Genomic DNA, 57,671 nt, shown 5'->3' on the forward strand with positions numbered 1-57,671 from the left:
AACCTTTGCAGTGGAATCGTGGCGACCTTTGCTTCGGAATGGGTGGCGTACTTTGTAGCGGAATCGTGGCGACCTTTGCAGCGGAATATCCAGAAGGTTAAGATCAATAAGCGTTAGATCTATATTTATATTTTGTTTTGAATGAAAAAGAATTGCATCATAAGCGCCTTTACAATTGTAACACTTAATAAAATTAGGTTTAAAATCCTGTAATTCAACCTCTAATAATAAATTTATATAACTATCAACTGTCATGGGGTGATCGTCTACAATCAAAATATTAAGAGCTCTTTTCATTTTTTTATTACAAAACTAACTAAATATTACGGTTTTACCGTAAAATACCTGATAAGTAAATATGTCTTTTTGCAGTAATAATATTTAACAAATTTAATTATGAAACGCAAATTATTTATTTTAGGCCTTATTTCTTTTTTAACTTACTCATGTTCAACTGATGAAGGTGAAATCCTACAGGGAGAAAAATCCGTTGCAAAAATTAACAGCCAATATGATGTAAAAAATTTAACAAATGAAATGACAATTGATTCTATTAAAATTTCAAGTTTAGAAGTAGATATTACTGATGGTGAACCTAGTAATCCAATTCCTCCAAGAAATTAAAATCTAAATTGATTAAAGAAGAATATGTAACCGTTCTCCTTTACATATTCTTCTTTTTAAATTGTAGTACCTTTGAAACAATATAATTTAACAATTACATTTTGGGTACTCTAAGCAAAATTACATGTTTTCTGACACTATTTATTATATGTTGCACAAAAAATAAGACTGTATTCCATGAAAAAAAAGATGTTATTTTTTTTGATAAAAATTATAATAATCTAACAAAGTTAAAAAAAGAAAATTATCTAGATTCATTAGGTGACCTTTTGATAAAAACTAGAGAAAATGATACACTTACTAGGAATCTACATTTAGAATTAGCGACCGAATATTATTATATCAATAATATAAATAAATCTTTATCTCATAGCGAAAAAGCATTAAAACTATCAAAGGAGGTTAACGATATTATTAGAGAGCCTAAGGCATTATTTTATATTGGTGATTGTTATCGAAACACCCGAAAAGACAGTGCCTATTTTTATTATTTACATGCTGAAAAATTATATATTAAAATTCAAGATTATGATAATACTGCTCGAATGTTATTTAATAAAGCTCATATTCTATTTTATGATGGAAATTATATCGAATGTGAAGTAGAGATTTCTAATGCAATACGCTATTTAACTAAATCAAAAAATTATCAATTAATATATTCTTGTAATAATTTAATGGGTAATTGTTTAGAGAAATTAGCTAATTATGATGAAGCATTGCGCTATCATAAAATTGCAATGGAATGTTTAGATACGATGAGGATAAATAATATCGATAAAGATGAAATAAATAATTACAACGTAACGTCTATTATTAACATCAGTAATTTATATGATTTAAAAGGAGAATATTCTAAATCTATAACAGCACTTCAAGGTATATTGACTGAAGAATTAAAAAATAGATGGCCCAGATTATATGCCAATGTTCTAAGTAATTTGGCTTATTCTAAGATGAAAAATGGGGATTATAATAACGTTCAATCCATGTTTTTTGAGGCATTAAATATTGTTGAGAGTTCGGGAATTGAGTCTGATGTTTTGTATAAAAAAATATATTTAGGTGAGTTTTTCTTAACTCAAAAAGATACAATAAAATCAATTGAAATTTTAAAGGAGGCAAATGAATTAGCGGTAAAGATTAAAAGTAGTAATGAAGTTTTGACTTCTTTAAAATTACTTTCCACTGTAGATATAAAAAACAGCTTATTTTATGCTAATACATATATTAATGTAAGCGATAGCATAAACTTAGTTCAAAAAAATGCACATCATAAATATGCTAGAATTGAATATGAAACATCATTAGTAACGGATGAAAATAAAGTTTTGAGTAAGAATAATTTATATCTTTTGACTATTTGTGTAGGACTACTATTTTTATTTATAATAATTTCGCTATTTAGGCATATAAAATATAAAAATAAAGAACTAATTTTTTTAAAAAGGCAGCATTTAGCAAATGAGGAAATATACCAGCTATTATCACAAGAGCATGAAAAAATGAATATTGTCAAGGAGAATGAAAAAGCCAAAATAGCAAAAGAATTACACGATGGCATTATGAATAAAATATACGGTGTTCGAATGAATTTAGGTTTCATGAATACCAAAATTGATGATAAAATAATAAAAAAAAGGAGAGAATATATCGATGAACTACAAAATATTGAAAACGAAATAAGAACAATTTCACACGATTTAAGTTACACTACTTTTTTTGACGGAAATGACTTTAATTATCTGTTACGGAGTTTAATTGAAAATCACCAAAACATTATAGAAACTCACTTTAAGCTCGAAAGTGATCCACAGATTGAATGGTTATCAATACCCAATATTTACAAGATAAATATGTATAGAATAATCCAAGAGGCTATTTTAAATGTTAGTAAATATGCAAATGCCAAAAACTGTACTATTAAAATTATACTCCATAATTTTTTAGAATTAAATATTATAGATGACGGTGACGGTTTCGATGTGAATCATAAAAAAAATGGAATTGGTTTAATTAATTTGAATGAAAGGGTAAAATCCCTCAAGGGCCATTTTAAAATTGAATCAGTTAAAGGAAAGGGAACAAAAATTAACGTAATGTTTAGTCTTCATATTTTAATGATGGACCAAAAGTATTCATAAAATAAAATTGAACATCCCCGTCCAAAATCTGAAAACGTCGCAAAAAAGCATAATCTAAACTCCAATCATTGTTAACAACCAAATGCTCCCTTATATCTTCGAATGAATTAGGAAATCTGCAATCTGATGAAAGCATTGTTTGTAAGGAACATATCTTATTAAGGAAAGTAATGACACCATCAAAATCATTATAATAAAAGAGGCTAAACGTTATTTATCTAGTTTATCTAAGAACATCAATATAGGAATTAAGTATTCGATTGTGATCCCGGCAACTCAACATTCTAAGCAAAATCATCTAAATTAAGAGTAGTTTACGGAATATTATTTGATTGAAAGCGTAAATAATAAGTTAGTTCAAATTCCACCGCGATCCTGTTTTGGGACAACACCTGAGAAATTTCTTTAGTTGTTCTTCAACTTGAGGGAAAAACAGCTACATAAATATTTGGTACTCCGGACGATTTAAAATTACGCTCTTGCATGATAGTATTTGCCACGGTAGAAAATGCCCATCCCGTATTTAGTAAGGTATTGGAAAAATATTTTAAAAGCATACCGGATCAACATACACTACAATTGCTAAACAAGATCAAGTTATAATCCAAAACTAGTTGACCATCTGCTTTATCCTCTGAAAAAAACATTCTTCAAAGAAAATAACTAGTAGTCCAGTAAATACCATTGGTACGGATCGTAATATTCCTCAATCAATTGCCTAATCTGAAATTTTTAATATCGGTTTTTTTTTGTGTGAAAATTGAAATGATTTTAAATCCAGTTTTCATTCCAAACGGACTAAAAAGCAGCTAAGATAGTGTCTAATGGATGCTGCAAGCGCATAATGGCTGAGTTACACTAGCCACCCTTCGGGACTTATAGCTCTCCACATCCATAAGCCCCTTATGACGGGTACAGAGGAAGGAATTGAAAAATTAATAGTAATAATCTAAATCGAAACATCATGGCACACAATCTCAATTACAACACTCAGACAGCAAAACACAGCTTTTTCAGCGTGAAAGAAAAAGCATGGCACAATTTAGGGCAGGTTATACAGGAATATCCCACAAGTACAGAAGCAATACTCCATGCAGGATTAGACTACGAAGTCGAAAAAAGAAAACTTTTCACTCCCAGTCTACAGGACAGCAACATCGAAGTACCAAATTATTTCAGTACTGTACGCACCGATAATGATGCCGTTTTAGGCGTAGTGGGTAAAGATTATCAAATTGTACAAAACAAAGATGCCTTTTCATTTTTTGATGCTATTGTAGGCGGTGATGGTATCTTATACGAGACGGCAGGAGCTTTGGGCAAAGGGGAACGCATTTTTATTACCGCTAAACTTCCCAACTATATCCGCGTGGGCAAAGATGACCTTATCGAAAAATACCTTTTCCTAACGACTTCCCACGACGGAAGCGGAAGCATAACAGCAGCCTTTACTCCTATTCGTATTGTATGCGCCAATACCCTCAATGCCGCACTGCGTAACCAAAGCAATACGGTACGCATTCGCCATACCTCCAACGCCAAACAACGTTTGGAACAGGCACACAAGGTCATGGGTATTTCCGATGTTCTATCGGTACAAATGGAAGCGATTTTCAATTACTGGACAAAAATTCGTATCTCCGATAATGAAGTAAAAAAACTCATTCAGTCTGCCCTTGCACCTAGCAAAGAGGTGCTCAAAAACCTCCAAGGGGGCAATGAGGACGAACTATCTTCTTGCTTTACCAATATGGTGGATAGTGCTTTTTCATATGCCATGTCCGACCCTACCCAACTAATGGACACTACCAAAGGCACCGTTTTTGGAGCATACAATGCCATAACGGGCTACTTTCAAAATGTACGCACGTACAAGGATGATGAAGCCAAAGTGTCTTCGCTTTTAATGGGTGGTACTGCACAATTACGAGCACAGTCGGCTTTTAACCTGTGTACTGATTTTGCAGCTGTAGGAGTGGATGCGCTACTCCTGAATTAATTCATGAGGACAGTTAGGTTGTACTAGCTGTCCTTTTTAAAATCGACTATCCTTCTACTTTTAAAATAGTAACGAGAACAAATAAATTATAGACACTTTCAAATGCCATACACCATAGACTAATTTTTCGCGTTGTTTGATATGCAAAAATAAAGTAAAACGTAAACCAAAAGGTGTGAATATGTGCGCCGCCCCGCCATTATTATTCCTTTCGTAATAATAATGGCGGGGCGTTCAGAACCGAATGATTCCTTATACTTGTAACTTTGTACATTAACATCTTACAATTCAGATCTTATTGACTGAATCATATTTTTTTTAGAAAACTGTTTGTAACCTATTAATCGACGTACTAAAGTAGAAAGAACAACCAAAATTCGAATACAGTGATAACGACTTAAAAAAATATAGTTTTACCCCGAATTTATTTACTGTATTTGATATCCAAAGTACACGAATGACTTAAAAGAGCTCCCGTTTTAGTATCACTAAAAATCAGGTGGTCAATTTTACCGTTTTTTACAAAGACTACTTAATTTGTTAATAGACCATAGTCATTATCATTTTTACTAGATACAGCGCTGGACACTTAATTTGTCATCTTAATTGACACTAATATTGCTAACCACGGAAAGTCGAGTCTTCTCCACTCAAAAAACGCATCAAGACCCTGTCAAAAGAATGATATCCTTTATTGCGTTCCTATCGATTTGACATAATTTACAGTATAGTAAAATGGAAAGTTTTTTTAGCGGATATTTAGCATTCTAGTTTCATTAGTCAATAAAGTTTCAATAAAATGGTTATGAAAAATACTTTCACTCTCTATTTAAAAAAAGTACTAAGCCTCCAAGGGTTCAATAAACTCAATCATATTGAGTTTTATAAATTCCCAATGTCTTCCCCTTAGACACAAGGGTTCAAAATCATCATCGGCCTGGGTGAAGTCAGTGAATTTTTCTCTCAACAAATCTCTATCATGGGTATAGGGATACCTTTTTTTGTGTAAGGCAAACATCTCGCTAATGGTAAAATCATCTTTTAGCCTATCGATATCCCAAAAGTCTTTTTTTCTTCCTGTCCTTTGCACCACATCGAGTTTCATCGCTGTGATCTCTGCTCTACTCGCTAGTCTGAGCATATCAAATACTTGTACTTCGTCTATAAAATCATCCGTGTAATAAAGATCCAATTTCACACTTTCATCACTGCTACTTCCTACATAATACGACTTGCCCATACCTATTGGGGCAATATCCATGCTATCAACATAAAAGTAGTGAGCCCTTAGATAAGCATCGATGGCATTGAAATCCAAGCTTCCGTAGTCAGCATCACTAAAAAGATCAATATCCACAGACATTCTGTGCCCGTAATATAGGCTTAATGCTGTACCTCCTACAAGTCGAAAAGATTCGAATTCTTTGGCCTGCATCAAATCCTCTAAAATAGTTTTAAGAAGCGGAGTAACTGTATTGAAATGTAGTGCCATAACTTGATTTATAGGTTTAGGATTGAATTAACGGTATCAAAACCATAAAAACGGCTAATCTCCTTTTTTTCTTCTTCATTGCCACGCTCAAAAATTCTTTTGATTACCGCTTTCTTTTGTCTCTGCCAGTCTATTTTTTTGATGTCCGTATCCCAAAACAAGACTTTTCTGAGTTGACTTAAATTAGGCTTCTGGGCGTTTAGCTGCTTGTTTTCTTTCTTCTTCTCCTGCTCAATATCATAATACACCTGCAATACCATCAAATAACCTTCTTCAATAGCCAATAATTTTTCAATCTTAAGTGCCAGCGGTGTATTCATCCTGCGTTTGCCCTTAGTAATAGCCGTCAATGTTTGTGGAAATTCACCAATTGAAAGCGCAAACTGTCCCTTGCGCAGATGGCGTTTTTCCAATTCGCGTTCCAAAACATAGCCGGGATGAATCCCCTTAATGATATCAAGTATATTTTTCATAACACAAAAGTAAACAATTTTGTTTACACAACATTGATAATTATTTACAAACATGAAAAGTAACGTTGGGCTAACCTTAAAGTGGAAAAACCGGTCAAATTGAGCACCCAATTTATTACAATTTTTTTCTGATTTGTGTTTGTTGCCTATTGCAACGGCTACGAAGTCAGGAGACTTCGCAGAGCAATCCCTACTTTTAATTTTATTCTCGGGTTTTACGGAACACTTCGTGCAGCGGGCAAATCAGCGCCATGAGGAAAAGCTTATAATTGGTTCGTAAACCGCGGTACAAACGTTACGTTTTGCAAATATAATTTAAAGTAGGTACTCGTTGAAAACGAGCACCAGAGATAGTGGACAAACGAGCGCCAGTGGAGGTATGTTGTCTTAGTTTTTAATTACTTTTTTAGTCGAATGTCCTGTATTGGTTTCGATAATCAATAAATATTCTCCCTTTGCTAAATGTTTCAATGAAATTTGAGATTGTGTTGTCGTTTCCACTTTTTGTCCCGTTAGCGAGAACACTTCCACTTTTTTCAATTCTATATCTGCTGGAACTACAATGTTTAATATATCATTAGTAGGATTTGGATAAATTAATACTAAATTGTTGTTTTTCTCAAAAGTATTATTAGACAATGTACAAGAAGTAATGCTATAATTTGCGGTAGCATCTTTTTTCCATCCAGTATTTGGGGGCGTGGCACTATCTGCTTCAATACATTTAAGATTAGGGTTCCCCGTGGCATCAAAACCGGTTATTTTGCTATTAAACCCGTTTTTAACATTTAATGTTGTCAATTGATTTGAAGAACATTTCAAATATGTCAAAGATGCATTTTTTGAAACATCTAAATTTTTTAATTGATTTGAGCCACAACTTAATTCTTTTAATACAACGTTTTTAATGACATCCAAGTTGGCAATAAGGTTAGTGGTGCAATATAATCCAGTCAATGCACTATTTTTAGATACCTCCAAACTAGGTAAAAAATTAGAAGTACAATCCAAAGTAGTCAACACTGTATTATTTGAAACATCTAAATTAGGTAACAAATTGGTAGTGCAATTCAAATTTTTCAAAGCAAGATTTTTGGAAACATCAAGTGAGGCTAGACTATTTGAACTGCAATCTAAAGTAGTCAAAGCAATGTTTTTTGAAACATCTAATTTCATTAATCCCTTATTGTAATTGTTGGAATCGCCATTGTTGCTACAATTTAAATCAGTCAAAGCAATATTTTTGGAAATGTCAAGGCTCATCAAATAATTTGAATTGCATTGCAGTCTAGTCAAAGCAATATTTTTGGAAAGATCTAAAGTTGTCAAAGCATTTGAGCTGCATTCTAAAACTTTAAGTCCTGTGAAATCCTGAATTCCAGTTAAATCGTTTATTCTAGTGAAATGACCATTTGCATAGCAATTAATAGACAAGATCGAAACATCTTTAATATTATTTGTAACAACTTTTCCGTCTTGTTTATCATCAAGGTTTAAAGAGAGTAACGCTTGTTCAAATTGGAAATCCGGAATAAGTGTGTAAATCGTGCAATAACTTTCGTTGTATCCTGCCAGAGAATCTTTTTGGTCAAACCAATTGCTGTTAGAGTAAGTAGCGTTGTCTACCTTAATGCAAGTAAGGTATGGGTTTGCTCTAAAATCGACCATGCTTAACAAGATATTTTTTCCATTTTTTATATCAACATTGGCTAAATTGTTATTGTTCCCACGAAACGTTTTCAGATTGGTGTTTTTGGAAAGATCCAAACTAGTTAATCTGTTTTGGCTACAATTTAAATCAGTCAAAGCAATATTTTTAGAAAGCTCAAGAGTGGTCAAATTATTTACAGAACAATCTAAAGTAATCAAATTAAAATTACTAGAAACATCCAGTTTTGTTAACTGATTCGATCCACAAAATAAACTCACTAAAGCAGTATTTTGGTCTAGATCCAGGTTTATTAGCGGATTTTGATAACAGTTCAGCCACTTCAAAGAACTATTTTGAAAAACATTCAAACTTTTTAATTGATTATTTTGACAGTTTAGTATTTCTAAAGAGGAGAAGTTCTCAATACCAGTCAAATCGTTAATGGAACCAGACGAAACATCCAGGGAAATTATTCCCTCAATACTAGCAGTCAATACTTTTCCATTTTTTCCATCAGTATCTATTCCCAATGCAATCAGTTTGTTCTCAAAATTGGTGTCAGGAATTAATGTATAAGGAAATAAACAGTCTTTGTCATTATATTCTGCCTGAGGATCTTTGTTATTGGTCCAGTTAGCTTTTGAGTATAGTGCATTATCTACCAGAATACAAGTTAAATCAGGATTTAAATTAAAGTTGGGATTGATAAATAAAGTGTTTTTTCCGTTCTTTAAATTCAAATTTGATAGTTTGTTATCAGTACAACTAAATGCAGACAAATGAATGTTTTCAGAAAGATTAAGGTCTGATATTAGATTTGAACTGCAATTCAGACCTGTCAATAATACATTTTGTGAAACATCCAAAGTTGTCAATTTGTTTGACTTGCAATTCAGTTTTGTCAATTCCAATCTTTCAGAAATATCAAGGTTTGTTAATTGATTTAAACTGCAATCTAAACTGGTTAAAGCGGTATTTTTGGAAATATCCAAACCGGTTAACTGATTTGTGTGGCAAATCAACTCCTTTAAAGCGACAAAATCCTGTATTCCTGTCAAATTTGTAATAGAACTGGAAGATACATTTAGCGATGTTACCTTTGAAATATTTGTCGTTAATACTTTTCCATCAATAGTACCTGAGTCCAGGTCAAGACTAATTAATTTATTTTCAAAATTCACATCAGGAATACTGGTGTAAAGTGTACAGGAAGTATCGACATAAGTTGCTGTAGCATCTTTATCGCTATTCCATCTGCTTGTGGCATCAACGGCATTATCTACCAGTATACAAGTCAGATTAGGGTTATAGGAGCAACCAAAATAAGCAGTCATAAAATTGTTTCTTCCATTTTTTAAATTCAAATTCAAGAGTTTGTTATTTCCACAATAAAAAACCTTCAAATTTCCATGCTTAGAAAGATCCAGACTGGTCAATTGATTTCCACTGCAATCAAAATAGCTTATCTTTAAATTGTTTGAAATATGCAGGTTTGTTAGCTGATTTTTCTCACAAAGCAACCAAGCTAAGTAGGGGTTTTTAGAAACATCTAAAGATGTTAATTTATTTGACCCACAATATAAAGAAGCTAAAACTGGATTTTTAGAAAGATCTAGGCTTGTGAGTTGGTTTGAAGAACAATGGAAATCATACAAAAAAGCATTGTTAGTTACATTCAAACTTTTTAATAAATTAGACTCACATCTCAAAAAGGATAAAATTACATTTTGGGAAACATCCAGTGTGGGTAATTTATTTGTGCCACATTGTAAATAAGTCAAAGCAAAATTTTGCTTTAAATTCAAACTGGATAAATCATTTGATATACATGATAAGCTTTTTAATAACAAATTTTTGCTGAAGTCCAGGTTTTTTATCAAATTGAAATTACAATTCAAACTAATCAAAGCAATATTTTTAGAAACGTCCAAGCTTCCTAACGAATTTGAAGAAACATTAAGATCAATTAAAGCTATATTATTTGATAGATCCAAATTTGTCAATCTATTAGAATCACACTGTAAATTTTTTAAGGCCACAAAATCCTTTATCCCTGTCAAATTTGAAATCGAAGAGGAAGAAACATCCAAAGATGTTAAAGACGAAATTCTGGATGTCAATATTTTTCCGTTTTTTCCATCTGTATCATATCCTAAAGCAATTAGCTTGTTCTCGAAATAGACGTCTGGAATTAATGTGTATGCAGCAACGGCAACACAAGCAGTATCATTATAACTAGTTGTATTGTCTTTCGCAGATGCCCAATTAGCATTGGAATAAGCCGCATTGTCAACCAAAACACACAATAAATTTGGATTTGTTTTTAAGTTGAGATTAGTCAGTATTGTGTTATTTCCATTTTTAAGATTTAAACTATGAAGATTGTTTTTTTCACAACGAATACTGTTCAAATTAATGTTTTTAGAAAAATCCAGCGCATACAATTGATTTATGGAGCAATTTATTGAGACTAAAGAGAGATTGCTGGACAAGTCCAATCCTTTGAGGGCATTTCCTGAAGAATTAAGATTGGTCAGCGCTGCAAAATCTTTAATTCCCGTCAAATTGAGAATATTGCTATAGGACACATCTAAAGAAGTTAAAGAAGAAATATTTGTAGTAATTACTTTTCCATTTTCACCATCTTTATCAATGCCTAATGCGATAAGCTTTTTTTCAAAATTAGCGTCAGGAATTAATGTGTAGGTATAACAGGCTACCTCATTATATTTTGCTGAAAATTCCAGTTTGTCAATCCAATTCGACTCTGAATAGGCTACGCTATTAACCAAGATACAAGTCAAATTGTAGCTATAAGTGCAGTCTATTCTAAAAGTAGAAATGTTCTTTCCGGTTTTTAAGTTTATAGTTGTTAACAATGAGTTTGTGTCACATACCAAATCTGATAAAACTTCATTTTTGGATAAATCTAAAGTTACAAATCTGTTGTTTGAACAACCTAAGCTTTTTAATGCAATGTTTTTAGATAAATTAAGGCTGGTAATTTGATTGTTGCTCAAATTCAAATTAACCAAAGCTAAATTTGTGGATAGATTTACATCGGTCAATCTATTAGATTCACAGCGTAATATCTTCAAGGCTATGTTTTTAGAAACATCAAGAGTTGAAAGTTGATCTAAACCACAATTTAAATCTGTTAATGACAAATTCTTAGAAACATCTAAGGCTATCAATGGATTAGAATTAGAGTTAAGAGCTTCTAAAGCTATATTTTGACTTAAATCCAGAACAGTTAGTGAATTCGTAGAACAGTTCAGAGTAGTCAAAGCTAAATTTTGTGTTAAATTTAAAGTTTTTAATGAATTGGAGGAACAGTTCAATGTTTTCAAAGAGGTAAAACCCTCTATTCCTGTTAAATTTGAGATAAATTTAGCGGAAACATTCAAACTAGTTATGTTCGCAATATTAGCAGTTAGTACCTGCCCGTCTATGGTGCCTGAGTCGTAACCCAAATTAATCAGGGCTTGCTCAAAGTTAGGATTAGGTATAGCTGTGAATCCTGCATTTGTTTTGTGTAAAGATTTTGTAGCTTGAGCTATTGTAGTTATACTAAAAAATAAGGTTGTAAATAGTATTACGAAGAGTTTGTTTTTTTTCATATCTAAAAGTTATACTTAAGAAAATTTTTACAAAAATAACTTATTAGTCGCATCTTTTTAAAAAAAACATTAAAAATCTGATTAATACTATATTGATGAGCAAGTGTATAAGGATAAAGTGTGCTCAATAATATAATGCAAGAGCGCTTTCTTTATAAAGGAGCGTTTTTTTTATGCCTGTTTATGTACTAAAAAGACCTGCTGTCCGCTGTATCTCTTCGCTACGCTACGAGGTAATTGTTAAATAATTCGACCATCAGGGCTAGGAATAACGAACTATTTTCATAATACCGTTTCCTATAGAAACCACACGATAGGATTGCCTTTATCGAATTTCATTTCGTGCGGTAGCGTGGGAATTATCTATACTGTTCTCCTATGAAACCACTTTTTATAACTAACATATTAAATGTTGCACCAAATGATGGTTTTCCTTCGCTTTTACTATAAACTTCCTTATTCATAATACGCACAAAAATTTCATACGAAACATCTTCATAATAATATCCTTTTCCAGTTTTTTTAAATTCGACATACAATTTTTGTCCGTCGTGTGCAATTCTTTCAATATTATCTGAGTCAAACCCAATTTCTTGCCATTTTAAATCCATAATAATCTAATTTTTTTATTTTTTCATCCAACGTATTATAGTGTCTCCATAATTTAAACTATTTTAAATGAACCAAAAAGCAAATTATTGAAATTGAAAGTCTTATATTTACTTCATTACATTCTTAATTAACCACTTTTCAATCCTACAATTCCAACTAATAAAATTGGAAATGAGCTCGAATATTTCAGTATATAGAATATGTGGATTTTGTGGTTTTGAGTTCCTTGCAAAGAAAACCACAGCAAAATATTGCTCATTAAAATGTGCAAGTAAAGAGTATAAGCGAAGGTTGAAAAATCAGAAAATTGAAAGCTCAAACCTTCAAACAATCAAAATAAAAAATCAGCCGCTTATTGATCTTAAAGACAAAGAATTTTTAAATGTAAGACAACTGCATTGCTTCTAGGTTTTTCAGTTAAAACTATCTATCGTTTGATCAATACTAAAAAAATAAACGCCTATAACTTTTCAGAAAGAAAAACCTTAATTAGACGGTGCGATATTAATGCTTTATTTGAAAAGCCACAAATTGGATTTGAAGTAGTATTACGACCAATAGAACAAAGAAAACAGGCTGAAATTAAAGACTGTTATACTATCACTGAAATACAAAAGAAATTTAGTCTTTCCAATGGAGCCTTATACAATCTTATAAAACGTAACAACATAAGTAAATTTTCAAAGGGAAAGTTTACTTATGTTGCTAAAAAGGACATTGAAGCTTTTATAAAGTAATATCATAATTCATCTAAAGCAAAGTTCAGCTATAGGTTTGGCAAGAAAATTTAAGGCAGTAAAAAAATCTGTTAAAAATTACTGTAAACCTTGTTTATATTGTCAATACCAATTGACATATATTGAAATTGAAATATTTTAAAGCTATCAGGCAGATGTAGATATAACCATTCTATTGCTACAATACAGTAATAACAGTTCAATTAGCGCTTAAGCTAGGCAGTACAAGCTAACCAGGTGGCAGAGATCAATCAAATGTTAGACTTTTTAAATTCAAAATAATATAGGATTTATAGAATATGCTAGTTTTTTTCATTCCTCATAACTTTTTCCTGAGCATTATATGTACATAACCCTGAAAATACTATCAAAAAATAGAAAAATACTGTCCAAATTACTGAAAATAATATATTCAGTACCAAGCTAAAAGTTAGTAAATAAGTTTTAATACATATATATTATTGAAAATTCATACATCATTGAGTTTGAGTATTCATGATAATGTACTGTCGTAGAAAAAATAAACTGTCTATCTTTGTTTAAATGCACAAGAATTTTGCAAGGAAAACGGATAATCTCTTCGACTTTTCATCGAATCCCGCTTACAACTCGCATACTATACAAATCATATGCAAATGAAACATGAATCAAAAGGAGACGCAGGCGAAGAATATGTAAATGAACTTGCATACCAATCTTATCTTAAATATTGGTGCTATCCCAATCCTAAAGACATTGCCGATGACAATAAGGAAATCTGCGACCTGTTAATTTCCTTTCGCGACATACTCATCATAATTTCAGTCAAAAATCACAGCTTTGACGGGAACTATGAGCGGTATAAAAAACGTGTTATCGAAAAGTCAACAAGCCAACTAAACGGCGCTGAGCGTAAGCTTTTCAAATCCCAACGCGAGGTGTATATCAAACATCCTGACCGCGAGCCTGAACTTTTTGAACCGGGTCGGTACACAAAAAATTATAAGCTGACGATCAATGTAGGTGAACAATTTGAGTATTACGAATTTAGTGATCAGGAAGCCAACAAAGGATTCATCACCATCCTGAATAAGGAAACGTTTGAAGCTATTATTGAAGAACTGGATACCATAAAGGATTTTGTTGAGTACCTTGATGAGCGGGAACGCTTATTGAGTTCTGGAAAAAAAATTACGGTCAATTGTACTGAGAAAGACTTGCTTGCCGAATTCCTGATGAACAAACGTGAATTCAATGTGGACTACAAATCAGAACACATTAAGGAGACTGCGCTTAACCTTTCGGGGTCCTGGAATAATTATGAGAAAAGTTCCCAATTGGGACGGAAGAAGGAAGCCAATAAGATAAGCTATTTTATTGACCACATCGTCAAGACCGATGTTTTATCGTTGCCCGACGGCGAGACGTTGGCAAGGGAGCTTATGAATTCAGGGCGGACCGAAAGACGGCTTTTAGCGAAAACACTTATCGACCTTGTCAAAAAATATGAAAATGATCCAGATACCTTAGCAAGACGGTACACTGCCTACAATGGCATCGGGCATTTGTTGATTTATTATCCGCCAAATGTGCCAGAAAAAGAAGTCGACAGCATGATACAGCTTGCCATGGTGCTTTATGCTTACAAGACTGGTTATAAGGAAAAGGAAATCGTATGTATTGCCGCGACGAATGGCCTGAAACAGTACAAATTTGGGATGTTCCAAGCCTTTCCGCCGATTCCGGATGCTACGGCAAAAATCTATGACCGAATCATTTTGGATATTGGGTGGTTCAGGTCTATGGAGCCATTGTATTATATGGAAAAAGAATACCCGGATGCTGAGGACTAATTAGCAAGAAAATCACAATACTTAAATATTTTGACATGCCAGAACAAATTTTTTCAAAAGAAAGCCTCGGCCAACACTACAGTACTTTTCAAAGCCAGTATTTTCCGCAACTGAATGAAAAACGCGAGATTATATCTGAATGGATTGCTGAACTTCGTTCAGGGAAACTCAACAGCCTTAAGGAAGAAGAAGTAAAATCGAGATTTGTGACGGCCATTTTTGGCGAGGTGCTTGAGTTTAACTGCGGAAACTCGAGAAGTTGGTCCCTGAGGGAAGAAATGAAAACCAGGGTTGACTTGACAAAGCCAGATGCCGCATTAGGATACTTTTCAAAGGATAAACGACTTGATGATGTAAGGGCGATCATCGAAATAAAGGATGCCAATACGGAACTGGAAGATAAGCAGAAAAGGCCTGGTGGAAAAACGACAATAGACCAAGCTTTCGAGTATGCGTCTAAAATGGGCGGTAAATGCAAATGGGTCATTGTCTCTAATTTCAAGGAAATCAGGATTTATCCGTCGTTGGACCGATCAAGGTACCAACAATATAAGTTAGAGGATCTGGAAGACTTTGATACACTACGTGAATTCCTATTTTTCTTTCAACATAGCCGATTCATCGCATCAGGCCGAAAGTCAAAAACCGATAGGTATTACGAGTTTGTAACCGAAAAAATACCGAGCAGCTTGGAACAAGAACACATAGTCGATGCCGTTTACCATTCCTTAAAACGATTCGATGGTTTCGGTTTTGTGGACCCAAACTACTTGGCATCATTGTATCCGTTTAATATTTTGGACGAATATGTCTGGCATTATGATCACGGTACTTTATTTACAATTAATCCTGACCTATTCTATATGATGGCTGGAATAGACATCGTGGACGGTGAGGTAATTGTTAAAGCAGCATATTCTAAACTATTGGAATCTTCGGTAGACAACTATCAGGACAAAATTACCTGGATTTTTAAGTTCTTAAATAATTCCAATATTTCTCAAATCGATGCCATCAAGGATTATCAGGCTGTAAAGAAGGCACGGTCGTCAACCATCGGATTCAGCTTCACCCATTCTTTTTACTTTGAAGAGAACGAGGAAGGGATTTCTAAAAGCATTGCACTCAAGACTCCTGATTCGTGCGACTGCATCAGCTGCAATTTCAGGAACTTTAATTTCAGAAGGGCTTTTGAAAAACTCAAAACCGCCAGAGGAGATCAGTATTCTTATGACAATGAAATCGCCTACGGCAATTATTTGGCAGCCAATTATAAAGAGGCTTTCAACGTATATAAGTATCTCGACCGCTATAAATATAAAGAAGACAAAGGGATAGCCTATTTCCTGACCAAACTCAATTTAAAGTCACTGCACAACCTCATCAGAAATCATTACCATCTTAGCGACAGAGATACCGTTATAAAAGCAATAAAATCGATTGATATTGATGCTATTATACATGACGAGCTTGATTTCGAAATTGACAATGATGTGCGCCAGTACCTGATCCAGGTCAAGGAAGACCGACTGATTGGCCGGATCAAGAACAAAATCAAAACCTCTAACAAATCAATCGAAAAACTGAGACGACTGTATGATAACCATGGGCAGCAAACAGGGGGATTAAACCTTGCCCAGGAAATCGCCGAGCATTATTTTGAACTATATCTTCACGATAACCGAAATTTCATCATTCATGACGTCTTTTCTGACTACCAGGAAATGGTTAAGGAAGTGTTTGAGGGGCTGGTTAATAATTTCCGGACGGCCAAAGTAGGATTGCCGTCATTTAATGCCTTTTTTATCAAGGAAGCTATAATCCATATACCTTCAGAAGATTTGAAACTTGTATTGGGTGATAGCAGAACATTAAAAATAGACGAAAAAGGGCTTTCCGAGCTGATACTCGGGCTTGAGACCTATCTTAAATCGTTCTATACGCAGGGCGCCATGGCTTTTGACCCGCATCCGTGTGACCTCATGACTGAGTTCCTGCTGAATGATAACCTGAAACAAAAGCTTCGGCGCATATTTACCAATTTTTTCGTAATTTTAAACGGGTCAGAATTGCCGGACGACATTTTATCTTCAGTTGAAAAGCCGCTATTAAATTTCATCCGAACGGAAAATTTTCTGTATTGGTTTAATATAGAGGCCCTGGCCAATTTCATTAAAAAGAAAGGAAACCTCTTTTCGTCCAAAATCCTGCAGGAAGTATTAGAAGTTGTAATCGCGCGGGACAAACCTAATAATAATAAGTATGAGAGACTCGTAGAAAGTTTATGCCGTGCCTTACACCAATTTTATCCAGAACTGAAAATCGATAATTTGGGACTGGTTTCTAAATCCATTGCCAATTGCCATTCGATGTCTAATGGGTTCATAAATTTCAAATATTATATCTTTCTTCTCAATGTACTCGACGAACCAGGCAGGCAACAACTAATAAGAGCTATTGACCAATCTTTGGAAAAAGAGCTCAATATTGTAGTTTATGAAGACCTGCTCCGGCACAGAATATACGAATACCGATATAAGGACTATTTCAACCATTATACAACATCAATTTCAAAATATTCGGGCGGTGGTGTCACTTTTTTAAATGATGAGGTGGAATATTCCAATGTCACATTATTGAATGCTGCGTTAATGTGCCACAATCTTGACATTACACTTACCAGTGAACAGAAGGAGTTGTTTACCGGACTCACTGAATTTGATATATGGTTACTGGAGCCTGCAGTTTTTAACTATGACGCTTTTGAACCGGTGTGGGTAAAGGCTGTGATGCACCATACCAACTTCATGAAAAAACTGGCTTTCATTGAGCCTATAAGGCTTGCTTTAGAGCATAAATTAAGGGAAGATTTTGTTCAAGAATATTCTGATGCCTATACTAAGTATTTTGTTGGACATAAAACTGTATCGGAGGAATCACCCATCACCAATAAATAAAAATACTCACTTCTTGAATCAGTTTTTATAACCACCAGAACGACATTTCAACAACGCCGTAAATACTTATTAGTCAGGTAAAAACAATTAGATACTTAAAAAACTGCTATAATGGCAGATCAACTAGGCAATATTTTACTGGAACGATTTTAGCATAATTTTAAGAAAAACAACCATGACAACCAAACCAATTCTAGTAAAATTAGAAACTTTTCCGGCGTTTACTTCATTAAAAAAAGCATGTGTAGTACAGGCTACAATCGGCAGTAAGACAGAATTTAATCCTACGCTACATAGCAGCCTGAGGACTTATTTGAAATGGCCTTTTTCACTTGGGTCCATTGATATTGGGCAATTGGATTATACCGATCCTTTCCTACAAAAACTGATTGGCGAGCAGATGGAACTTATTGGGCTTATTGCTTCCGATACTCTGTTACCCGGGTATTACCTCTTCAAAAAAGGAACGCTTGCGGCGTATCATCCCGGGACTTTTGATGTGTCCAGGCTGGACGCTGACATGGTGAGCACAACAATGAAAATAGCTGCCGGCGTGAGCGTTCTTACGGCATTATTACTAAAAAATGTCTCGTCAGGAATTCAAATGTTTCTCGGACTTAGCGAAGTGCCTACTGGAATGAACATTTTCAAGTTTTTCAAGGAGGTGCTTGAAGCGAAAAGCGATGTGGATGTCATAAAAAAACAACAATCTATTTTCAAAAGCGAGATTGATAACGCGTATGCGTTATTAGGAATTTCAAGATTTGCCACTGATAATGAAGTCAAGGCGGCCTATAAGAAAAAATTAAAGGAATGTCATCCTGACTTAAATCCGGAAAAAAAGGAAACCAGCACAAAACTGACGGTTAAAGTAGTTGAGGCTTATGAATTGATTAAGGCGGACCTAAAAGCTGCTGAAGTTGAAGTTTAGTTTTTTAAATGGAGCATATGAAACGATACAACTTCGATAATACAAATCTCCCGAAGGTAAATCCTAACGAAGACCTTGAAACTATTTCTAATAATTTTTTCAGACCCCTGTTCGCAATTGAAAAATTTGAAATACGGTCGGAAACTGCAAGGGACAAAGGAATTGATTTTCATATTGAACTTAAAAAAGAACAACCTGATGGTGCTGCGGTATATACCAATTTCAGGTTCGCAGTTCAGTTAAAAGCAACTGAATCAATTGAAGCGAATACTAACGGAAGCTTCAGCATACAAATCTATTCGTCAAATATCAATTATCTGCTTAATAATGGCATGCCCGCCTTTTATGTCTTTTATCATGCTCCGACCAAGTCGTTTTATTACGAGAATGTCAACAGCTTTTTCGCAGAATTGCAGAAGAAGGATGTTGAATGGAACAAACAGGAAAAGCACTCACTAAGATTCAGCAAGTTGCTTGACGCTGCCGCAATAGCAGCCATTTACAATGAAACATTTGATAACGGGATTTTATTGCGGCAACTTAACCAGTTCCTGAAATTTCCTGTCGCCGAAGATAAAGCCGACGGTGTAATTATTGATTCCAATAATGAGGTTTACAGCGTTGCCGAGAACATTGCCTACATTGATCAATTCGGACCTGACCTCATCAACGGGCACCATTTTAATTTTATCATTGAAATTGAACAGCGGTCGCATCCGAGGGCCGAAGTACCGCCGCGATTTAACCTTATCTGCGGGATTGCATATTTCCAAAGAGGAAATCTGTATAAGGCAATGGAACTGTTGAAACTAGCGCAGCAAAAGCTAGAAAGTTTCGAGCCCGAGATCCAAGCGATGCTGAACTACACATTGCTTAACGCCAAGTTCCTATTAGGAATTATAAATAAACAAGACTTCGACGACGAAATATCAAGAATTAACGAGAACCAAAACTCGGGATCGTTCTTTGCCATTGAAAGAGCCTATAAAGATCTTTCAAGCAACAGGGTCAAACCGGAAATTGGCATCAAAAATTTCTACAAAGCAATACGCAGCATTGTTAAAAAGGACGGGCAAAATGCACATATGCGAATTACCGCTTACGCTAAAATATTGGATGCCGAAGTGCCTTTACTTTTTCATGACCTTGAACTGAACTTCACTTATATTATTAGATATACTAAACAGCCACAGGAAAGTAAGGCATACCGTGAATTCCTGGATATAGAAAAAGCCTACTTGAAGCGAATGGATTTGCTTACTGATTTTGCCCTGAAAAACAAATATTTTCTAGGAGTGAGCAACCTGGCATCAGCCAAAATTGAATGGAACTACAAAAAGATTTTCCATAAGCACCTTCTTAGCCATTGGAACGATAGATCTTTTGATCTTAGTACTCCGCTGTATAAAGAAGATTTGGACAGCCTTACGGAAGGCTGCGAAAAACTGGATAAAATTCTTTATACTTATGAAATGCTCGAACACCATGAGAATATGGTTTCTTGTCTTAATACCAAATATGAAATCCAGCATTTTATAGGGAAAAATGATGAAGCGATACTTGTCAGGAACAAAATTGCCAATATAATAGAATCGAACGACTTTGTCGGGCTGAAGACGCGTCAAAACGAATTAATAAATGGACGTACTGCACATGAAAGGTTCATTGAAGCTTACACCTTAAAAATAAACGAAATTCAGGATCTCATAGCAAAAATTGGTATTGAAGTTCCCAAAGATATTCCAGACGACATTTATGAAAGAGAGGAAAGAAATCCTGACTGGACCATTACCACTTTTTTTGAGTTTAATTTCCCCGACTACAGTTTAATTAATTCCAAAACCTAAAAAAAAATATATGAACATTGAAAGAAGATTTGCAATAGTTATTGGCATCAACGACTACGACGAAAAGCCTTTAGATTGTTGCGTGAATGACGCTAAAGCCATTGCAGGTATCTTAGAGAGCAGATGCAAATTTAAGAGTAACGACATTCATTTAATTACTAGTGAAACTTCTAAACCTATAAAAGACATTACTGGGCATTTTGATCAGGCAATTAAAGCTATCCAAAGTGAAATTACTTTACAAACCGATTCGATATTTTTCTTTTTCGCAGGACACGGTAAATACCAATTTGATAATTCAGGCTTGAAGTTTCAGGATAGTTATATGCAAATCGCTGATATTTTTAAGACCATTAATGAAATGCAACCAAAATACCAGTGCTACGTTATAGATGCTTGCGAATCCGGAGGAAAGGTGCTTACAAGAGGTGAAGAAAGTGAAAATGATTTTGTTAAAAAATTTATAGCCCAAAGCACGGGAACTTTATTTATGTATGCCGCTTCCGAAAATGAAACGGCTAAAGAATACTCTGCTTTAGGTCATGGACTGTTTACTAATTATTTTTTGGAAGCTATCAATAATGATAGATTGTATGACGAGGGTATTTTGACACCAAACCGCATTCAGGATCATATTGCCAAGAGAACTTTGAAAGAAAGTAATTTTAGGCAAACCCCGGTTATTGAAAACAGGACCATTGGTTATTATCCATTTGCTTTCAACAGTGATTACTCTGAAGCGTCAACTTTAGTTCCTGATGCTGTCACACCAAATACCAGTGAATCTAGAAATTCAGAACCTAAAAAGGATGATACTATTACAAAACAATATTTTCCAGAAGTCCCTCGGGAAATTAGAGTAAAAATGTTTGATTCAATAAAACCAAGATTTGAAGATGCAATATTACAATGGCTTTCGTCTTTCAATTCTGAAGGTTATGAAATAACTGAATCGGATGATTTTGGGATTTTTCCGTCAGAAGCCGAAGATAAATTAAAAGATAGCATAGTAAACAAAAGTGTAAGCGAAAAAGTAGTTTCGATAGAAGGCATTTTTTCTTCCGAGCGTGAAATAGTAAAGCCCGATCCGATATTGGCTCTCGGTAGTATTGTAGAGGCAATGTTAAGAAAAAATGAACCGGAATATCGTTATTTTAATTACATTAACTGGAGTTCAAATAGTCTCTTATGCAAATCAGTTTTCTTTCGATCTGATGACATCAGAAAGGTATCGTTTGGATTCAGTTTTATGGTGTATCAGGCCGTTTATGGAATTGGACTTGCAGAGCTATCCTTTTATCTTGATTATAATGGATTCATCAATGATAAGCTGAAAGGGCCATTTACTTCAATTAAACCCTACAAGGTCAATGCACATACTGTAGATAATATTGGGGAAAGAATTTTACAGGGGCTGAAATTTCTTGAGGGGCAATCGATTGACTGGAACAAGAAAAGAGTCAAATCGATTGAAGATTTTGATGCAAAATCTAAGTAATGTCTTCTTAAGATAGTTTATACACTCTAATTCTGTTTAATAATTTTGAATATAGCTATTTAAACAAGCATTTTTAAAATTATGGAAATCTTTTATCTTTTCCAGAAGTACAGAATGTTTTTGTAATTCAATTTCAGCGTAGTCCCACGCCTGATTTTCTCTTTCAATTTTTTGTTCTCTTGTAAATGTTGGAACGGTAGATTTACCTGATAAATGATGACCGAATTCATTTAGTATCGTCCAAATTATATCTAATGGATTTTTGTATTACTTTTGCAAGGAAATCCTAATCCGGCATCCATCTTTTTCGAAAATATGTTGCGATGAATGTTCATCAGTTCCGGCAGAAATAATACAACCAGCCACTTCAATTTCATTGAAAATAATTTCTAACTCATTTCTATATAGCTCAAGATTTTCCTCAATGCAAAATTCTCGTAGCTTTTGTTCTTTTTTACTTAGAATCATTTTTAGGATTATTTTCCACCGTTAGTAATTTGCGCAGTGAAGACTTTGGCATCTTGACATTGTTTTTTTTGAAATAAGCTACAATTTCGTTGTCATTCAGCTGATGGACTCTGTCAAGACCATTACTTATTAATTGTAAGTACCGGCCCATAGGATTATTTGGAGGTAAATTTTCCTTATTTGTAAATGTCAATACAGGATAACCCTTATAATTATCTTCCAATTGAATTATTCGGTTATAAAAGTTATAATCGAAATCCTGAAATTTAAAATTATTAATAACTTCAAAATCTATATTGGTTGTTTTCCGGCCATTTTCAGACGCAAATAAATGCCTAAATTGTATTTCGCTTATGAGGTACAACCTTGCATAAGTCAAACTCCTCCCGTCTTTCTTTGTTGATATGAATCCAACACCGTGATTATTCCATGTAGTTGACTCTTTTGCAAAATAGAGCTTTCGATGGATTATGTAAGGCTCTGTTTCCCTGGGCCCTTCAAAATCATTATCGCAACGGCGATAGGGTTTTATTACGCCATTAACCTCCAATTCTCCACCTTGAAGATATATTAGAAATCGCTGTAAATCCATATTCGAGCCATAGCAAGCATACCAAATCATATTATTTCATATTTAAATTTCATTTTGCAATTGTTATACAGAATAACTACTCGAACATCCCAAAAACGTTAAGAGAAGATTATTTTTTCTTGTTTCTTCCTACTATTGATTTAATAAATTCATCTTTAGTTCTTGGCGGAATATACTCATCTAAATACTGGTTAATTTCAACTACTAAATCTTTGTATTCTAAAACCAAGTCCTTAGCATTTTTCTTCTTGATTTCGCCTCTTGAATTCATTATATATCCAATTGACTCGTTACACTTTCTAAAAGCCACACGAGGTTCCCGTTGTTGTTTTTCACATTTACCTTTGCAGATTTTGTCAACGGCAAATGGGCAAATGCATTCCGTGTATTCACTAAGGTTTGGATTTTACTAATAAACTTGTTATCGAAAGTGTCAATATTTCGGAGGATTTTCATTTTAGCACCAGTGCTCACAATAGATGAATTAAGAACAATAGTCCTAAATTCCAACTCCTTTTCGGGTGCGAAATACCTTGTAATAATTGTATTAATTTTTTCTTCGATTTCGTTAAGCTCGTAGATTATCCATCCCCGAATTTCTTCAATATTATATTCTAAAATATCCGTTTTGTCGGTGCTTTTGATGTCTGTATCCTGTGGGCCAATAGTAACGCCCTTTTTAATCATATTGAATTTTAGTTATCTTAAACCTTATGTACTTTTTATTTGCCACTTATAACAGCGGTTAGAAATTAGCAGTATCTGGGAATAAACCTTTGAAACGCCAATTTATCTGAAGTCAACTTAAATGTAGGTCTCTTTTATTTTTCTGTACTTGTCAAAATACTAGTCGATTTTGAACCCACATATTACTTGAATTCTAATGTTGCGATAACATCAAAAGGGATTTGATGAGATGTGAAATATTCTAACGTCCCATTTTCATTGTTTCTAATATCTGTAAATAGGCAAACTTTACAATCATCAGCCTTTAGATGGCCAGCCTTTAACTCTATAAATTCCACAGCCTTTAAAAGATCAGTTGTGTAGAGTTGATTGATAGCGTTCCAGAATTTCATTAACGCTGTATGCAATTCATCTAAAATTGGAAATATTGAGATTTTTGATTTTTCTATTAAGTCTTTTTTTACAGGCCCCCATTCTTTATATTCAGATAATAATTTTTGACAATCAAATTCAATTTTACCTTTGCCAATGAAGGTTTCGTCTGCCTGTTTTGTTGCTGAAATTTCAATTTCATCAATTGGCAATCCACAATGCTGCGAATAATTTCTTAGCTTGCATAAAAAACGGTATGAGAAAAACTCATCAAATAAACCGTTCGTTATTTTTTTAAACATGTCAGCCTGATCAGATGTTTTTCCAAATTTTCGTTTTATTGTTGTTTCACTATGATCGATGAAAGTTCTAAATGAGCTTAAATAGTTTAAAAATAGCCTATTGAAATTTAAATGCTGTTTATAGTACTCCTCTTTGTCTCCCGTCATTGATAAGGAATTATTTAGCATGTACTTAATTGCAATCGTAACAGTTTCTGTAAATTCATTACTATTGTAAATAACAATTTCAAATAACCTTTTTCTATTCTCGAAATGATTGACTTCCCAAATAGAGGAAAGAAGCATTTCGTAATTACTTTCGGAAACGTTGTCCATTAATTTGGTAAAATATCCTTTATCAGACTGTGATATAATTCCTAATCTTATTTCTGTAGGATTTGATTGATCTAGCATAGAGCGTTAAGAATTCAAATGATTAATCATATAATTTAAACGAAACAAATACTTAAACTTACGTGTTTAGTATTCTTTTAAGTTCGTGAATTAAAGAGTTCATATCTGTTGAACTTATATTTTTGCCAATATCAAAAGTATTTTTACTATTGTCACAGAAAATTTGCAGACTTTTGGAAATCAGTTCAAGTTTATTTACTATTTCATCCTTATTGATTATCGCAGAATTTTTCGTCCAATAAGATATAGCATCATTCGAGAGCCCATAAAGCGGTTCAGATTGCGATACATCATAATTGTTAATAATAGATAGGATTTTGCGTTCAAATAAAATCCTCTTAGCGAATCGTTTGCGTGTATTTTCAATTTTCATAAATTATTTTTTTAACTGCTGCCAGTTGTTCCAATGCCCAAGTTTCCGCCTCTTTAAATAATAGATTAAATGTCTCAATATTTAGATCTGGTTTTACGGTGGCCCTAGTGCTAGTATATCTTGCGTGAAGCAAAAGGTCATAATTTTTAGCACTCATTAATAAATTCAATTTATAAGGAACATGAGTTTCAAATAAGTATTGATTGCAGATTACAGGCAATGCTGATATGGCAATATTTCGTATGCACACGTATAGTAATCCAGCTTCGTAAATTAAGTTTCTAGGACATGCATTTACGGATTTTTGAATTGGCTTGAGTATCTCCAATAAAGAACTAATATCTTGCTCCGCAAATTTATAGTCCATTGGTTTACCTAACTGTTCTATAAAATCGTTTTGTGAGGTAGGTACAGACTCCTTATATAAATGCCAAGCAAATAGGTGACCCATTTCAAACAGTGTTTTTATTCTGCTTTCACTATACCAAGAAATTGAAATTTCGTTTTCAAATAGTATTTTTATTTCTCTCTCCAGTTCTGATGTAATGATCTGGCTTTTCTTTAAAACTACAAGTACATCATAATCACTGTAAGAAGTATTATCACCTCTTGCATTAGAACCAAAAACTCTAATTGAATTTACATTTTCAATATTGTGTTTTATCTCCATGAATATTTATTAAACATTATTCGGATGTACAATCCTAATGACAGATATCTTGCTAATATTATTATCGCAATTGAGATATTATCCGAGATTATGTGTTGTGGTATTGCTAAAAAAACTTTTGCAGCTGCTTTATAATTCTTATAAATACTACTCAAAAAAGTAATGAAACTGCTATTTGTTGAAAAACTGAGTAAAAATGAAATAATCAAAAGCAGAAGAAAAAGATTTACAACAATTTTCCAAGGGGTTTCCCCATGTCCCCAAATCAATTCATCAAGAATTAATTTGTAGTAATTAAACCTGCTCCTAAACCAATTTTCAAATCCGGCATATTTGTTTGAATAGTACGTTTCCTTCTTCGCTATGGCTCGCCTCCAATGTTCTTTATTTGCATCAATTTCTTCGAGTAAAAATCTTTTCGAGGCTTTTACATCACCTAATGAATTTGCATTTACTTTGTGATTTTGCAAAAGTAGAACCTTGGCGTTTGGCCATTCAGGAAGATTTTTTAAGACCTCTTTTAAGTTCACAATCGTGTACTTAAATAAGCTATAATGAAATTTACAATTCTCAAACTCAGCTTCTCTTAAATTGCTATCAAAAAACTTAGCACCAGTAAAATTACAATTTATAAATTTTACGTTTTTAAAATACACACGTTGAAAAACACAGTAGGAGAAGTCACAATTAGTTAAAGTTTTACCATTAGAGCTAAAGTCAATAAATTGCTGATGTTGAAAATTTGCAGTTGTGATATTATCAGTAAAAGCTGCATTTTTATTTTCTATAACTTTATATTGTGCAATCATGCGAAAAAGATTAGGCACCTAATATATAATAATAGTTTTTGAAATCTTACTTTTTGGCTCTAAATAATTCAAGTTTAGTTAAATCTAACTAACGTAGTTTCTTCTTTGAAACGAAAATCTGCATTGAATAGTTATTGAATTAAATACATATTCCTTACCTTTGTATAGTTAAAAAAAAGACTTTGAAAGTCTAGTGACCCTATTGGTGACCCTGTTTTTAAAAAATGTATTGAAAGCCCAGCATTTAGTGGGACTATTATAAAGCTTTTGGAGCCTCTTTCTCTGTTCCATAAAAAGCTTCATTTGTAATCGCGCATTTGAGGATCAAAGGGCATCTTACTATCAATATTATAATTGAGCAAATTAAAAATTACTATAATAAATTTTTATAACTTTGCTTCAACCACTGGATTAATGTGTTCTTACAAAAATTACTACAAATTGACAAAATACGGTAATTCAATTGAAAAATAGGTAAAAGTTTATTTGTTGTTATTTCGTGATATTTTGTTCAGATTTGTACCGTATTTGTACCTCGAGATCTGTAAACCCCAGTAAAACCAGGGCTGCTAATTTCTGCATCGGAAAATAAAATATCTTAATTTTCAAAAACCTGCATCTCCCTTAACTGACAAAAGCATACATAAACTCAAATCTATATTATATCCTAAAGCATATAATTTACACTCTTTTTATATTCACAAATAAATAGAGCTTTGAACAGCCTAGTCATATTATAGTTTTACTAAACTACTTAAACATGGCTAGCCTACTTTCCAATAAATTCAAATACTTTACTTTCATTTCCGTTGACAGAAAAGAGATTTCAATTAGTTCTTTCCATTTTGGAAATACTTGTTGCATTTTTTCTAAGATTACCGACACTGTTTTATCATTGAGTTGTAATCTTTCCTTAGCATAATAGTCAATAAAATCAGCGGCGCTTAAATTGCTTTTTTTTCCTTTTAATGTCAGTGCTATTTCTTCTTCAGCATTTTTAATTGCTATAGTAGAATTTAAGAAATCATAAACAGGAGTGAGCGTTGTTTTACCATTTTTAGTAATTAAAGAAAAGTTTTTCAAATGCATATCCTCATTACCGGTAAAATAACAAAAAAGAATTCTTTTGAAAAAATCAGCTTTTTCAATAGCAGGAAACGAACAGTACTCGTCAAGTACAGGAATCAATTTTTCCATCGTAAAACGATATTTTGTGTCTCTTGCATTCCCTGTTAATTGAGCAAAATCTTCTGTTGCGAACTTACTTCCTTTACCGTAACGGTCAAAACGTTTAATGAAATAAGACAAACTACCATCTTTACCATATAGCATCCCGTGAAATGGTACTTCTAAACCAAATACTTTAGCCATTCGCATAGTTACATCTTCATTTTCTGGTAATTGTGGAAATAAATCGTTTTGTGGCTTTATGATGTAGGTTCCAAATTGGTCTACAATTTTAAATTCTTGATCCACTATTGAAATAGCAGCGCTAAGCTTTGGTTGCACACCCTGAATGGATAGCTTTTTAGCTCTATTTGCGGCTTCCTGACGAAGTTCAACAGCTGTATAGGGTAAATCATTTAAATAAGTCAGCTTAGGAGCTATCATTCGAAGTCCTTTTTCACTGTACTTATCCATACCACACAATTCATACGTAATAGGACATCTATTCATCTTCCATCAATTTAACCGTTACTGCTCCTACTAAATCATTTCCCGTTGCTATCAGTTGAGAGAAATAATCTTTTTTGTCAATTTTAACAATACGTAGTAATCCCTCTAACATTACACCTTCAGGCAATAGCCCTTCAAAAAACGGTGGAAAGAATGTATAGCTATATTTTTTCTGAGTTGTAGGCATAGTCAATGAAACCGCTTCGCCGTTATAATTTTCATCATACTCAAAATAATAGTCATTTGCAGCAATTTCCGTTAAAATTCCAGCTCTTTTTCCGTGTGCAAATACAATTGCTCTTCTCATAATTATTTATTTAAAGGACTTTTGAATTCCACTTTAATATTTAGCACTCGGAGTACTGCAAAAAGATTGTTCAAACGAACTGTTTTTTTTTTTTTTTCAATATCAAAAACAGTGGTCTTGCCTACTCCTGCCAAGTCCGCTAGTTCAAGTTGTGTAAGTCCTGCTTTTTTTCGATGGTCTTTAATTAAAGCACCTAAATCAAAATCATCCATTATATACTGTTTTAGCGGTAAAAATATACAATTTAACAACACGAACGGCTTAAATTATTGAAAACTTTACTTTTTTACTGTTATAACAGTAAAATAATTAATAGAATGTAACATAGCATATGTTAAAAGTGATAAAAGGACTGTTTACTGTTAAGGCGGTAAAATTAATTAAAATATAAATGATAAATTTGTATCTGTGCTAGACTTCAATGAAAAGCAAATTATCTTTGTATATAACAAAATTGAAGAAAAGTTGTCAAAAGCTAAGCGACTCATTCCAATATTTTTTCAATCATATAAAGAACGCTTTTTATCATAAAAATAACGTTTAGGACGCAACAGTTTTTAAATGAATTAAAAATATAAATAGTTTTAACGAACACTAAAGATAGTTACTTAATCAAAATTCGTACTTCTTTTGTACACCTCTACCCTTCTAAACCCTAATAAATAAAGAGAAATTAGATATTGCATCGGCAAATAAACATACAAATTCCAACAAATAACTGCAAACTAAAACACAACAAAACCCTTGTAAATCAAGGGCTTTGTCTTTTTAATATGTTTATTTTTTGCACAAACTTTTTAATTTTTTTGTGTTTTTTGTACCGGAAAATAATCACTTTCCGATTGGAGCTTGCAATTCATTTAAATTCCTCATGTAAAATTGCCTATAAAATATAAACCCGAAACTAGCTTCCTTTGGTTGCTGTTCCGGGATTTCTATTATAGGTCGCTCCTTTGCTTTTGTGGTGGTTAAATTTATAAATACTTATTAATTTTTATCTAGTGGCAGAGTAACTATAAATGTACTTCCTACTCCTTCTTGACTAATCACGCTGGTTTTACCGTTATGTTTATCAAGATATTCTTTAACCAGTAGCAATCCCAAACCGGAACTTTCTTCATTATCCGTTCCTTTTCTATTTATCTTCTCTGACAGTGAGAACAAGTTTTGTATTATTTTTTCACTCATTCCGATACCATTGTCTTTTATGGAAATCTCGATGTTGTTTTCTGTCCCAACTCGCGATAAAATTTCAATACTTCCGCCAAAGGGAGTAAATTTAAATGCATTAGAAATCAAATTTCGGAAAACAGCATTAAGCATATGTTTATCACCTGAGATTGTGGTTTCAAACAAAATATTTTTGCTAACCTTAATTGCCTTTCCTTTGAATGATTCTTCCATTGTATTTAGAATAAACGAAATTTCATCATTAAGATTAATAGCTGCTGGATTGAATTTTATTAAGCCGTTTTGCATTTGAGACCATTCCAACAAGTTCTCCAATAATGAAAAGAGCGAATAGGCCGATTTATTCATTTTAGAGGCAAAAATTTCTATTTCTTCAGATTTCATGGATGACAAATCGTTCATTAACAAATCAGTCAATCCAAGAAAACCAATAAAGGGAGTGCGTAAATCATGCGATATAATGGAAAAGAACTTATCTTTTTCGGCATTGATTAATTTCAGGTTTTTTTCACTTTCTTTTAATGCCTGTTGTGCAGCGATAACATCAGTGATATCTCTGGTGTAACTCAAAACAGAAATAACATTTCCTTCCTTGTCAAATTCAGGAATCAAACTCCAATCCGTATGTGTTTCACCATCATTAATTGTAACTACTTCTTTTTGTTGTTTTCCGGTAATATAAACTTCTTCAATCTTTGCATCCCAATAGTTATAATCTGCTTCAGGAAATCCAAGTTCCTCGTGAGTTTTGCCAATAAAAACTTCTGGTTGCATTCCAAAGTAAAGCATTGTTGCCGGATTAGCATACAAATGCCTATATTCCCTATCAAAGCGCATGATAAGATCATTAGAACTTTCGGTCAATATGTGCGGTATTTATTTTCGCTTTCTAAAAGCGCTTTTTCAGCTTCAACTCGTTTAGATATGTTATTTATGATTACACTTCGCGCTTTTTTTCCTTCATAAATTAAAGATTTTGCTGATAACTCCGCAAAAATAATCTCTCCACTTTTTGTAATATGTCTCCAAAGTTCATGGTCAGCATTATACTCCGAAATGGCTTTTATTGCACTACTCATCAATGCAGGCATATCTTCCTCAGGAGTAATATCTTTCAATGTCAGCGAAAGAAACTCTTCCTTAGTATATCCATATTGATCAATTGTTGTTTGATTTACTTCAAGAAAGGCAAGGGTTTCCAAATCAAAAATCCACATAGGATTTGGGTTAGAATAAAATATTTCTTTATAAATTTCTTTACCTGAAAGCAATTCTGTTTCTAATTGCTTTTCGATTGTTACATCCCTTGAAACAGCATATATTCTATTGTTTTTTTCGCTTACTTTACCTTTCCACTCTAACCATTTATAGCTACCATCACTGGCACGATACCGACGAATGAAATTAATCACTTCCTGACCTTTGACCATATTGACAAATTCAAGAGACGTTTTCTCAATATCATCAGGATGTAGAAATTTCTCAAAAGGTTTTCCGACTAAATCTTCTTTAGAATAACCCAAAGTCGATTTCCAGGCAGCATTTACTTCGATAAAAAAACCATCATTTGATATAATAGAAAAAAGATCTGCACTAGTATTAAAAAAAATACTGTGCATAACATCATCATCCTGCGGTGCTAAATTATTATTTTTATTTTCGTTAGACATTTGTGGAAGAGTCTCCATAGAGACTAAATTATTAATATTGAGCTATAAATTAAGTGCAAAAATAATTAAATTAATTAAAAAAATAAAATCTGTTTACCATAATCATTTTAAAAACTTCTCGTCTAAACTGAGTCACTTGAGTACGAAAAAAATCCATTATAATTCTATTTAAATGAATTTATTATTGGTGTGCAAGATTTTTATAACCAACAGATTTCTTTAGTTTCTTAAATACTGAATAAAGAAAAAGCGGTATCTTTATTATATGAAAAAGCATTTCAATATTATTATTGCAGGAGCCGGAGGAATTGCCGAAGCCGTAGGTTTGATATTGATGGAATGGAGCGAAGTCACCCCTTCGCTTTTTATTGGTGACAGGACCCATTCGAAAGCTAAAAAAGTAGCTAATTGGATTCAAGAAGGAACAACTAAACCTTGTTTCATTAAGGATTTTCACCTTGATGAAACAGGCCTTACGGATGAAATGACAGCAATTTTTCGCCAAGGAGATATCATTCTGGACTGTCTACCGGGAAGCCAAGCACCAAGAATTGCTCAATTTGCCAAAGATTTTAATCTGCATTACGCTAACCTTACCGAATATGTTTCCGAAACAGAAGAAATAGTAGCTTTGGCAAAAAATACCAAAACCGGTTTTTTACTTCAGACAGGTCTAGCTCCTGGCTACATAGACTTATTGGCAAACGGGCTTTTTCAACAGTTTTGTTCTGATTTTAAAGTAGCCAAAGCGGATAAACTTGAGTTTAAAGTTGGCGCGCTTACCAAACATGCTGTTGCTCCGCATTATTATGGATTTACCTGGAGTCCAGTGGGTGTTGCTACCGAATATCTCGAAGATACCATTGTGCTAAGAAACTTTATAAAAACTACCCTGCCATCCTTATCAGAAAGAAAAACGATTATTATTGACGGCATAACTTACGAAGAAGACCTTACTTCAGGTGGCGCAGCAGATTTGGCTGATGCATTATCCGGAAAGGTATGCTCGCTCGATTATAAAACCCTCCGCCATCCTGGGCATTACGATTGGGTACAGCAGCAACTTTTAAATTTGGTAAATTTAGATAATTCCATTATCGATTTACAGCAAAAAATGGAAGCAATAATACCTCATATCGAAGACGACCAAATTATTTTATATGCCGCGGTAGAAGGAAAAGATGCGGATGGAATTTTACGCCGGCGAGAAATCTCCCAATGCATACTTCCTCAAAAAGTAGGAAAGCACCAATTAAGAGCCATACAAACCACCACGGCTGCTCCTTTAGCGCAAGCTGCTCAGCTATTGCTCGAAAATCCTCATAGTGGTGCTATTCTGCAAAGCCACATTGACCCAATAGCATTTTTAAACGGAAATTACATTGCCAGGGTCTACGGGAAAATGAAAACTTCATAAACTACTAATGAGTAAATCGAAATAAATATTCAAATAAAAACTTTTAAAGAAAAAAGCGATTTGTTTTGTACTTTTGAATATTTAAAGCAGTAAATCTACAAATACATAAGTGTCAGTAAATGAATACCTACTACATACATAACGGAAATGAAAGTACAGGTCCATTTGGGCTAGACGAACTAAGAAGTAAAAAAATTACTAAAACTACTCCTGTCTGGTGCCAAGGAATGGAAGACTGGAAATACGCAGAAGAGGTGATGGAATTGAAAACTATTTTAATGATAGTTCCTCCGCCTTTAAAACCTATCACTACGCCTACCCAAACGACAAAAGCTATAGACAAAGAACTTAATCCCAAAATTTTAGGAATTAAGAAAGATGTCTTTTTTCCGGTTTTAATTGTTTTAGTTTTAATAATTGGAACAGTAAGTTTTAATCTTTTTGAAGAAAATAGAAAAAATGTATTAGAGCAAAAAAATACGGTTACGGAAAGAAACAATCAACAATTTCTGATACAACAAAGAGAAATAGAGGAACAAAAAATTCGTATCGCAGAACAAGAACGCAAAGAATTAGAAAGGCTTACAACCGAAAGAAAGCAACAAATAAGTAGTCGGCTTTTAGATATTCAAAAACAGCTACTTGATGATATTAGAAATCTGGAAGAGGCAAAAAATAAGTTAGTTGAAGCAAACGATTTTGAATTTTTGAGAACAACCGACGAAAAAAGTGAAGAAATAAGCTTAATCCAAAGAGATATTGAACATTGGATAACTGAAATTGATAAACTTAGAAAAGAAAAAGATCAAATATATTTAGAACTGGAAAAAATACAGCCAAAAGTTAGTGGAGTTACCGACGTAAATTAGTTGGTGATTTTAATTAATTAGTGTTTTCTTAATATTAGAGAGCAATAAAAGTAGTATTCGTAAGCAATAAAGAAATCAATCACACTTCAACCACCCTGTGATACTCATTCGGGTATTTTGGGTTACCAAAACCTCATGCACCAATTCGTCACTCTTGAAAAAAACGGTTTTACCTTGAGTAGGTGAAATTTTTTGATTATTATTTATTTGATGAATTAACAACTCTCCGCCATCACTTTCCTGCCAATCACTATTCAAATAACTAATCATGGAGTACTTTCGACTTGGGTTGTTTTTGAACTGATCCAAATGCTTTAGATAAAAATCGCCTTTTTCATACAAGGAATAATGAAACTCATATCCGGTAATACCAGTATAACAACTTAAATTTAAATAGGTTATAAAAGCTTCGATTTGAGTAAAAAATTCGTTTTCGAAGGCATTATTATGCTTTTTATCCAACCAATAAATAGAATCACTTCGCACCGCACTATCGTAAGAAATAGATTCTGAGTTACCTGTTCCTGCTTCTATCAACAAACTCTGTTGGTTTAAGGCAAGTAAATTTTGCTTTAAGCTATTCGCCAAAGCGTCACTTAAAAAATGTTCGGATATACCCACACTATTTTCAATATAAGAGGCTATTAAATCCTCAAAGCTGTTTTCCATGTCTTTTTTGTTAACTGCAAATACAGCCAACGGGACAAGGTAGACTAAATAAAATCGTTACTGGCTCATTATGAAATAAATAAAAATTTAAAGTGCAAAATCGTTCATATAAAGTAAAACACAATGACAATTATAAACATATTAGTCATTTAAGAAACTACTAAATTATAATTCCTTAAATGACTTACATGGTTTAAACCTTTTAGGTATTTACAACTTACTGATATAACTTCCGTAGATATCTTTAAATTGATAACCATCAGCAAAGCGATCTTTACTAAGTTTTTTATATTCTACCAATCCCCAAAGTATGAATTCTTTCATGAAAAACTTATCTTCTTTTTCTAATTCCGGTTGGTATTTCTTGATTAAAATTTCTAAGGGAACAATACTTCCTAAAATTCTTTGATACTCTTCATCTGAACAATCATCCAATAATTCAAAACCGCTTTCTGCAAAAAACCATTCGATGATATCCGTATAAGGTGTTTTCTCGTCTTGTTTTTCCAGTTTTTCAATTTTTGGAAAATAGGCAGGAAAAAAAGTATGAATGGCATCACCCAATAAATGTTGAGCCACTAAGGCTGCACCCTCCTGCTCTCCTTCATAAACTAATTCTACTTTACCTGTAATTGCTGGAATAATTCCCATAAAATCAGATAATCGTAAAGTCGTTTTATCCTCTCCTGATTTCAACGCTCTTCTTTCTGCAGTGCTTAATAAATTTTCTAGAGCAGTGATACTCAATCTTGCACTCACACCGCTTTTATTATCAATGTACTCGCTTTCTCTGGCTTCAAAACTAATTTGTTCCAATAAATCTCTCGCTAATGAAGGAACATAAACCATATCACTTTGGCTAACATCCAGTTTAGCTTCCTGCTCTGTAATTGTTCTGGCAATTTTTATAGTATCAGGGTAATGCGTTAAGATTTGAGAGCCAATTCTGTCTTTCAATGGTGTAACAATACTTCCACGATTAGTATAGTCCTCCGGATTTGCAGTAAAAACAAACTGCATATCTAGTGGCATTCTTAATTTGAAACCTCGAATCTGGATATCACCTTCTTGCAATATATTGAACAATGCTACTTGAATTCGAGCCTGTAAATCTGGTAATTCATTGATTACAAAAATACAACGATTAGCACGCGGAATCATTCCAAAATGTATTACACGATCATCAGCATAAGAAAGCTTTAAATTCGCTGCTTTTATTGGATCTACATCACCTATTAAATCTGCAACTGTAACATCTGGCGTGGCTAATTTTTCGAAAAAACGATCGTTTCGGTGCAACCAAGAAATTGGAGTTTCATCTCCCTTGATTTCAATTATATCTTTGGCAAAACGTGAAATGGGTTGCAAAGGATCATCATTAATTTCCGAACCAGTCACAAAAGGAATGTATTCATCTAATAATTCAATCATTTTGCGTGCCAGTCTCGTTTTGGCTTGACCACGAAGACCTAATAAATTAATATTGTGACGCGATAAGATTGCACGTTCTAATTCGGGAATTACGGTATTCTCAAAACCGTGTACTCCTTCAAAAGTGGGTTTTCCTAATTTAATTTTTTCTCTAAGGTTGGTACGCAGCTCATCCTTGATACTTTTGCCTTTATAACCTGATTCTTTTAATTCTCCTAGTGTTTTTATATTTTCTATTTTCATGTGATTGTCTTTCGTCTTGTTTCTTTTCTTTAATCCTTTATTTTATTCTTTTTTTACGATTTGTTTCATAATCTTCAAAAATCATTTCTCCTAAACCTTTCAACCCGGTATAGAATGCTTTTCCTTGGTTAGCTTCCGTAAATCGATTGACAAACTGTTGTAAATACGGATCATTAGCAATCATGAAAGTGGTGATGGGAATGTGCAATTTTCGGGCCTGCTGCGCCTGACTGTAGCATTTATCCACAATATATTCGTCAAGTCCATTGCTGTTCATATAATACGAACCGTCTTTTTCACGAACACAACTTGGTTTACCATCTGTAATCATGAAAATTTGCTTGTTGGTATTTCGTTTCCTGCGGAGAATATCCATGGCCAGTTGTAAACCCGCAACCGTATTGGTGTGAAAAGGTCCTACTTTCAAATAGGGCAAGTCTTTGATTGCAATCGTCCAAGCATCATTTCCAAAAACCAGAATATCTAAAGTGTCTTTTGGATAACGCGTCGTAATCAATTCAGCCAGAGCCATTGCCACTTTTTTAGCAGGTGTGATTCGGTCTTCACCGTATAAAATCATACTGTGACTGATGTCAATCATCAAAACGGTACTCATTTGGGATTTGAATTGGGTTTCTTCGACGACCAAATCGTTTTCAGTGAGCATAAAACTTTCTACTCCATTATTGATTTGGGCATTGCGTAAACTTTCGGTTAACGAAATCCTTTCTAGTCCATCACCAAAATGAAACTCTCGAAATTCCCCCGTATGTTCATCTCCATTTCCAGAATGTTTTGTTTTGTGATTGCCACTTCCAGATCGCTTTAAGTTCCCAAAAATGTTATCTAAAGCTTGTTGCCGAATGGCCCGTTCGGTTTTTGAAGTGATTATAATTCCTGAAGTACCATCTTCTTTGAGTTCATCACGGATGTACCCTTTTTTCTTTAAATCTTCGATGAAATCATCAATGGTATAATGTTCATCAGTCAGTTTATACTCCTTGTCTAATTCTCGCAACCAATCAATCGCTTCATCAAAATCTCCTGAAGTATGTGTGATTAATTCTTTGAAAATACCAAAGAGCTTATCAAAGGGAGACTGAAATGGGGCTTCGTATTGCTTGAAATAAAAACCTTTTTTATTATCATTTTTCATAGACAATAAAATTACATTAATAAAAAATGTACTCTGTACAAACGTTTATTAATTTTTAGTTAAAAACAGTAAGCCAATATTAAGCCGGTTTTTATAAAATAAAAATTAATTAAAAAATTTCCCATCGACATAAAACCAACTACCGTTTTCGAATATGAAAGCAGAAAATTCGTGATGGATTTGTTTTTGAAGGTTTGTATCCAAAAAATAGGCTTTGAATTCAACCGTTTTCGCTGTAGCGTTGATAATTTCTAATTTAAGCCATTGATTACTGCTAGCCCAATTTAGAATTTCGGATTTAGAGTGGTATTTCCTTTTAGAAAAATGAGTTGTAGCCACTAAATATTCAGCGTGAAGTGTGGCATAAGCGGAATAACGAGATTGCATTAAGGATAAAGCCGTTGGGGCTTTTTGATCTCCTAATATAAAAAGTTCACAACATTCCTCAAAAGTTTTTGAGGAACCGCAATAGCATTTTTTTTCAATCATTTTTCAATGAAAATTTTTAATTTGAACCTGTAACTTGTCCGTCAAGCCCAACAATTTTTTGATGCAATTGATTTAATAATACTTGATAGCGACTTATTTCCATTAGGTCTTCATCGTCTTCAGAAAAATCAAGCAATTCGTCCAGTTCCTCACTCACTTCAACTAATTTATTGCTGGCTTCTCGCGCATTCTTTTCGGCGATAAAATCAATTATTTCCTGCACATTACTTTTTATTGCGTCAAATTTATCTTTTTGCATACTAGTATTTATTGATTACTCTCGGAAGAATTAGTTTCGTTAAACTTCTTTACAATTTGCTTTAATTTTTCTTTACGATCTCGCTCAGCTTGCTTTGCTTTGTCCTGCGCTTTATGCAGTTTATCGTTGTGTTTCTTGATATTCCCTTCATTATTTCTACTCATTTCCTTTACTCTTAATTATCACAAATCAATTATTTGATTCAAAACTTGTGCAAAGTTCGGGTTATTTATTCAAATTTAGATTGTTTTTGTCTTGATTATCGATTGGATTCAAGATTCACTCAGACTAATTAGCAACTTTCTAAACGCAAAAAAATAATAAAAATAAGATATTACTTATAGAAAAATCAAACTTTATTGCGAAAATTAAATCCGAAATTTAAATAGCGTTGATAAACTATTATGTATTAATACAGTATGGACTACTCCAGTAGTGTCAGAAAATTTCTTTGCAATCAATTAGCGACTTGTGCTAATTAATTATTTTTTTTTTATATTTAGCCATTAGTAAAAAAAAAGTCTCAAAGCCGATCAAATTATCCTATGATATTAGAAAAAAAATGGACAAAGTTTATTTCGTGGTTTTTAAATAAACCAAAAACTACAGGTCTGCTTGTGTTCCTTTTTTTAAGCCTAGTTGTTGGCTATATTGTTTATCAACAATATCGAATAGTTAAAGAAGATGAGCACACGGAAATGAATAACACGCTACAAAGCGTTCATCAAAATATAGAACAATCCCTAAGAAACTGCTATACTACTACATTAACTTTAGCATTAACTATAAATGACAAAGGTGATCCAGAAAATTTTGATGCTATTGGAAAAAAACTATTAGAATCCAATCATAGTATTTCTGCCGTTCAACTAGTGCCAAAAGGAGTGATCAAATATGTTTATCCAATGAAAGGGAATGAGGCTGCGATGAACTTAAATATTTTAGCTCCTCCTTATCTTAAGGAAGCACTAAAATCGATTGCAACTCAAAAAATGTATTTTGCTGGTCCTTTACAATTAAAACAGGGAGGTGTTGGAATTGTTGGACGTTTCCCTGTTTTTCATAATAACGTTTTTTGGGGATTTTCTGCTGTAGTCATTAAATTGAATCATTTATTAGAATATTCAGGCATTAATAATGTTGATGGATCAAAATATTATTTTCAGATATCCAAAAAAAATCCAGTTACCCTACAAGAAGTTTTTTATTTACGCAATACAAGTAATTTTTCTAAAAAATATCACATTTCTGCATCTATTCCTGATGGAGAATGGAAATTATACCTAATTTCTAAACATCAGAATTACCTATACTACCAAATTTTAATTCCAGGAATTTTAGGTCTTATTTTTGCAGCAGCTTTTGGTTTCACTATAACTTCTCTTTTAAGAATGCCTAAAGAATTACAGCTTTTAGTTCATAACCAGGCAACGAAACTTTTGAATAGTGAAATAAAATACAAGTCGATTTTTGATCAGGCCGCAGTAGGAATTGCTTATGTCGATTCATACACCGGTAATTTTCTCGAAGTCAACAAGCAAAATTGTATCCTACTTGGGTACTCTGAACAGGAAATGAAAGAGCGAAATTTTCAATCCGTAACGCATCCTGATGATCTAGAAGAGGATTTGATGAATATGGAAAAACTAAAAGAAGGGAAAATCCGAAAATATGCAATGGAAAAGCGATACATCACGAAAAAAAATGATGTTATCTGGGCAAAACTAACTGTTTCACCACTTTGGGATATTGGTGAGAAACCCACAACCCACATTGCAATTATCGAAGACATTTCATTAAAAAAAGAAGCAGAGGAATTAATTGAAAAAAGTGAGATCCGATTCAAGAGCTTATTTGATGATTCACCCTTACCATTGCGAGAAGAAGATTTTTCGGAAGTAAAAATATATCTGGAAGAATTAAATTTGCTGGGAAAGAAAGAAGATGAAATCACACATTTTTTATCTAACAATCCCGCTGTATTAAACAAATTGAATTCACTTATTAAAATTATAGATGTGAATCATGCCTGTTTAAAACTTTTCAACGTTAAAAGTAAAGCAGAATTGATTGAAAATAGCAGTGTATTATTTGAGTTTAATTGCAAATATGAATTCATAAAGCAATTAGTTGCAATCAGTCAAGGTGAAAAACAATTTATTAACGATACCAAAATTAAAAATATAAATGGTGAGTTTCGTGATATAAATTTAAGGTGGAATATAATACGAGGCTATCGAAAAACACTTGCGAGAATTATTGTTTCTACTGAAGACATTACAGAGCGAAAAGCAAGTGAGAAACTTATTTCGGATACCCAAATTCGAACTGAATCTTTAATCAATACAATAGACGGAATTGTTTGGGAATGTAAAATTAAAGACCTTGCCTTCTCTTTTATTAGTCAAAAAGTCGAAAAAATATTAGGTTATACTCCCGAAGAATGGTTGGCAAGTGATACGTTTTGGCTAGATCATATTTATGAAGAAGACAAGCAATGGACAGTAGATTTTTGTGCTTCTAAGACCATGCAAAATTTACATCACGATTTTGAGTACCGAATGGTTGCTAAAAACGGCTCGATCGTTTGGCTGAGAGATATAGTAAATATTGTTTTCGAAAATGGAGAAGCAGTAAGTTTACGAGGTATTATGATTGACATTACAAAAACTAAAACAGCCGAAAAAGAATTAAATGATTCTTTCAATTTAGTTACTGAGCAAAATAAAAGACTTCTTAATTTCTCTTATATCGTTTCTCATAATTTAAGATCACATACGAGCAATATTTCTTCAATTATGGATATAATTGAAATCTCGGAATCAGAAGAAGAAAGGAATGAAATGATCCAGTTATTGAAATCTATTTCTAATTCCTTGAATGAAACCATGCTTCACTTAAACGAGGTCATCAATATTAGAACTAATATAGGTTTAGTATCAGAATCCTTAAATCTAAAACAATATATAGATACGGCGCAAAGGGTCCTAACCGAGCAAATAACACTAAATGATGTTGCAATTACCTCTGTGATACCGCACGACGTCATGGTAAATTATAATCCGGCGTATCTGGAAAGTATACTTTATAATGTTATCTCTAATTCAATTAGATACAGGCATCCGGAACGAAAACCAGCAATTTCAATAAAATGGTTTTTAGAAAAGGAGTTAAATGTATTACAAATTTCAGATAATGGAGTTGGAATAGATCTTGTTAAAAATGCGGATAAAATTTTTGGAATGTACAAAACATTCAGTAATAATGCTGATTCAAAAGGAATTGGACTATTTATTACAAAAAATCAAATTGATGCCATGGGAGGCAATATAACTGTAGAAAGCGAACCTAATATTGGGACTACATTTAAAATTTATATTCAATGAGAAAAAAAACAATATGGGTAATAGACGACGATACTATATATCAAATTATAGTCAATAAAATTATTCAAAAATCTGAAATGTTCTCTACCGCAACTTCTTTTAAAAACGGTAAAGAAGCGATAGATGCTTTAACTCATTTAGCAAAGCAGGATGAATTGCTACCAGATATAATATTATTGGATATTAATATGCCCATAATGGATGGATGGGAATTTATGGAAGAAATGACAATTTTGAAGCCTTCAATGACCAAAAAAATGATTGTTTATGTCGTAAGTTCTTCCATTGCTATAGAAGACAAAAACAAATCGAAAATGTATCCAGATATATTAGGATATTTATCTAAACCTGTAAACATAAACGATTTAACTTTAATTGCCTCAAACGATTAAAGTACCTTAATAAATTTTGGGAATTGTTGATTTTAATCCTTAATGACATAAATCTGTCATTAAGGATTAAAAGCTAAACGATTTCTCTTTTTATCTCTTCCAAAGTTTTACGGGTAAATATTAATTCGTCGATAATTTTTTTTCGCAAAATGTTCAAATCATCATATTCAAAATACTTTGCCCATGATGTCAACGCAAAGAGATTCCTAATTTGTTTGATTCTTTTTGTGGTTTCAAAACTTGTGCGAAGAATGGCTTTATTATCATAATTCGGATTGTTTTTATGCTGATAATTGACAGTCTGTTTCAAATAATTTGCTTCTAAATAATACAACTCATCCACTGGATTATCATGATAAAAATTCTCCCAAGGAGCAAAACCTAATTTAATTTTAGATTCTGATTCTGGCTCCAGTGGCTCCAATCGCCATTTGCTATTAGCTAACCGGCCCCAATGATTTGACAACCGATACATTCCTGATTTAGAATAATAATAACTGCTCCCTGCTTTACTTTGGTACTGAACTACCAATCCTTTGAGGCTACTCAATGACACTTCCTGAAACACACAAAAGGTATTTTTGAATGAATTGGGATTTGGACGAAATATTTTTTCCATAAAACAAAGGTAATCAGAAAGTCTAAAATAGAGCAAGACAAATAATATTTGATTAACTTTGCAAACTAGAATTTCAATAAATAAAATAGATCATGACCAAAGCTGCAGACGAAAAGATGTTACAAAAAGGTGTATATACCGGAATAATTGAAAAAGATGAAAACAACAATTTTTTTTGTGGTGTATATCTTTTAGATTACAAAATGGTTCAGGCTAAACATACTGTTGGAGATTGGATTACAATAAAATCCATAATCGAAAATCCAAGTGATATTAGTTATAATAAATATCAGAAAAAGTCAAAAAACTTTGACAAAGCAAATAATAAGCCACAGCAATAAAAATCGTTGAACCTTATTTTCAAATAAAATACCTAAATATTGGTCACTTTTTTTTGAAAATTTTTTAGTCATAAACTAAAAAGTTAAAAAAAAGTGTACCTTTGCAAAAAATTTGTCGATTTTGAAATCAAATTATATTGATTTTATATTAAAAGACAAGTAGTTACCATATTTATGAAAAAAATAGTTGAATACCGCAAACTACTAAATGTAGACAAAACCGCTGAGCTTAAAGATTTGAAAACGATTTATCGTAATGCTATGAAAGAAGCACATCCTGACAAATTTTCAGGAGATGAAGCTGGATTAAAAGTTGCTGAAGAAAATAGTAAAAAAATTATTGAAGCTTATCATTTCTTAGTAAGTATCAATCCGGAAACTCTTAAACAAAACTTACCAGAATATACTGAAACTATTGCTACTGCAACAATTTCAGATTATAAGTTTGTTGAAGGTCGATTGATCATCAATTTTTCAAATGGTAGCGTTTACGAGTATATTAGTGTACCAAAAGCAACTTATGTGAAAATGGTCAATGCAGATTCTCCTGGAAGATTTGCAAAAAGACATATTCTTAATTCTTTTACTTGGAGAAAAACGATAAACCAAGATTAATTTTTTAAGATAAAATATCCAAAGCACCCTATAAACGGGTGCTTTTTTATTTTAATACAGTTTTATTTTTTGTTTTCAAAAAATCTTTCAAAAAACAAGCTTGTGTAATAAACTTATATTTAATAATTTAGCAACTCCAAGTAAATATAAACCTACAAAATAAAATAATGAAAGATCCTTGCGAAATATTTAAGTCCCAACGCAAAAAAGCACAAGAAACGTTGGACATATTGCAGCTACAAAAATCTCAAATAGAATTAGATCTTGAATTGAATCCTATATCTGCTGATCTAAACAAAAAATTAAGACAAATCAATTTAGACATTAAGATTACCGTTAATGAATTAGAACATGCCGACAATAGCAATGCTACATGTGAAATTAATCATCCTACTCCAATAAGGAACAACTAATTATACTTCTAAATTACATCCAGTCTGTAACCTTTTCCATTACTCGAAGGTATGATTATGTTGTTACTACTAATTATTTTAATTGAAATTAAGTAAAACCACTACTAATCAAATAGTTACAGTATCGCGTTTTTTTAAAAATAGAAATCAAAAAAATTTACAAATTTGATTTAGTATAATAACTCCAATTATTTCGCTTTTAGCAACCCGAAAAGCTTATTAAGAATAAAAAACTATAACAAAAATTTAAGTGCTAAAGTTATAGATAATTTATTTTTTTAAATACTTTTGCTGACTTAACTTAATTAACTAAATAAATAATGAAAAAAATAATTTTATTACTTTCTGCTGTTGTGATCTTGACTTCTTGTACTAAAGATAAATATACCATCTCAGGTACTGCAACAGGATTTGAAAATGGAAAAACAGTGATCATGGAAACCCAAAATGAAAATGGTATGGGAATGATTGCTATTGATACTGTAAAAATTGAAAATGGTAAATTTGAAATTAAAGGAAAAGCTTTAGAGCCTTCTTTTCATACATTACAAATTGAAGGAACACAAGAAAAAATTCCTTTCATTTTAGAAAATGGAGATATTACAATTGTAGTAAATAAAGATACTCTTCAAAAATCAAAAGTTTCGGGTACATACAACAATGATGAATATGTAACTTTCAACAAGGAAATCACCCAAGTTCAAAAGAAGTTAATGGATTTCCAAACGAAAAACATGCAAGCAATGAATGCTGCACAGCAAGCTAAAGATACTGTTGTAATCAATGGTTTGATGAAAGATTTTGCTAAAATCCAGCAAGAAGTTGGTGAAGCTTCAAAAGCTAAATATGTTGCTTATGCTGAAACTCACCCAAAATCATTTATTTCTGTTTTAATTATTCAAGGAATGTTGAATGATCCAAGCGCTGATTCTAAAAAATCTGAAAAAATGTACAATGGCTTAGAGGAGTCTCTAAAAAACACGAAGCCAGGTAAAGCAGTAAAAGCAAAACTTGCTGAAATGAAATCACCTTCTGTTGGAACTACTCCTCCAGCGCCGGCTCCAGCTCCAGCAGCTGAAGCTAAATGAAGAGCAGATTTTTCTGGTCCTAATCCTGAAGGGAAAATAATTTCTCTGAAAGAATGTTTAGGAAAAGTTACAATCGTTGATTTTTGGGCTTCTTGGTGTGGACCATGTAGAGCAGAAAATCCAAATGTTGTAGAAATTTATAAAGACCTGCATTCAAAAGGTCTTAATATGGTTGGAGTGTCTTTAGATAAAGATGCTAAAGCTTGGAAAGAAGCAATCGTAAAAGATAAATTGACTTGGAACCATGTTTCAAATTTAAAATTTTGGGACGAGCCTATTGCCAAACAATATAAAGTAGAATCTATTCCAGCCACTTTTATTCTTGATGCTTCAGGAAATGTAGTTGCAAAAGATCTAAGAGGTGAAGAATTAAGAGCGAAAATTATAGAGCTTTTAGCTAAATAAGCTCAATTATTAGAATAAACTAAAAAATCTCCCTAGTGGAGATTTTTTTATTTTATTCAATACCAATGCTTTAAAAATAATACTAAAATTAAGTGTAAATATAGTTTGGAAACTTCAAAACAGTTTCTATATTTGCACCCGGTTAGCACAATAAGCAATGCTTGTTGAGTCTTGGGGAGATACTCAAGCGGCCAACGAGGGCAGACTGTAAATCTGCTGTGTAAACTTCGCAGGTTCGAATCCTGCTCTCCCCACTAAAACGTTTCAAGCAATTGAAACGTTTTTTTATATAAAAATTTGTGGGCTCTCCAACCCCCAAGTAAAGGGATATTGGAATGCTATCTCCACTAAAATGTTTAATGTTTTATTTCGTGAAAATAAATTCAAAAAAATCCCATCTCCTTTTTCAAAGAGATGGGATTTATATATTTCTAAATGCCTTTTATTACTCCAAAATGAAACTTACACTGACATTAGCAGTAATATTGATTTCTCCTACTGCCAGCGTTTCTCTTGGAGCTTTAGTATCGCTCATTTCCATTGATTTCATGGCCATATACACCGGTTGTGGATAATAAGTCTGTGAATTGTCAGATATCGTCATAGCGCGCCCTACTTTTTGTCCCAGAACAGAAACATAATCCTCCGCTTTCAATTTTGCCTCTTTCATCGCTAATTTTCTAGCTTCAGACTGGTATTGGGCCAGCTTTGATGATTGAAAGGTTACATTATCAATTCTATTAATTCCCTGGTCAACTAAACCATCCATTAATTCATCATATTTTGATAAATCTTTTAGCAAAATCTCCACAGTTTGAGTTGCATTATAGCTATGTTTCTTTTTTTCATAATCGTATTGCGGATTCAAAGAAACACGTTGGGTCTTGTAATCTGCAGGATCCAAATTCATTTTTTTAATAAATCTTAAAACGGCTTCCATTTTTTGATCATTGTCTTTTTTAACGTCTTTAGCGTTATTCCCTTTGGTTTCAATAGTTGCAAGTATAGTCGCCTGATCTGGAACAACCTTTACTTTACCTTCCCCATTTACATTTATTTGCGGAATTTGTTTAATTTCTTGACCATAGGATACAGTCAGAAATAGAATCGATAGAATTAGTAACGCTTTTTTCATCTTAATGTAGTTTAATTATTTGTTGTAATATTCTTTCAAAAGTTGTGCCATTCCTTATAGTTTACCCATTTTTTCCATAACGAAAAGAATAACGATAGGAATAGCTAATAAAACCACCATTAAGGTATGATCTACGAACAATTGAGGGTCTTTTATTAAAGTAATCACATAACCTCCAATAGCACCTCCAAAATGAGCTGTGTGACCAATATTATCATTTTTAGCTTTCATCCCATAAATGGAATACATTAAATAAAGAATTCCAAAAAGATACGCCGGGATAGGAATAACGAAAAATATACCCAACATCATATCTGGCTGCAAAAGTATAGCCGAATATAAAACACCGGTAACAGCACCTGATGCCCCTACGGCTCTATAACTGTAATCGTTTTTATGCAACAGCATCGTCAATAAGCTTCCAAAAATCAAACTCCCGATATAAATCAAAGCAAAAGAGAAATCTCCCAAATACTCAATAACAACAGGCGCAAAAAAATATAGCGTTAACATATTAAAAATCAAATGTGGAAAATCAGCATGAAGAAATCCAGACGAAAACATTCGGATTTGTTCTCCGGCTCGGATACTGCCTACATGAAACTCATATTTTCTAAAAAAAGAAAGGTCATTAAACCCTTTGTAACTCATCAATACATTAGCAACTATTATTCCTATTAAAATGGCATTCATAAAGTATATTTATTTTGAGTTGTAAATGTAGTGATTCTCCTAGATCTCACTAGTAAGTGTTCAAAACTTATATCGATATTCCTTTTTGCCGTATATTTGCATAAAAAATTACTGAATGCAATTTCTTATATTTATAATAGCTTATCCATTTCTATGGATGATTTCTATTCTTCCTTTTCGCATTTTTTATTGGTTATCTGACTTCGTCTATTTTATAGTCTATTACATCATTGGTTACCGAAAGAAAACCGTTAGAGCAAACTTAGCCTTGGCATTACCTCATCTTAATGATGAAGAACGTCTTGTCATCGAGAAAAAATCCTATAAGCATTTATGCGATATGTTCATGGAAATGATAAAAACCATGACCATTTCGTCTGAAGAAATGAACAAAAGATTCGTAATAACAAATTTGGAGGTCATTAAGGACTATGAGAAAAAAGGAAAAAGCATCATGCTAATAGCCTCTCATTATGCAAGTTGGGAATGGCTGATTACACTGAACCAAAAATTATCGTTTCAAGGTGTAGGTGTATATAAACAATTAGCCAATAAATATTTTGATAAACTCGTGAGAGACATTCGATCAAAATACAACACGGAATTAGTTCCAACCTATAAAACAATTCCATTTATTTCTAATAATCAAAAAAATGGCATTCATTGTGTATATGGATTAGCCAGTGATCAATCTCCGAAAGCAGACCGGATATTTCATTGGGATAGTTTTATGGGTGTCGAAGTGCCTGTTCATACCGGTCCTGAAATGTTATCCAAAAAATATGATATGACCGTTGTTTTTGCCAAAGTAAAAAAGGTAAAAAGAGGGTATTACGAACTTACCATAATTCCTATTAGTGACAATCCAAATTCAGTTCCCGACTTTGGGATTACTCATATCTTTATAAAAGAAGTAGAAAAACAAATATACGAAGCTCCTGAATATTATTTTTGGACGCATAAAAGATGGAAACACAGAAGGTAGTAGTCAGTTTATAGTATTCAGTTACAGTTTTCAGTCGCAGTTTCCAGTTAAAAAAAAATCACATATTATAAGCAATAGCGTTTATGATATGTGATATTTTTAGTTCTATTAAAACCTCAACTTTTTACAATGAAAACCAGCTTTTCACCAATTGATCTTCTAAAGGTTTTGCGTCTTTATTTATAAATTCATTTGAGACAGCATTGTAATCATAGTCCAAAGCCCAAATTTTGTGGTTTTCAGCCAATGCTTTTATCCCGTTGCAGACGAATTCTATTTCAGCATTTGTAGTGGTGGGATGAATCGACATTCTGATCCAACCCGGCTTTCTGATTAAATCACCTAAAGTAATTTCGTCAATTAATTTATGGGAGGTTTCTTGGTCTACATGCAATAAAAAATGGCCATAAGTTCCGGCACAACTGCAACCGCCACGAGTTTGAATTCCGAATTTATCATTCAGCAATTTCACTCCTAAATTGAAATGTAAATCCTCAATAAAAAAAGAAATCACCCCTAATCTATCCTGATGTTGACCGGCAAGAATTTTAATGTTTGGTACATTCCCTAATGATTCGAAAACATAATCCACGATTTCGTGCTCGCGTTTTAGAATATTATCAATTCCCATTTTCTCTTTCAACTGAACTGCCAATGCCGTTTTTATGACTTGAAGAAAACCAGGTGTTCCACCGTCTTCCCTATCTTCAATATTATCAATATACTTGTGTTCTCCCCAAGGATTTGTCCAACTTACAGTTCCGCCTCCAGGACAATCAGGTACCAAATTCTGATACAATTTTTTATTGAATACCAAAACGCCACAAGTCCCGGGTCCGCCAAGGAATTTATGCGGGGAAAAGAAAATAGCATCCAAATAACTTTCCGGATCTACAGGATGCATATCTATTTTTACATAAGGCCCAGAACATGCAAAATCTACGAAACACAATCCATTATGCTGATGCATCAATTTTGCTGCTTCATGATATGGGGTTTTAATTCCTGTAACATTGGAACAAGAAGTGATTGAAGCAATTTTGAAACTTCTATCTTTATATTTTTCAAGCAGTATTTCTAAATTTTCAATACTGAACAAACCATCTTCAGTGGACGGGATTACTTCAACATCAGCAATAGTTTCTAACCAAGAGGTTTGATTGGAATGATGTTCCATGTGAGAAATAAAAACAACTGGCTTTTTTTCGGCTGGAATAGTGATGAAATCTTTTAGGTTTTCTGGTACTTTTAATCCCAAAATACGTTGAAATTTATTGACAACACCTGTCATTCCTGTTCCATCGGTTATTAAAACATCATCTGTATTTGCATTAACATGATGTTTTATAATATGACGCGCCTGATGATATGCTTTAGTCATTGCTGTACCAGAAACTGTAGTCTCTGTATGGGTATTGGCCACAAAAGGACCAAATTCATTCATCAATTTTTCTTCGATAGGGCGATATAAACGACCACTGGCTGTCCAATCCGTATAAATAATTTGTTGCTGCCCGTAGGGAGTTTCAAATTTTTGATTGATTCCAATAATGTTATCGCGAAACTGTTGGAAGTATTGTTCTAATTGAGTTGGCATTTCTGTGGTGGTCATTGTTACTTAATTTGAGTTCAAAGATATAGATTTTTACTAAATAGTCTTTTTCAAATATCGTTAATCCATGAATAAACTAAATTAAAAAAATTGGCTAAATGTAAACTAGCTGACAAAGAATAAACCTGATTACTTTTAAATTTGATTACTTGATTAAGTATGAATTAAAATCCATTTTGATTATGAAAAAAATTGCATTTTTATTACCCCTCTTCTTTACCTTACTTTCCTGTGAGATTGAAGGTGAATTGACCAGGAAACCAGAGCAAGCTGCTGCAATTCCTGAAAATACACTTCCTGCATTTACAGGTGATTTTATGCCAACTTCAGGCATAAATGTTAATGGTTCAGCTAAAATTTATTTAAATGCAAATCAGAATGAAGTGCGATTAGAAAATTTTAGTATTTCTAATGGTCCAGATTTAAAGGTATATCTTTCTAAAACAGATAAGCCAACCGACTTTGTTACTTTAGGAAATTTAACTTCGGCAACCATTTACAAAATTCCGTCGCAAGTAGATGTTTCCGTCTATAAATATGTACTAATTCATTGCCAGCAATACAATCATCTTTTTGCAATAGCACAATTATCCAAAAATTAAAAACAACTCATGAAAAAAATAATATTAATTTTCGCTATAGGATTCCTTTCAAATTCCTTTGCACAAGGATGCAGCGACGCGGGAATTTGTTCAATTGCCAACAGTTTTCATACTTCAGATAGAGAATATAAGAACGGAATAGAAATAGGAAGTATTTTTGGCGCTGGTGAAGCCGATGTTTCTTATTTTTCACCTTATGTTACCTATACAAGAACTGTGAATGAACGCTTGTCGTTAAGTTCAAAAATAACGTATTCGGTCGCTAGTGGAAGTTTTGGAAAAAGAGGAGGTTTGGGTGACGGGTATTTAATAGGGAATTACAATTGGAAAATAAAAACTAAAACCCAATGGAGCGCTCTACTAGGTTTTAAAATACCTTTTACCAGTTCGAATCAAAAAATTAATGGATTTTCACTTCCACTAGACTATCAGTCGAGCTTAGGAACTTTTGACTTGATTGTGGGATTGAATTTAAATTATAACAAATGGGACTTTAATACCGGTATTCAAATTCCTGCATTCAATAACAATAAAAATTCTTATTTTAAGGAGTTTTCTAACTCGGATGATTTTCCTTCTACCAATTTATTCGAAAGAAAATCTGACGCTCTTTTTAGAACAACCTATACCATTCAAACTGCAAATAATAAATTCACTTTTAAGCCCAATATTTTATTTATCTATCATTTAGGTGAAGATACCTATGAAAATGCTTTTGGAATAAGAGAAAACATTAAAAACTCTGATGGATTGACCATTAATGGGAATTTAATTGCTTCTTATGCAGTTAATTCTAAAAATTCTATAGAGCTATCAGCTGCCACTCCATTTGTAGTGAGAGAAATTAGACCAGATGGCTTAACGCGGAAATTTACTGCAGGGCTCATTTATAAATACTTTTTTTAGACCTCCAGCAAAGAAATAGAAATACAAACAAAAAAATGTCCAAGAATTCTTGGACATTTCTAATGTATACTTGGTAGGTTTTATAAATCAAACCCTACTGAAAATTGCCAAACTCTGTTATGTGCCTGACCACTATCATACAAATCTCCTAAGCCCAAATGGTAACGAACACCTAAACTTATACCGGAATCAGTTTTAAAACCACCTCCAAAGTTCAATCCCCAATCAAAATTGTTTGGATCGTATTCTTGTGAACTACTAATGAAACCATTGTACTCTTCTTTATGAGAAATAGCCAATCCTATTTGTGGGCCTGCTTCCAAAAAGAAATTTTTAGAAGGATACGCTTTAAGCATTACCGGTAAATTGATATAATTTAATTTTTGTGTAAATGTCCCATTACTGTCTTTGATCTCGTATCCTTGTTGAGAATACATTAATTCCGGTTGAATTGAAAAATTTGGGCTAATAAATTCCTCGCCGTAAACACCAACATGAAATCCATGACGTTGTCCCGTTTCTCCTTGACCATCATAATTTACTGCGGCTAAATTATACCCGCCTTTTATACCTGCGTTTGATTTGTGATACGTTTTATTTTGGGCACTGATCGAAGCTACCATCCCAAAAAATAAGGCAATTATTAAATTCTGCTTTTTCATAAAATTTCTGTTTTTGAATTATTATATATCTACTATTTTATTTTCCTCCATTGGCACGCAGATCTGCAATACATTGTGCGTCTAACTGCGGTGCTGATCCGCCTGAAACCATATTTCCAATACCATTTCCTGTTTCTGAAGACCAAAACATTAAGCAACTATTTACATTACAATGCTTAGCATGTGCCGTATCTTCATGATTACTTTGCAAAGCTGTACCAAGGTTTGTCAGTCCAAGAATATGTCCAAACTCGTGTGTAATTACCGTCGTTTCAAGCAAAGTCCTGTTTGGCTCAAATGGACTGTCGCTTAAACCTTGAACGGTTTTTTCATAAATAACAAATGAAGTATTTCTATACGCGGTTCCTAAAATAACACTTGTACTAGTATCACTAGTTGATTGTCCATCGGCAAAGAATGCCCATATCGCTACTTGATTTGCCGTATTGTATTTTGTTCTGTTAGCATCCTCAATTGCTGCGATTTCTTCATTTGTATAAGGAGCATTCCCAGGTGAGACAATTGCTCTTTTAATTACAGTTATTCCCCCAGGTTTATAGGTTCTTGCTTCTAGAAAAGCTACGAAGTTGTTTATTGCGGTAGTTGTGGGTTCAAATCCTACGACATAAACCAATTCAACAACTGTACTTTTAAACGTATTGTCAGATAATAAATCATTTGCCGAACTACCGGTAGGCTTTTTATTGTTAGCAATGGAACTTACTGTTCCGGAACTGTTACTTAAATCATCCTCTTTTGAACAGGATAGCAATAAGCCAAAACATATCGTTAGTACTGCAATTCTTTTTTTCATTATTATCTTTTTAAGTTATTAGTTAATTTATAAATAACAGCTACAGTATTTACCGCAACTGTTATTTATTATATAGCATTCAAATTAAACCCTGCTTTATATTTGTTTCAAAATTACTGTTACTGCTGCGTTAGTAGTACTTTGTAATGAAATTGATGTAGCAGTAAAACTAGTTACTTTCCAATTATTGTTTAACAAATTGAATGTCGCATTACCAGAAAAATTCAATTTAAGAAAAACTTCTAATTGTGAACTTACAGCATAGGTTCCATTTACAGTTGAGCTTAAAGTACTAACAGCGGTTACAGACAAATTATTTGCAAAATCAACCGTGTAGTCTTTATAGTTAGTTGCAGTATTGACTCCTGAAGTTAAAAATGATTCCACTTTAAACTTTCCATTTACCAAAATTGTCTCTAGTTTTTTTGAATTTTCAACTGCCGTTGCCATTGTTGCTTCTGTTTTAAGAGATGCATTAATAGTCGATTGAAATTCAGCGTCACTTGAAATTGTTGTTTTTGTACCATCAATAAGCGTAACTGTCATTGGGTATTTTACTGAAAATAATTCCGTGCTGCTTACATTAGACATATACGTATATAATTGTTGCTCGGATGTGATGACAACACTTCCTGTTTGTACTAAACTAACATTATACGTTAAAATTGTAATTGGGAAGTTAATATTTACCGAAGAAATGGCATCTTGTCCTGAAGCCTCCGCTGATGTACAAGCATTAAGAATAGCATTATACTCTGTTTGATTAGTAACAGTAGCCTCTGTATAGTTACTTAATTTAACTTTTAAAGGGAATTGCAAAACAACAGTGTCTTGATCGTTGTTGAACTGACCCAAAATAGAAATTACCTGTTGGTAATCCAGTTGACTTAAAATTGAAACCTGAACACCATTAACTTTTGCAATAGCTGGTAATACAATTGAAGAGCAAGAAGCTCCATCAATAAAATCATCAAATGAGCCATCGTACATAGATGTACGTTTTAAATTGTTTGCAGTCGTAGAATTGGCAGAATTTGTATTTGGATTTTGTCCTTGAACATCGTTTACTTCACTTTGACAAGAAGTAAAACCTAAAATAGCCATTAGTGCAATCCCTGTAATCGTTTTTAATTTTTTCATAATTTTCAAATTTAATGTTTTTTTATATTTACAAGCGGTCTTTTTTACGCCTTTCTGTTAGTAAGACAACTCTCTTAGCTTTTACCCTACCCTAAATTCTAAAAAAAATAAAAAAATTAACCAAATAAAATATAACACATTAACTTACAATATTTTAAATATTTAAATTATATTAAAAATATAGGCAAGCAATAATTTACAGTATTAATTTTGAAAAAATAATTTACTTTTACCTCCTACCAAAATGAAATAGTATTATATGAGCGACGATAACACTAAACTTTGCGAAGAAAATCATTTTAGAGACTTTTACTTAAAACATGTGCAATCGGCAAATAATTTTGCTTATTATAAATGTGGAGATAGCGAAGCTGCATTAGACTTGGTACAGGATGCATTTACTAAAATTTGGGAGAATTGTTCCAAAATTGATTTTAGTAAAGTAAAAACCTATTTGTTTACCAGCATCAATAATTTATTTCTAAACAACATCAAGCATCAAAAAGTCGTACTGGCTTATGCTAAAGAATCTCCAAATTTAGATACCAATAATCAAAGTCCTGAATATTTATTCGAAGAAGAAGAATTTAAACAAAAACTTGCCAGTGCAATCGCATCATTGAGCGAACTGCAAAGGGAAGTATTTTTACTGAATCGTATAGATGGAAAAAAGTACAGAGAAATAGCGGAGTTACTCGATATCTCTCAAAAAACCGTAGAGAAAAGAATGTCTGGAGCATTACAAATATTAAAATCCCAAATAGAAAATATATAATTAGTCATTTAGCTATAGGGTAAATACAAAGTTAGTTGTCTTATAAACATAGAGATATAAAATGAAAAACGAAAAAGAGATATTAAAATGGTTGAATGATGAGCTTTCAAGCAAAGAAATTGAGGATTTAAAACAATCTGAAGGTTTTGAAACGCTGGAAAAAATTGCTCATTACACAGCACAATTGCAAACTCCAAAAGTGGATGCAGCTGCTGCGTTTGAGGCTTTTAAGCTCAGAAACAAAACTAAAAAAGAAATAAAAGTTAGAACACTAAACTTTAAGACATTCTATAAAGTTGCAGCTGTTTTGGCTATTTTATTAACTTCATCGTATTTCTTCTTCTTTACTAATACTACCTCATTTGAAACTCAAATAGCACAAACCAAAACCTTCAATCTTCCCGATAATTCAGAAGTAACATTAAATGCCGCTTCAAAAATAACATTCAATGAAAAAAAATGGAAAGAAAAAAGAAATTTATCACTGCAAGGCGAAGCTTATTTTAAGGTGCAAAAGGGACAAACTTTTAGTGTTAATACTTCCGATGGAGTCGTTCAAGTCTTGGGCACGCATTTTAATGTAAAACAACGGGACAACTATTTTGAGGTTCACTGTTATGAAGGATTAGTCAGTGTAACGTATAAAAATGAAACCGTAAAATTACCCCATGGTAAAACATTTCGTGTAATCAATAATCAAATTCAAAACGTTGAAGATTACGAGGCAACAAACCCGTCTTGGATACAAAAAGAATCAACCTTTAGCGGAATTCCGTTAGATCAGGTTATTGCCGAACTAGAGCGTCAATATGATATCAAAATTAAAGTAAAAGGAGTCGACACCTCAAAATTATTCACGGGAAGTTTCACCCACACGAATAAAGATATAGCGCTTCAAGCTGTAACGATACCGCTTCAATTAAGTTATAAAACGGAAGGCAAAACCATTACTTTTTACAACTATGAAGCTAAATAAATGGTTAGTTTACATCCTGTTTTGTATTGGAAGTATCACTTACGGACAAAATACAACTAAAAAGATCCCTTTAACAGATCTTATTGTTTCAATCGAAAAACAATTTAATATTAAGTTTTCTTATGCCGTAGAAGATGTAGCCGCAATTAAAATTGTCAAACCGAATACTGCCTTTACATTACAAGAAACTATTGATTATCTAAACTCGAAAACACTTTTAAATTTTAAAGCACTAGACAGTCGATATGTTACTGTTTCAGTGCTAAACAAAACAATATCCATTTGTGGAGTTGTTTTCGACGAAAAAAAATCTCTTTTAGTTGGCGCTTCAATCCTTGTAAAGGATATTGGAAGAAGTACCATAACAGATGAAACTGGAAAATTTAAATTACAGAACATTCCGATCAATGCAATACTAACCATTTCCTATTTGGGTTTTGAATCCAAACAATTTGAAGCAAACGAATTGTTTTCTGCACAAAACAATTGCAAAGAAATTCTTCTTCCTGCAAAAAATGAGGAACTGAATCAGGTTTTGATAAATGTCTTTTTAACCCCGGGATTACAAAAATATTTAGATGGAAGCACTGTTTTAAATACTAAAAAATTTGGTATTCTTCCCGGATTAATAGAACCTGACATTTTGCAATCTATACAAGCGCTTCCCGGTGTTGAAAGCTCCAATGAAAGCATTGCTAATATCAACGTTCGTGGCGGTACAAATGATCAAAATTTAATCCTGTGGGATAATATCAAAATGTACCATTCCGGTCATTTTTTCGGTTTAATTTCTGCTTACAATCCCAACCTTACTGAAAAAGTAGTGGTGAGCAAAAACGGAACAAGTGCGGAATATAGCGATGGCGTTTCGAGTACGATAAACATGTACACTAAGGATGTTATATCCAATAAGTTTTCAGGAGGCGGAGGAATAAATCTAATCAGTGCCGATGCGTTTTTAGAAATCCCTATTGCCAGAAACCTGGCACTACATATATCCGGACGACGTTCTATTACCGAATTATTTAAATCCCCTACCTATACCAGCTATTTTGAACGCAGTTTTCAAGACAGTGAAATCAATGCTGACAGTGATAAAAATGATACTTCATCTGACTTTTACTTCTATGATTATACTGCTAAATTACTTTTTGATTTAAATGAAAAACATCAATTCAGAGCCAACATTATTGGGATTAATAATGCCTTAGATTATTCAGAACGTTTAACAGCAAACTCAAATACATCCCAATCTAAAACTAGTAATTTATCTCAGAAAAATATTGGTTACGGAGGAAATTGGAAAGCACAATGGAATCCAAAATTAAGCTCACACTTCATCACTTACTTTTCCAGATACAATATTGACGCAATTGATTACAGAATTGAAACGGATCAGCGCTTGACTGAAGCCAATGAAGTGCTTGAAACTGGAGTAAAATTGAATACTTATTACAAAACTAATGAGAACTTAAATTTCTTAGTTGGTTACCAATTTAATGAAACGGGTATGCTCAATCAAACCGTTGTTAGTAATCCTTCGTACTCAAGCACCATAAAAGAGGTATTGCGAAATCATGCAGTATTTTCTGAAGCCGAATTCAACAAAAAAAACACCTATTTGAGAGTTGGGGTACGCTTGAATTATTTT

The 57,671-nt window shown here is 33.0% G+C and carries 55 protein-coding genes, 1 tRNA gene and 2 pseudogenes (1 of these 58 running past the window's edge); 26 read left to right on the forward strand and 32 right to left on the reverse strand.

The features are described 5' to 3' along the window. Window positions 1-297, reverse strand: a pseudogene (locus BUC23_RS12105) (hypothetical protein); the annotation flags it as partial. A 99-nt stretch (window positions 298-396) separates the two neighbouring features. Between BUC23_RS12105 and BUC23_RS12110 the strand changes: the two are divergent. Both BUC23_RS12110 and BUC23_RS12115 read left to right on the forward strand, forming a co-directional pair. After that, window positions 397-624, forward strand: a complete 228-nt coding sequence (locus BUC23_RS12110; RefSeq protein ID WP_073209796.1) for a hypothetical protein — start codon at window positions 397-399, stop codon at window positions 622-624. Window positions 625-725: 101 nt separating this feature from the next. Continuing rightward, window positions 726-2,768, forward strand: coding sequence for a tetratricopeptide repeat-containing sensor histidine kinase (locus BUC23_RS12115; RefSeq protein ID WP_073209798.1), 2,043 nt, complete (start codon window positions 726-728; stop codon window positions 2,766-2,768). On the opposite strand, the gene BUC23_RS17845 is transcribed toward BUC23_RS12115, so the two are convergent. Then, window positions 2,728-2,982, reverse strand: a complete 255-nt coding sequence (locus BUC23_RS17845; RefSeq protein ID WP_407918680.1) for an AbiJ-related protein — start codon at window positions 2,980-2,982, stop codon at window positions 2,728-2,730. The genes BUC23_RS12115 and BUC23_RS17845 overlap by 41 nt on opposite strands. 230 nt (window positions 2,983-3,212) lie before the next feature. Between BUC23_RS17845 and BUC23_RS17850 the strand changes: the two genes are divergently transcribed. Both BUC23_RS17850 and BUC23_RS12125 read left to right on the forward strand, forming a co-directional pair. Then, window positions 3,213-3,371, forward strand: coding sequence for a DUF1810 family protein (locus BUC23_RS17850; RefSeq protein ID WP_407918681.1), 159 nt, complete (start codon window positions 3,213-3,215; stop codon window positions 3,369-3,371). 361 nt (window positions 3,372-3,732) lie between these two features. After that, the gene (locus BUC23_RS12125) at window positions 3,733-4,767 is read left to right on the forward strand and encodes a DUF932 domain-containing protein (RefSeq protein ID WP_073209800.1); all 1,035 of its coding nucleotides are present in this window, start codon (window positions 3,733-3,735) and stop codon (window positions 4,765-4,767) included. Between the two features lie 841 nt (window positions 4,768-5,608). Here the strand turns inward: BUC23_RS12125 and BUC23_RS12130 are convergent. From BUC23_RS12130 to BUC23_RS12145, 4 genes are all read right to left on the reverse strand, one after another. Continuing rightward, window positions 5,609-6,259: a nucleotidyl transferase AbiEii/AbiGii toxin family protein gene (locus tag BUC23_RS12130; RefSeq protein ID WP_073209803.1), complete on the reverse strand. Its 651-nt coding sequence runs from the start codon at window positions 6,257-6,259 to the stop codon at window positions 5,609-5,611. 8 nt (window positions 6,260-6,267) lie between these two features. Next, window positions 6,268-6,732: a helix-turn-helix transcriptional regulator gene (locus BUC23_RS12135; protein ID WP_073209805.1), complete on the reverse strand. Its 465-nt coding sequence runs from the start codon at window positions 6,730-6,732 to the stop codon at window positions 6,268-6,270. A 387-nt stretch (window positions 6,733-7,119) separates the two neighbouring features. Beyond that, window positions 7,120-12,003 (reverse strand): T9SS type A sorting domain-containing protein, encoded by a 4,884-nt coding sequence (locus BUC23_RS12140; protein ID WP_073209807.1) that lies wholly within the window; start codon window positions 12,001-12,003, stop codon window positions 7,120-7,122. 359 nt (window positions 12,004-12,362) lie between these two features. Further along, complete coding sequence (locus BUC23_RS12145) at window positions 12,363-12,614, reverse strand: hypothetical protein (protein ID WP_073209809.1); 252 nt, start codon at window positions 12,612-12,614, stop codon at window positions 12,363-12,365. A 399-nt stretch (window positions 12,615-13,013) separates the two neighbouring features. Between BUC23_RS12145 and BUC23_RS17220 the strand changes: the two genes are divergently transcribed. From BUC23_RS17220 to BUC23_RS12175, 6 genes are all read left to right on the forward strand, one after another. Continuing rightward, a complete protein-coding gene (locus tag BUC23_RS17220; protein ID WP_139259861.1) occupies window positions 13,014-13,352 on the forward strand; it encodes a helix-turn-helix domain-containing protein in 339 nt (112 codons plus the stop codon). A 635-nt stretch (window positions 13,353-13,987) separates the two neighbouring features. Beyond that, on the forward strand, window positions 13,988-15,184 hold the full coding sequence (locus BUC23_RS12155) for a hypothetical protein (protein WP_139259863.1): 1,197 nt from the start codon (window positions 13,988-13,990) through the stop codon (window positions 15,182-15,184). A gap of 35 nt (window positions 15,185-15,219) precedes the next feature. Beyond that, window positions 15,220-18,141: a hypothetical protein gene (locus BUC23_RS12160; RefSeq protein ID WP_073209813.1), complete on the forward strand. Its 2,922-nt coding sequence runs from the start codon at window positions 15,220-15,222 to the stop codon at window positions 18,139-18,141. Window positions 18,142-18,316: 175 nt separating this feature from the next. Beyond that, window positions 18,317-19,072: a J domain-containing protein gene (locus BUC23_RS12165; protein WP_073209815.1), complete on the forward strand. Its 756-nt coding sequence runs from the start codon at window positions 18,317-18,319 to the stop codon at window positions 19,070-19,072. Window positions 19,073-19,089: 17 nt separating this feature from the next. Further along, window positions 19,090-20,919 (forward strand): DUF4365 domain-containing protein, encoded by a 1,830-nt coding sequence (locus tag BUC23_RS12170; RefSeq protein ID WP_167365585.1) that lies wholly within the window; start codon window positions 19,090-19,092, stop codon window positions 20,917-20,919. A gap of 10 nt (window positions 20,920-20,929) precedes the next feature. Next, a complete protein-coding gene (locus tag BUC23_RS12175) occupies window positions 20,930-22,417 on the forward strand; it encodes a caspase family protein (RefSeq protein ID WP_073209819.1) in 1,488 nt (495 codons plus the stop codon). A 267-nt stretch (window positions 22,418-22,684) separates the two neighbouring features. Here the strand turns inward: BUC23_RS12175 and BUC23_RS12180 are convergent, their stop codons facing one another. The 13 genes from BUC23_RS12180 to BUC23_RS12235 form a co-directional block, all read right to left on the reverse strand. After that, the gene (locus BUC23_RS12180; RefSeq protein ID WP_073209821.1) at window positions 22,685-22,885 is read right to left on the reverse strand and encodes a hypothetical protein; all 201 of its coding nucleotides are present in this window, start codon (window positions 22,883-22,885) and stop codon (window positions 22,685-22,687) included. Next, entirely contained in the window at window positions 22,872-23,507 is a 636-nt protein-coding gene (locus BUC23_RS12185; RefSeq protein ID WP_073209823.1) for a hypothetical protein, read from the reverse strand. Before BUC23_RS12185 ends, BUC23_RS12180 begins: the two co-directional genes overlap by 14 nt. 79 nt (window positions 23,508-23,586) lie before the next feature. Continuing rightward, window positions 23,587-23,748 carry a hypothetical protein gene (locus tag BUC23_RS17540; RefSeq protein ID WP_167365586.1) on the reverse strand — a complete coding sequence of 54 codons (162 nt, stop codon included), beginning with the start codon at window positions 23,746-23,748 and terminating at the stop codon, window positions 23,587-23,589. Next, window positions 23,748-24,164, reverse strand: a complete 417-nt coding sequence (locus BUC23_RS12190; RefSeq protein WP_073209825.1) for a hypothetical protein — start codon at window positions 24,162-24,164, stop codon at window positions 23,748-23,750. The genes BUC23_RS17540 and BUC23_RS12190 overlap by 1 nt, the downstream gene beginning before the upstream one ends. A 182-nt stretch (window positions 24,165-24,346) precedes the next feature. Then, complete coding sequence (locus BUC23_RS12195; RefSeq protein WP_073209826.1) at window positions 24,347-25,231, reverse strand: hypothetical protein; 885 nt, start codon at window positions 25,229-25,231, stop codon at window positions 24,347-24,349. Between the two features lie 58 nt (window positions 25,232-25,289). After that, window positions 25,290-25,604 carry a hypothetical protein gene (locus BUC23_RS12200; protein ID WP_073209828.1) on the reverse strand — a complete coding sequence of 105 codons (315 nt, stop codon included), beginning with the start codon at window positions 25,602-25,604 and terminating at the stop codon, window positions 25,290-25,292. Beyond that, the gene (locus BUC23_RS12205; protein WP_073209830.1) at window positions 25,594-26,274 is read right to left on the reverse strand and encodes a nucleotidyltransferase domain-containing protein; all 681 of its coding nucleotides are present in this window, start codon (window positions 26,272-26,274) and stop codon (window positions 25,594-25,596) included. The genes BUC23_RS12200 and BUC23_RS12205 overlap by 11 nt, the downstream gene beginning before the upstream one ends. Next, window positions 26,265-27,083: a pentapeptide repeat-containing protein gene (locus BUC23_RS12210; protein WP_073209831.1), complete on the reverse strand. Its 819-nt coding sequence runs from the start codon at window positions 27,081-27,083 to the stop codon at window positions 26,265-26,267. The genes BUC23_RS12205 and BUC23_RS12210 overlap by 10 nt, the downstream gene beginning before the upstream one ends. Window positions 27,084-27,833: 750 nt before the next feature. Beyond that, entirely contained in the window at window positions 27,834-28,760 is a 927-nt protein-coding gene (locus BUC23_RS12215) for a HipA domain-containing protein (protein WP_073209833.1), read from the reverse strand. Next, on the reverse strand, window positions 28,753-29,067 hold the full coding sequence (locus tag BUC23_RS12220; RefSeq protein WP_073209835.1) for a HipA N-terminal domain-containing protein: 315 nt from the start codon (window positions 29,065-29,067) through the stop codon (window positions 28,753-28,755). Before BUC23_RS12220 ends, BUC23_RS12215 begins: the two co-directional genes overlap by 8 nt. 2 nt (window positions 29,068-29,069) lie before the next feature. Beyond that, window positions 29,070-29,279 carry a type II toxin-antitoxin system Y4mF family antitoxin gene (locus BUC23_RS12225; RefSeq protein ID WP_073209837.1) on the reverse strand — a complete coding sequence of 70 codons (210 nt, stop codon included), beginning with the start codon at window positions 29,277-29,279 and terminating at the stop codon, window positions 29,070-29,072. 775 nt (window positions 29,280-30,054) lie between these two features. Beyond that, window positions 30,055-31,122 carry a PAS domain-containing sensor histidine kinase gene (locus BUC23_RS12230; protein ID WP_073209839.1) on the reverse strand — a complete coding sequence of 356 codons (1,068 nt, stop codon included), beginning with the start codon at window positions 31,120-31,122 and terminating at the stop codon, window positions 30,055-30,057. Further along, window positions 31,119-31,946: a PAS domain-containing protein gene (locus tag BUC23_RS12235; protein WP_073209841.1), complete on the reverse strand. Its 828-nt coding sequence runs from the start codon at window positions 31,944-31,946 to the stop codon at window positions 31,119-31,121. Before BUC23_RS12235 ends, BUC23_RS12230 begins: the two co-directional genes overlap by 4 nt. A 247-nt stretch (window positions 31,947-32,193) precedes the next feature. On the opposite strand from BUC23_RS12235, the gene BUC23_RS12240 reads away from it, so the two are divergent. Both BUC23_RS12240 and BUC23_RS12245 read left to right on the forward strand, forming a co-directional pair. Further along, complete coding sequence (locus tag BUC23_RS12240; RefSeq protein ID WP_073209844.1) at window positions 32,194-33,345, forward strand: saccharopine dehydrogenase family protein; 1,152 nt, start codon at window positions 32,194-32,196, stop codon at window positions 33,343-33,345. A gap of 119 nt (window positions 33,346-33,464) precedes the next feature. Then, window positions 33,465-34,214 carry a GYF domain-containing protein gene (locus BUC23_RS12245; protein ID WP_073209846.1) on the forward strand — a complete coding sequence of 250 codons (750 nt, stop codon included), beginning with the start codon at window positions 33,465-33,467 and terminating at the stop codon, window positions 34,212-34,214. A gap of 75 nt (window positions 34,215-34,289) precedes the next feature. Here the strand turns inward: BUC23_RS12245 and BUC23_RS12250 are convergent, their stop codons facing one another. The 6 genes from BUC23_RS12250 to BUC23_RS17360 form a co-directional block, all read right to left on the reverse strand. Further along, complete coding sequence (locus BUC23_RS12250) at window positions 34,290-34,883, reverse strand: 2OG-Fe(II) oxygenase (RefSeq protein WP_073209848.1); 594 nt, start codon at window positions 34,881-34,883, stop codon at window positions 34,290-34,292. Between the two features lie 210 nt (window positions 34,884-35,093). Next, on the reverse strand, window positions 35,094-36,557 hold the full coding sequence (locus BUC23_RS12255) for an AAA family ATPase (protein WP_073209850.1): 1,464 nt from the start codon (window positions 36,555-36,557) through the stop codon (window positions 35,094-35,096). Window positions 36,558-36,594: 37 nt separating this feature from the next. After that, window positions 36,595-37,713: a vWA domain-containing protein gene (locus tag BUC23_RS12260; protein ID WP_073209852.1), complete on the reverse strand. Its 1,119-nt coding sequence runs from the start codon at window positions 37,711-37,713 to the stop codon at window positions 36,595-36,597. Between the two features lie 105 nt (window positions 37,714-37,818). Beyond that, window positions 37,819-38,202, reverse strand: a complete 384-nt coding sequence (locus BUC23_RS12265) for a YchJ family protein (protein WP_073209855.1) — start codon at window positions 38,200-38,202, stop codon at window positions 37,819-37,821. 16 nt (window positions 38,203-38,218) lie between these two features. Next, window positions 38,219-38,461, reverse strand: a complete 243-nt coding sequence (locus tag BUC23_RS12270; protein WP_073209857.1) for a hypothetical protein — start codon at window positions 38,459-38,461, stop codon at window positions 38,219-38,221. A gap of 8 nt (window positions 38,462-38,469) precedes the next feature. After that, window positions 38,470-38,625 (reverse strand): hypothetical protein, encoded by a 156-nt coding sequence (locus BUC23_RS17360; protein ID WP_139259865.1) that lies wholly within the window; start codon window positions 38,623-38,625, stop codon window positions 38,470-38,472. A gap of 381 nt (window positions 38,626-39,006) precedes the next feature. On the opposite strand from BUC23_RS17360, the gene BUC23_RS12275 reads away from it, so the two are divergent. Both BUC23_RS12275 and BUC23_RS12280 read left to right on the forward strand, forming a co-directional pair. Further along, a complete protein-coding gene (locus BUC23_RS12275) occupies window positions 39,007-41,847 on the forward strand; it encodes a PAS domain S-box protein (protein WP_073209859.1) in 2,841 nt (946 codons plus the stop codon). Beyond that, window positions 41,844-42,239: a response regulator gene (locus BUC23_RS12280; RefSeq protein ID WP_073209862.1), complete on the forward strand. Its 396-nt coding sequence runs from the start codon at window positions 41,844-41,846 to the stop codon at window positions 42,237-42,239. Before BUC23_RS12275 ends, BUC23_RS12280 begins: the two co-directional genes overlap by 4 nt. A 73-nt stretch (window positions 42,240-42,312) precedes the next feature. Here the strand turns inward: BUC23_RS12280 and BUC23_RS12285 are convergent, their stop codons facing one another. Further along, window positions 42,313-42,858 (reverse strand): hypothetical protein, encoded by a 546-nt coding sequence (locus BUC23_RS12285; RefSeq protein ID WP_073209864.1) that lies wholly within the window; start codon window positions 42,856-42,858, stop codon window positions 42,313-42,315. Between the two features lie 92 nt (window positions 42,859-42,950). Here BUC23_RS12285 and BUC23_RS12290 point away from each other — a divergent pair, with 92 nt between their 5' ends. From BUC23_RS12290 to BUC23_RS12315, 6 genes and pseudogenes are all read left to right on the forward strand, one after another. Then, on the forward strand, window positions 42,951-43,199 hold the full coding sequence (locus BUC23_RS12290; RefSeq protein WP_073209866.1) for a hypothetical protein: 249 nt from the start codon (window positions 42,951-42,953) through the stop codon (window positions 43,197-43,199). Window positions 43,200-43,373: 174 nt separating this feature from the next. After that, the gene (locus tag BUC23_RS12295; protein ID WP_073209867.1) at window positions 43,374-43,814 is read left to right on the forward strand and encodes a KTSC domain-containing protein; all 441 of its coding nucleotides are present in this window, start codon (window positions 43,374-43,376) and stop codon (window positions 43,812-43,814) included. Between the two features lie 167 nt (window positions 43,815-43,981). Next, entirely contained in the window at window positions 43,982-44,227 is a 246-nt protein-coding gene (locus tag BUC23_RS12300) for a hypothetical protein (RefSeq protein ID WP_073209869.1), read from the forward strand. 320 nt (window positions 44,228-44,547) lie between these two features. Then, window positions 44,548-45,315, forward strand: coding sequence for a DUF4369 domain-containing protein (locus BUC23_RS12305; protein WP_073209871.1), 768 nt, complete (start codon window positions 44,548-44,550; stop codon window positions 45,313-45,315). A gap of 18 nt (window positions 45,316-45,333) precedes the next feature. Then, a pseudogene (locus tag BUC23_RS17225) lies at window positions 45,334-45,720 on the forward strand (TlpA family protein disulfide reductase); the annotation flags it as partial. A gap of 173 nt (window positions 45,721-45,893) precedes the next feature. Next, window positions 45,894-45,974 (forward strand) — tRNA-Tyr (locus tag BUC23_RS12315). Window positions 45,975-46,165: 191 nt separating this feature from the next. Here BUC23_RS12315 and BUC23_RS12320 read toward each other — a convergent pair. Beyond that, complete coding sequence (locus BUC23_RS12320; protein ID WP_073209874.1) at window positions 46,166-46,855, reverse strand: SIMPL domain-containing protein; 690 nt, start codon at window positions 46,853-46,855, stop codon at window positions 46,166-46,168. Between the two features lie 54 nt (window positions 46,856-46,909). Next, window positions 46,910-47,548 carry a rhomboid family intramembrane serine protease gene (locus BUC23_RS12325; RefSeq protein ID WP_073209876.1) on the reverse strand — a complete coding sequence of 213 codons (639 nt, stop codon included), beginning with the start codon at window positions 47,546-47,548 and terminating at the stop codon, window positions 46,910-46,912. 115 nt (window positions 47,549-47,663) lie between these two features. Here BUC23_RS12325 and BUC23_RS12330 point away from each other — a divergent pair, with 115 nt between their 5' ends. Beyond that, the gene (locus tag BUC23_RS12330) at window positions 47,664-48,533 is read left to right on the forward strand and encodes a lysophospholipid acyltransferase family protein (protein WP_073209877.1); all 870 of its coding nucleotides are present in this window, start codon (window positions 47,664-47,666) and stop codon (window positions 48,531-48,533) included. Window positions 48,534-48,657: 124 nt separating this feature from the next. Here the strand turns inward: BUC23_RS12330 and BUC23_RS12335 are convergent, their stop codons facing one another. Then, window positions 48,658-50,145, reverse strand: coding sequence for an aminotransferase class V-fold PLP-dependent enzyme (locus BUC23_RS12335; RefSeq protein ID WP_073209879.1), 1,488 nt, complete (start codon window positions 50,143-50,145; stop codon window positions 48,658-48,660). Between the two features lie 182 nt (window positions 50,146-50,327). Between BUC23_RS12335 and BUC23_RS12340 the strand changes: the two genes are divergently transcribed. Then, a complete protein-coding gene (locus BUC23_RS12340) occupies window positions 50,328-50,747 on the forward strand; it encodes a DM13 domain-containing protein (RefSeq protein ID WP_073209881.1) in 420 nt (139 codons plus the stop codon). A 9-nt stretch (window positions 50,748-50,756) separates the two neighbouring features. Next, window positions 50,757-51,653 (forward strand): hypothetical protein, encoded by an 897-nt coding sequence (locus BUC23_RS12345; protein ID WP_073209883.1) that lies wholly within the window; start codon window positions 50,757-50,759, stop codon window positions 51,651-51,653. A gap of 80 nt (window positions 51,654-51,733) precedes the next feature. On the opposite strand, the gene BUC23_RS12350 is transcribed toward BUC23_RS12345, so the two are convergent. The 3 genes from BUC23_RS12350 to BUC23_RS12360 form a co-directional block, all read right to left on the reverse strand. Then, entirely contained in the window at window positions 51,734-52,315 is a 582-nt protein-coding gene (locus BUC23_RS12350; protein WP_073209885.1) for a porin family protein, read from the reverse strand. Between the two features lie 37 nt (window positions 52,316-52,352). After that, window positions 52,353-53,129, reverse strand: a complete 777-nt coding sequence (locus BUC23_RS12355) for a membrane metalloprotease (RefSeq protein WP_073209888.1) — start codon at window positions 53,127-53,129, stop codon at window positions 52,353-52,355. A gap of 96 nt (window positions 53,130-53,225) precedes the next feature. Continuing rightward, window positions 53,226-54,269: a hypothetical protein gene (locus BUC23_RS12360; protein WP_073209890.1), complete on the reverse strand. Its 1,044-nt coding sequence runs from the start codon at window positions 54,267-54,269 to the stop codon at window positions 53,226-53,228. A 259-nt stretch (window positions 54,270-54,528) separates the two neighbouring features. Between BUC23_RS12360 and BUC23_RS12365 the strand changes: the two genes are divergently transcribed. The 3 genes from BUC23_RS12365 to BUC23_RS12375 all read left to right on the forward strand — a co-directional run. Continuing rightward, on the forward strand, window positions 54,529-55,044 hold the full coding sequence (locus tag BUC23_RS12365) for an RNA polymerase sigma factor (protein WP_073209891.1): 516 nt from the start codon (window positions 54,529-54,531) through the stop codon (window positions 55,042-55,044). Window positions 55,045-55,105: 61 nt separating this feature from the next. Further along, window positions 55,106-56,020 carry a FecR family protein gene (locus BUC23_RS12370; protein WP_073209893.1) on the forward strand — a complete coding sequence of 305 codons (915 nt, stop codon included), beginning with the start codon at window positions 55,106-55,108 and terminating at the stop codon, window positions 56,018-56,020. Beyond that, on the forward strand, window positions 56,007-57,671 hold the 5' portion of the coding sequence (locus BUC23_RS12375; RefSeq protein WP_073209895.1) for a TonB-dependent receptor plug domain-containing protein. It continues 870 nt past the right edge of the window; only the first 1,665 of its 2,535 coding nucleotides appear in the window; its start codon is at window positions 56,007-56,009; its stop codon lies off the right edge, out of view. Before BUC23_RS12370 ends, BUC23_RS12375 begins: the two co-directional genes overlap by 14 nt.

The organism is Flavobacterium xinjiangense (assembly GCF_900142885.1).
Classification (GTDB): domain Bacteria; phylum Bacteroidota; class Bacteroidia; order Flavobacteriales; family Flavobacteriaceae; genus Flavobacterium; species Flavobacterium xinjiangense.

Coding starts and splice junctions, on each gene's coding strand:
- BUC23_RS12110 (WP_073209796.1), top strand. CDS start 397: ATGAAACGCAAATTATTTATTTTAGGCCTTATTTCTTTTTTAACTTAC.
- BUC23_RS12125 (WP_073209800.1), top strand. CDS start 3,733: ATGGCACACAATCTCAATTACAACACTCAGACAGCAAAACACAGCTTT.
- BUC23_RS12130 (WP_073209803.1), bottom strand. CDS start 6,259: ATGGCACTACATTTCAATACAGTTACTCCGCTTCTTAAAACTATTTTA.
- BUC23_RS12135 (WP_073209805.1), bottom strand. CDS start 6,732: ATGAAAAATATACTTGATATCATTAAGGGGATTCATCCCGGCTATGTT.
- BUC23_RS12140 (WP_073209807.1), bottom strand. CDS start 12,003: ATGAAAAAAAACAAACTCTTCGTAATACTATTTACAACCTTATTTTTT.
- BUC23_RS12145 (WP_073209809.1), bottom strand. CDS start 12,614: ATGGATTTAAAATGGCAAGAAATTGGGTTTGACTCAGATAATATTGAA.
- BUC23_RS12155 (WP_139259863.1), top strand. CDS start 13,988: ATGAAACATGAATCAAAAGGAGACGCAGGCGAAGAATATGTAAATGAA.
- BUC23_RS12160 (WP_073209813.1), top strand. CDS start 15,220: ATGCCAGAACAAATTTTTTCAAAAGAAAGCCTCGGCCAACACTACAGT.
- BUC23_RS12165 (WP_073209815.1), top strand. CDS start 18,317: ATGACAACCAAACCAATTCTAGTAAAATTAGAAACTTTTCCGGCGTTT.
- BUC23_RS12170 (WP_167365585.1), top strand. CDS start 19,090: ATGAAACGATACAACTTCGATAATACAAATCTCCCGAAGGTAAATCCT.
- BUC23_RS12175 (WP_073209819.1), top strand. CDS start 20,930: ATGAACATTGAAAGAAGATTTGCAATAGTTATTGGCATCAACGACTAC.
- BUC23_RS12180 (WP_073209821.1), bottom strand. CDS start 22,885: ATGATTCTAAGTAAAAAAGAACAAAAGCTACGAGAATTTTGCATTGAG.
- BUC23_RS12185 (WP_073209823.1), bottom strand. CDS start 23,507: ATGATTTGGTATGCTTGCTATGGCTCGAATATGGATTTACAGCGATTT.
- BUC23_RS17540 (WP_167365586.1), bottom strand. CDS start 23,748: ATGAATTCAAGAGGCGAAATCAAGAAGAAAAATGCTAAGGACTTGGTT.
- BUC23_RS12190 (WP_073209825.1), bottom strand. CDS start 24,164: ATGATTAAAAAGGGCGTTACTATTGGCCCACAGGATACAGACATCAAA.
- BUC23_RS12195 (WP_073209826.1), bottom strand. CDS start 25,231: ATGCTAGATCAATCAAATCCTACAGAAATAAGATTAGGAATTATATCA.
- BUC23_RS12200 (WP_073209828.1), bottom strand. CDS start 25,604: ATGAAAATTGAAAATACACGCAAACGATTCGCTAAGAGGATTTTATTT.
- BUC23_RS12205 (WP_073209830.1), bottom strand. CDS start 26,274: ATGGAGATAAAACACAATATTGAAAATGTAAATTCAATTAGAGTTTTT.
- BUC23_RS12210 (WP_073209831.1), bottom strand. CDS start 27,083: ATGATTGCACAATATAAAGTTATAGAAAATAAAAATGCAGCTTTTACT.
- BUC23_RS12215 (WP_073209833.1), bottom strand. CDS start 28,760: ATGAATAGATGTCCTATTACGTATGAATTGTGTGGTATGGATAAGTAC.
- BUC23_RS12220 (WP_073209835.1), bottom strand. CDS start 29,067: ATGAGAAGAGCAATTGTATTTGCACACGGAAAAAGAGCTGGAATTTTA.
- BUC23_RS12225 (WP_073209837.1), bottom strand. CDS start 29,279: ATGGATGATTTTGATTTAGGTGCTTTAATTAAAGACCATCGAAAAAAA.
- BUC23_RS12235 (WP_073209841.1), bottom strand. CDS start 31,946: ATGGAGACTCTTCCACAAATGTCTAACGAAAATAAAAATAATAATTTA.
- BUC23_RS12240 (WP_073209844.1), top strand. CDS start 32,194: ATGAAAAAGCATTTCAATATTATTATTGCAGGAGCCGGAGGAATTGCC.
- BUC23_RS12245 (WP_073209846.1), top strand. CDS start 33,465: ATGAATACCTACTACATACATAACGGAAATGAAAGTACAGGTCCATTT.
- BUC23_RS12250 (WP_073209848.1), bottom strand. CDS start 34,883: ATGGAAAACAGCTTTGAGGATTTAATAGCCTCTTATATTGAAAATAGT.
- BUC23_RS12255 (WP_073209850.1), bottom strand. CDS start 36,557: ATGAAAATAGAAAATATAAAAACACTAGGAGAATTAAAAGAATCAGGT.
- BUC23_RS12260 (WP_073209852.1), bottom strand. CDS start 37,713: ATGAAAAATGATAATAAAAAAGGTTTTTATTTCAAGCAATACGAAGCC.
- BUC23_RS12265 (WP_073209855.1), bottom strand. CDS start 38,202: ATGATTGAAAAAAAATGCTATTGCGGTTCCTCAAAAACTTTTGAGGAA.
- BUC23_RS12270 (WP_073209857.1), bottom strand. CDS start 38,461: ATGCAAAAAGATAAATTTGACGCAATAAAAAGTAATGTGCAGGAAATA.
- BUC23_RS17360 (WP_139259865.1), bottom strand. CDS start 38,625: ATGAGTAGAAATAATGAAGGGAATATCAAGAAACACAACGATAAACTG.
- BUC23_RS12275 (WP_073209859.1), top strand. CDS start 39,007: ATGATATTAGAAAAAAAATGGACAAAGTTTATTTCGTGGTTTTTAAAT.
- BUC23_RS12280 (WP_073209862.1), top strand. CDS start 41,844: ATGAGAAAAAAAACAATATGGGTAATAGACGACGATACTATATATCAA.
- BUC23_RS12285 (WP_073209864.1), bottom strand. CDS start 42,858: ATGGAAAAAATATTTCGTCCAAATCCCAATTCATTCAAAAATACCTTT.
- BUC23_RS12290 (WP_073209866.1), top strand. CDS start 42,951: ATGACCAAAGCTGCAGACGAAAAGATGTTACAAAAAGGTGTATATACC.
- BUC23_RS12295 (WP_073209867.1), top strand. CDS start 43,374: ATGAAAAAAATAGTTGAATACCGCAAACTACTAAATGTAGACAAAACC.
- BUC23_RS12300 (WP_073209869.1), top strand. CDS start 43,982: ATGAAAGATCCTTGCGAAATATTTAAGTCCCAACGCAAAAAAGCACAA.
- BUC23_RS12305 (WP_073209871.1), top strand. CDS start 44,548: ATGAAAAAAATAATTTTATTACTTTCTGCTGTTGTGATCTTGACTTCT.
- BUC23_RS12320 (WP_073209874.1), bottom strand. CDS start 46,855: ATGAAAAAAGCGTTACTAATTCTATCGATTCTATTTCTGACTGTATCC.
- BUC23_RS12325 (WP_073209876.1), bottom strand. CDS start 47,548: ATGAATGCCATTTTAATAGGAATAATAGTTGCTAATGTATTGATGAGT.
- BUC23_RS12330 (WP_073209877.1), top strand. CDS start 47,664: ATGCAATTTCTTATATTTATAATAGCTTATCCATTTCTATGGATGATT.
- BUC23_RS12335 (WP_073209879.1), bottom strand. CDS start 50,145: ATGACCACCACAGAAATGCCAACTCAATTAGAACAATACTTCCAACAG.
- BUC23_RS12340 (WP_073209881.1), top strand. CDS start 50,328: ATGAAAAAAATTGCATTTTTATTACCCCTCTTCTTTACCTTACTTTCC.
- BUC23_RS12345 (WP_073209883.1), top strand. CDS start 50,757: ATGAAAAAAATAATATTAATTTTCGCTATAGGATTCCTTTCAAATTCC.
- BUC23_RS12350 (WP_073209885.1), bottom strand. CDS start 52,315: ATGAAAAAGCAGAATTTAATAATTGCCTTATTTTTTGGGATGGTAGCT.
- BUC23_RS12355 (WP_073209888.1), bottom strand. CDS start 53,129: ATGAAAAAAAGAATTGCAGTACTAACGATATGTTTTGGCTTATTGCTA.
- BUC23_RS12360 (WP_073209890.1), bottom strand. CDS start 54,269: ATGAAAAAATTAAAAACGATTACAGGGATTGCACTAATGGCTATTTTA.
- BUC23_RS12365 (WP_073209891.1), top strand. CDS start 54,529: ATGAGCGACGATAACACTAAACTTTGCGAAGAAAATCATTTTAGAGAC.
- BUC23_RS12370 (WP_073209893.1), top strand. CDS start 55,106: ATGAAAAACGAAAAAGAGATATTAAAATGGTTGAATGATGAGCTTTCA.